This window comes from Saccharicrinis carchari (genome assembly GCF_900182605.1).
Classification (GTDB): Bacteria; Bacteroidota; Bacteroidia; order Bacteroidales; family Marinilabiliaceae; genus Saccharicrinis; species Saccharicrinis carchari.
Window position 1 is genome coordinate 1 of record NZ_FXTB01000001.1, and the last position, 57,671, is coordinate 57,671.

41 protein-coding genes (1 of these 41 running past the window's edge) are annotated in these 57,671 nt (G+C 42.0%); 22 read left to right on the plus strand and 19 right to left on the minus strand.

Annotation, left to right across the window (positions count from 1 at the left end):
* Nucleotides 1-440 precede the first annotated feature (440 nt).
* The 10 genes from FN809_RS00005 to FN809_RS00050 form a co-directional block, all read right to left on the minus strand.
* On the minus strand, nt 441-2,924 hold the full coding sequence (locus tag FN809_RS00005; RefSeq protein WP_317131251.1) for a glycoside hydrolase family 20 protein: 2,484 nt from the start codon (nt 2,922-2,924) through the stop codon (nt 441-443).
* Nucleotides 2,845-3,621, minus strand: a complete 777-nt coding sequence (locus FN809_RS00010; RefSeq protein WP_221929319.1) for an endonuclease/exonuclease/phosphatase family protein — start codon at nt 3,619-3,621, stop codon at nt 2,845-2,847. The genes FN809_RS00005 and FN809_RS00010 overlap by 80 nt, the downstream gene beginning before the upstream one ends.
* 331 nt (nt 3,622-3,952) lie before the next feature.
* Complete coding sequence (locus FN809_RS00015) at nt 3,953-4,741, minus strand: glycerophosphodiester phosphodiesterase (protein WP_142531432.1); 789 nt, start codon at nt 4,739-4,741, stop codon at nt 3,953-3,955.
* Nucleotides 4,742-4,982: 241 nt separating this feature from the next.
* Entirely contained in the window at nt 4,983-6,773 is a 1,791-nt protein-coding gene (locus FN809_RS00020) for a DUF4091 domain-containing protein (protein WP_185957380.1), read from the minus strand.
* A gap of 687 nt (nt 6,774-7,460) precedes the next feature.
* Nucleotides 7,461-8,972, minus strand: a complete 1,512-nt coding sequence (locus FN809_RS00025; RefSeq protein ID WP_142531434.1) for a sulfatase family protein — start codon at nt 8,970-8,972, stop codon at nt 7,461-7,463.
* Nucleotides 8,973-9,183: 211 nt separating this feature from the next.
* The gene (locus FN809_RS00030) at nt 9,184-10,578 is read right to left on the minus strand and encodes a sulfatase (RefSeq protein WP_142531435.1); all 1,395 of its coding nucleotides are present in this window, start codon (nt 10,576-10,578) and stop codon (nt 9,184-9,186) included.
* A 483-nt stretch (nt 10,579-11,061) separates the two neighbouring features.
* Nucleotides 11,062-12,654, minus strand: coding sequence for a RagB/SusD family nutrient uptake outer membrane protein (locus FN809_RS00035; protein WP_185957381.1), 1,593 nt, complete (start codon nt 12,652-12,654; stop codon nt 11,062-11,064).
* Between the two features lie 108 nt (nt 12,655-12,762).
* On the minus strand, nt 12,763-16,125 hold the full coding sequence (locus FN809_RS00040; protein ID WP_142531437.1) for a TonB-dependent receptor: 3,363 nt from the start codon (nt 16,123-16,125) through the stop codon (nt 12,763-12,765).
* 299 nt (nt 16,126-16,424) lie between these two features.
* Nucleotides 16,425-17,414: a FecR family protein gene (locus FN809_RS00045; protein ID WP_142531438.1), complete on the minus strand. Its 990-nt coding sequence runs from the start codon at nt 17,412-17,414 to the stop codon at nt 16,425-16,427.
* Between the two features lie 540 nt (nt 17,415-17,954).
* On the minus strand, nt 17,955-18,542 hold the full coding sequence (locus FN809_RS00050; protein ID WP_142531439.1) for an RNA polymerase sigma-70 factor: 588 nt from the start codon (nt 18,540-18,542) through the stop codon (nt 17,955-17,957).
* A gap of 160 nt (nt 18,543-18,702) precedes the next feature.
* On the opposite strand from FN809_RS00050, the gene FN809_RS00055 reads away from it, so the two are divergent.
* The 13 genes from FN809_RS00055 (at nt 18,703) to FN809_RS00120 (ending at nt 29,022) form a co-directional block, all read left to right on the plus strand.
* A complete protein-coding gene (locus FN809_RS00055; RefSeq protein WP_142531440.1) occupies nt 18,703-20,292 on the plus strand; it encodes a YfcC family protein in 1,590 nt (529 codons plus the stop codon).
* A 528-nt stretch (nt 20,293-20,820) separates the two neighbouring features.
* A complete protein-coding gene (locus FN809_RS00065; RefSeq protein ID WP_142531441.1) occupies nt 20,821-21,060 on the plus strand; it encodes a hypothetical protein in 240 nt (79 codons plus the stop codon).
* 526 nt (nt 21,061-21,586) lie between these two features.
* Nucleotides 21,587-22,150, plus strand: coding sequence for a hypothetical protein (locus FN809_RS00070; protein ID WP_142531442.1), 564 nt, complete (start codon nt 21,587-21,589; stop codon nt 22,148-22,150).
* Nucleotides 22,147-23,340 (plus strand): retropepsin-like aspartic protease, encoded by a 1,194-nt coding sequence (locus FN809_RS00075; protein WP_142531443.1) that lies wholly within the window; start codon nt 22,147-22,149, stop codon nt 23,338-23,340. The genes FN809_RS00070 and FN809_RS00075 overlap by 4 nt, the downstream gene beginning before the upstream one ends.
* Before the next feature lie 91 nt (nt 23,341-23,431).
* Nucleotides 23,432-23,968: a DUF7010 family protein gene (locus FN809_RS00080; protein ID WP_142531444.1), complete on the plus strand. Its 537-nt coding sequence runs from the start codon at nt 23,432-23,434 to the stop codon at nt 23,966-23,968.
* 186 nt (nt 23,969-24,154) lie between these two features.
* Nucleotides 24,155-24,598 carry an SRPBCC family protein gene (locus FN809_RS00085; RefSeq protein WP_142531445.1) on the plus strand — a complete coding sequence of 148 codons (444 nt, stop codon included), beginning with the start codon at nt 24,155-24,157 and terminating at the stop codon, nt 24,596-24,598.
* A gap of 11 nt (nt 24,599-24,609) precedes the next feature.
* Entirely contained in the window at nt 24,610-25,416 is an 807-nt protein-coding gene (locus FN809_RS00090) for an AraC family transcriptional regulator (RefSeq protein ID WP_246095361.1), read from the plus strand.
* Nucleotides 25,417-25,486: 70 nt separating this feature from the next.
* Nucleotides 25,487-25,987: a VOC family protein gene (locus FN809_RS00095; protein ID WP_221929320.1), complete on the plus strand. Its 501-nt coding sequence runs from the start codon at nt 25,487-25,489 to the stop codon at nt 25,985-25,987.
* Nucleotides 25,965-26,237 (plus strand): TfoX/Sxy family DNA transformation protein, encoded by a 273-nt coding sequence (locus tag FN809_RS00100; protein ID WP_142531447.1) that lies wholly within the window; start codon nt 25,965-25,967, stop codon nt 26,235-26,237. Before FN809_RS00095 ends, FN809_RS00100 begins: the two co-directional genes overlap by 23 nt.
* Nucleotides 26,238-26,265: 28 nt before the next feature.
* A complete protein-coding gene (locus FN809_RS00105) occupies nt 26,266-27,123 on the plus strand; it encodes a helix-turn-helix transcriptional regulator (protein ID WP_142531448.1) in 858 nt (285 codons plus the stop codon).
* Between the two features lie 89 nt (nt 27,124-27,212).
* Entirely contained in the window at nt 27,213-27,608 is a 396-nt protein-coding gene (locus FN809_RS00110) for a DUF5367 family protein (protein WP_142531449.1), read from the plus strand.
* A 57-nt stretch (nt 27,609-27,665) separates the two neighbouring features.
* Entirely contained in the window at nt 27,666-28,130 is a 465-nt protein-coding gene (locus tag FN809_RS00115; protein WP_221929321.1) for an anthrone oxygenase family protein, read from the plus strand.
* Between the two features lie 40 nt (nt 28,131-28,170).
* The gene (locus tag FN809_RS00120) at nt 28,171-29,022 is read left to right on the plus strand and encodes an NmrA family NAD(P)-binding protein (RefSeq protein WP_142531451.1); all 852 of its coding nucleotides are present in this window, start codon (nt 28,171-28,173) and stop codon (nt 29,020-29,022) included.
* Nucleotides 29,023-29,263: 241 nt separating this feature from the next.
* Here FN809_RS00120 and FN809_RS00125 read toward each other — a convergent pair whose 3' ends face one another.
* The 7 genes from FN809_RS00125 to FN809_RS00155 all read right to left on the minus strand — a co-directional run bounded on the left by FN809_RS00125 (nt 29,264) and on the right by FN809_RS00155 (nt 42,274).
* Entirely contained in the window at nt 29,264-31,678 is a 2,415-nt protein-coding gene (locus tag FN809_RS00125; protein ID WP_142531452.1) for a glycoside hydrolase family 95 protein, read from the minus strand.
* A gap of 462 nt (nt 31,679-32,140) precedes the next feature.
* Nucleotides 32,141-34,006 carry a right-handed parallel beta-helix repeat-containing protein gene (locus FN809_RS00130; protein WP_142531453.1) on the minus strand — a complete coding sequence of 622 codons (1,866 nt, stop codon included), beginning with the start codon at nt 34,004-34,006 and terminating at the stop codon, nt 32,141-32,143.
* Between the two features lie 292 nt (nt 34,007-34,298).
* Entirely contained in the window at nt 34,299-34,757 is a 459-nt protein-coding gene (locus FN809_RS00135) for a DUF5018-related domain-containing protein (RefSeq protein WP_142531454.1), read from the minus strand.
* A gap of 25 nt (nt 34,758-34,782) precedes the next feature.
* On the minus strand, nt 34,783-36,510 hold the full coding sequence (locus FN809_RS00140; protein WP_142531455.1) for a RagB/SusD family nutrient uptake outer membrane protein: 1,728 nt from the start codon (nt 36,508-36,510) through the stop codon (nt 34,783-34,785).
* Nucleotides 36,511-36,523: 13 nt separating this feature from the next.
* Nucleotides 36,524-39,847: a TonB-dependent receptor gene (locus FN809_RS00145; protein ID WP_221929322.1), complete on the minus strand. Its 3,324-nt coding sequence runs from the start codon at nt 39,845-39,847 to the stop codon at nt 36,524-36,526.
* Between the two features lie 206 nt (nt 39,848-40,053).
* Nucleotides 40,054-41,025: a FecR family protein gene (locus FN809_RS00150; RefSeq protein WP_142531457.1), complete on the minus strand. Its 972-nt coding sequence runs from the start codon at nt 41,023-41,025 to the stop codon at nt 40,054-40,056.
* Nucleotides 41,026-41,698: 673 nt separating this feature from the next.
* Complete coding sequence (locus FN809_RS00155) at nt 41,699-42,274, minus strand: RNA polymerase sigma-70 factor (protein WP_142531458.1); 576 nt, start codon at nt 42,272-42,274, stop codon at nt 41,699-41,701.
* Between the two features lie 369 nt (nt 42,275-42,643).
* Here FN809_RS00155 and FN809_RS00160 point away from each other — a divergent pair, with 369 nt between their 5' ends.
* The 9 genes from FN809_RS00160 (at nt 42,644) to FN809_RS00200 (ending at nt 54,831) form a co-directional block, all read left to right on the plus strand.
* The gene (locus FN809_RS00160; RefSeq protein ID WP_142531459.1) at nt 42,644-43,921 is read left to right on the plus strand and encodes a DUF2851 family protein; all 1,278 of its coding nucleotides are present in this window, start codon (nt 42,644-42,646) and stop codon (nt 43,919-43,921) included.
* Entirely contained in the window at nt 43,918-44,946 is a 1,029-nt protein-coding gene (locus FN809_RS00165) for a potassium channel family protein (protein ID WP_142531460.1), read from the plus strand. The genes FN809_RS00160 and FN809_RS00165 overlap by 4 nt, the downstream gene beginning before the upstream one ends.
* Nucleotides 44,947-45,054: 108 nt before the next feature.
* The gene (locus FN809_RS00170) at nt 45,055-45,642 is read left to right on the plus strand and encodes a hypothetical protein (RefSeq protein ID WP_142531461.1); all 588 of its coding nucleotides are present in this window, start codon (nt 45,055-45,057) and stop codon (nt 45,640-45,642) included.
* A gap of 949 nt (nt 45,643-46,591) precedes the next feature.
* The gene (rpsO, locus tag FN809_RS00175; protein WP_142531462.1) at nt 46,592-46,861 is read left to right on the plus strand and encodes a 30S ribosomal protein S15; all 270 of its coding nucleotides are present in this window, start codon (nt 46,592-46,594) and stop codon (nt 46,859-46,861) included.
* Between the two features lie 410 nt (nt 46,862-47,271).
* A complete protein-coding gene (gene pnp / locus FN809_RS00180) occupies nt 47,272-49,395 on the plus strand; it encodes a polyribonucleotide nucleotidyltransferase (RefSeq protein ID WP_142531463.1) in 2,124 nt (707 codons plus the stop codon).
* Nucleotides 49,396-49,547: 152 nt separating this feature from the next.
* Complete coding sequence (locus FN809_RS00185; protein ID WP_142531464.1) at nt 49,548-50,039, plus strand: hypothetical protein; 492 nt, start codon at nt 49,548-49,550, stop codon at nt 50,037-50,039.
* 56 nt (nt 50,040-50,095) lie between these two features.
* A complete protein-coding gene (locus FN809_RS00190; protein ID WP_142531465.1) occupies nt 50,096-52,234 on the plus strand; it encodes a prolyl oligopeptidase family serine peptidase in 2,139 nt (712 codons plus the stop codon).
* A gap of 9 nt (nt 52,235-52,243) precedes the next feature.
* On the plus strand, nt 52,244-52,894 hold the full coding sequence (locus FN809_RS00195; RefSeq protein WP_142531466.1) for a deoxynucleoside kinase: 651 nt from the start codon (nt 52,244-52,246) through the stop codon (nt 52,892-52,894).
* A 293-nt stretch (nt 52,895-53,187) separates the two neighbouring features.
* Nucleotides 53,188-54,831 carry a TPR end-of-group domain-containing protein gene (locus FN809_RS00200; protein ID WP_246095363.1) on the plus strand — a complete coding sequence of 548 codons (1,644 nt, stop codon included), beginning with the start codon at nt 53,188-53,190 and terminating at the stop codon, nt 54,829-54,831.
* Nucleotides 54,832-54,988: 157 nt separating this feature from the next.
* Here FN809_RS00200 and FN809_RS00205 read toward each other — a convergent pair whose 3' ends face one another.
* Nucleotides 54,989-56,866 carry a transthyretin-like family protein gene (locus tag FN809_RS00205; protein ID WP_142531468.1) on the minus strand — a complete coding sequence of 626 codons (1,878 nt, stop codon included), beginning with the start codon at nt 56,864-56,866 and terminating at the stop codon, nt 54,989-54,991.
* Between the two features lie 434 nt (nt 56,867-57,300).
* Nucleotides 57,301-57,671: the 3' portion of an RNA methyltransferase gene (locus FN809_RS00210; RefSeq protein WP_142531469.1), read on the minus strand. The gene runs 166 nt beyond the window's last position; only the last 371 of its 537 coding nucleotides appear in the window; its start codon lies beyond the right edge, outside the window — the gene reads right to left on this strand; the stop codon is at nt 57,301-57,303.

Genomic DNA, 57,671 nt, shown 5'->3' on the forward strand with positions numbered 1-57,671 from the left:
CACGGGGCGAATATGGGCATAAGGCTAATATTCGTCCCGTGTGTTGTTTAAGTATTGCATTGTGTTAATTCAAAACATTGTCAACACTCAACGAGGGATGGGGATTGGTACGTAATTTACTTTCAGATGTGAGTTGTTTTTAGGGGCAAGTCTTCCAACCACGGCGTCTGCTTTTTCGTACCTCATAGCATCCACCCCGCCTTTAAAAGGCGGGGAATCCCTTGCGTGTGGTATTTGCTGGATAAGTAAAAATTCTCCGCAGTAAATCAGCCCCCCCCGTTAGAAAATTTTGCGCAGCAGCATTGCAGGAGGTTGGGGGTAGATGTATGCTCTAAAACAATTCCTACCTTTCCCAGCTACATTCAAAGCGCTATAAGTGTGTTTTCTAAACTCTCTATTTGGGGAGATATCCCTGCCAGACGGCCGGCAGGGATAGATTTTTAATGTATTTCTATTTCATCCAAGGCTGTTTTACTCTGTTCGCCTGCCCTGTAGTATCCGTCGGGTATTACCCCCCAACTTAAAATTTCCAATCGAACATATTTAGCTTCACTCGTGGGGAATGATATGGACACCGGGAAACGGGTTCCCTCAGTTGGCGAGAAATCATACTTTAACTCCTTAGCCGCTCTTTTTGTATAGGTTTTTCCATCTAGCGACGAAAAGACAGTAAGCTTGCGTGCTGGCCATGTGTAGTTTACCGGTCTCCATACAAAAGAACTTGCGACATTGCTAATTGTCTGCGGCCTGCTTAATGCCAGGTCAATTTGTATGGTATCCTGACGATAATGAACCCAACGACGCACATTCTTGGCGTATCCGCGAATCCCGTCGGTTAAACCAAAGCCCTTGTTCACATTTTCTGACACAGGGTGGGGTGTACTAATATATGAACATCCTGTTGCTTTATTCACGGCGAAGCTCTTTTGTGTTGTTTTCCCTTGAGCTACGCCATCTTTATAAACGGCTGCATAAACAGTAGCATCCTCGTTTAAACGGATAGGCTCGTTGTAGAGCGAAGAGGAAGTTGTAACAATAGCGTCGTTTATGGCATAGAATATTCTTGTGTCGGGGCTGAATGTTTTTAAGCTCACCTCGAAGCTGTTCTTCGTGCTATTCCATGCTCCCGTGATGTTTACATCGTAAAAGTTGCGCGAGGCGTTTATACCATGATAATCCAAGCGCTTAAAATCTTTAGCTAATCTATGGGTAAAATCATTAAAATCTTTATTTCCGGGTTGTGTCCATTGTACCTCGGCCATAGCCAGTAATCTCGGGAATGTCATATATTCAAAATAGTCGGTCGTTTGAATATATTCGCCCCAAATATTGGCTTGCGTTCCGATGATGTAGGATTGTTCCTCCGCAGTGAGTTCAGCAGGAAGTGGATTGTAGGCATATACGCTATCTAATGGCAGGAAACCACTCATTGCTAATGGAGCAAATTCAGGATCTTCCTGATAATGATCAAAATAACACTCATCTCCGGGCGTCATAATTACATTGTGCTTCTGTTTTGCTGCAATAATTCCACCTTCCTCTCCTCTCCAGGACATAACAGAGGCATTTGGAGCCAGACCGCCCTCCAGTATTTCATCCCAACCGATGATGTCGCGCCCTTTGCTATTCACAAACTCTTCAATTCTGTGGATAAACCAGCTTTGTAATTCATCTTCATCTTTCAGGCCTTCTTTTTTAATCAAAGCCTGACAATGGGCACATTTCTTCCATGCTTTTTTTGGGCATTCATCACCACCGATGTGTATATAATGACTCGGGAACAGGTCAATGACTTCTGTTAACACATCCTCAAGAAAAGCAAATGTGTTTTCTTTAGGGCAATACACTTCATCGAATATATCGAAATAGTCGCGAACAACATACTCTTTACCCAAGCCACAGGAGAGCTGGGGGTATGCAGCTAGAGAAGCAGAGGTATGCCCGGGCATTTCTATCTCCGGGATTACCGTTATAAAGCGATCGGATGCATATTGAATAATCTCTTTTATATCTTCCTGGGTATAGAAACCTCTGTGCTCTATACCGTCGTACCGTCGAGGCCAGTAATAGTCTGAATGGCCAACCTGGGTTTGACTGCGATACGAACCTATTTCGGTTAGTTTGGGATACTTCTTTATCTCTATACGCCATCCTTGATCATCCGTTAGGTGCATATGTAAGCGATTGAGCTTATACACAGCCATCATATCAATAAACTTGAGCACCGTTTCTTTAGGTAAAAAGTTTCGGGCAACGTCCATCATAGCACCCCGGTAAGGAAAACGTGGTGCATCCTTAATGCTGGCTATGGGCAACTCAATTTTTGAAATACCCTTTTGGGAGGTATCGTGTATCTCGGCAGGCATTAATTGTATCAGTGTTTGGATACCATAGAAAAAACCTGCCGCTGTGCTATTTGACTTAATTTCGATTTTCTCGGCACTTATGTTTAAAGCATATGCTTCATCCGGTAAGGTGTTATCTACTATAAAACTTATGGCGGACTGCTGGTTTTCTGAAGCCTTTTCTACTTGGATAGAAGTGTTTTTTAGCACCTCCTTAAAGTAATTGAAAAGAGTTGATAATGGCAGTTCCGATGGCAAGGATACATTTACTTTATCTTGTAATATCAAATGGCCTGAATTGGTTCTTATTTCATTTGGTAAAGGAATAAGGCTGTATGTTTTTTTCAGATTTTTATTCCCATTACTAGTGGAACAAGAAATAAAAACCAATGTTATACAAAGAATACTAAAAAAATATTTTTTCATAATGTTGCTGCCAATAAGTGAGGATGCTCTTGTGATGTTTTTATTTTTTTCTATTGTTAGTATTGAATAAATCCTACTGTAACTGAATACGTACCAATATGGGGGTATGGTCTGATAAGAATTGCTTATTTTCGGTTTCTGCCAAAATACCATGTTTTAATACTTCAACATCCTTACTCACAAAAATATAATCTATCAGAGGGCGCTTTTCGTAAGGGATTCTTCCGAAATTATGGAAAGTCCATGAAGGACCATATACTATGGGTGAAACCGCGCGGGAATCGATTAAATGGTTAGCATTAGATTTATCTGTTATTTGATTGATAACATCCGATTCGGGCTTGGCATTAAAATCGCCCATAAGAATAATGGGTAAGTCGTTTGAAAGTTCAGCAAGTCTGTCGAGTATTAACTTTACACCCTCTCTACGGGCAGTTACTCCAACATGATCTAAGTGCGTGTTTAAGGCTATAAGTGTATTTCCTGACGCTTTATCTTTCAATTTCGCCCACGAAGCAATTCTTTCACATGCTCCGTCCCAACCTCTGGAACCGGCAACTTCGGGTGTTTCGCTCAACCAGAAATAACCGGAGTCGAGAACAGAAAAGCGTTCTTTTTTATAAAAAAGAGCACTGTATTCTCCCTTTTCTTTGCCATCTTCACGACCTACGCCAACGGATTCATAACCAGGTAATAATCGTTTTAAATCTTTCATTTGATTGTGCAATACTTCTTGTGTGCCAAGTATATCCGCATCGTAGAACAAAATTGAATTGGCAACACGCTCTTTTCTATTTTGCCAATTATTCAAGCTATCTCCCGGGTTATCATACCTGACATTAAAAGTCATTACATTTAATTGTACAGATGAATCAACTTGTTTGTTTATGTTACAGCACGCCATAGCGAGAAAGGATAATAGAAGTAAAGAAATATTTTTCATAACAATTATTTTTAATGATTATTAATTTAAAAAGTGAGGGTGTGAAGATAAAAACTCTTTTTATGAACTATCGATGCCCAATATAAATACTCTTCTTCGTAATGTAAAAATAATACAGTGTGTAGGGATAAAACCCATTACTCAATACTATTGCACCATTTTTGGAGCATTGAATATCATTTGAGGGGCTTAATTTAGCTTTTGTGGCTCGAATAGATCGTTATTAATTGGTACAGATCTATTCTTTAAAATACATATCATATTTTGAATCAAGTTGCACATGGTTTATATTCAGTGTTTTTAATTGTTGCACAATTTCTTTAACCACTGTTTCTTCTTTATCTTTTGGAATTGCCCATTCATTAATAACCCCGACAATCATAATTCCATTATCTTTTGCCCATCTTGCATCCTGGGCCGATGGATTTCCGAAGTAGTAATAATTGTCAGGATCGTAATCTTTACCTTGCATATTGGTTTCAAGCTGTTCTCTGGTACAGCTTAATCGTACTTTTCCTGTAAAAAAATCTGTAGTAGCTGATGTGCCAATCATTAAGGCATTTTCTCTCAAATTATAGGTGTCAAGTAAGTCAATTATTTTTTCGCAAACAGCTTTGTCGTAGCCTTTAATCTTATTATCAATCATTATGTTCATGCCTGTTCTTTGACATAGGTGAAAAACATCCTCTAGTTTTTGTATGGATGTTCCTCTGTCAGACTTAAGTAAAGCTATTTCATCCCAGGTCATGTCGGCTACATTTTTATCAACATTAAAATACTTCTGTAAGTTTTTGTCGTGATGTGTAATGAGCACCCCGTCTTTGGTTAACCTCATATCTACCTCGACCATCCAATAGTTATTTTCTATGGCTCGTAGCAATGCTTCTTTACTATTTTCAGGAGTTTTAGTATCAACAATACCACCTCTATGTGCAATAAGATGGTACTTCGTATCTGTTTCCTGTGCACTTAAAAGGGATAATGAGCACAAGAATAAAAGGGCGATTGAAGAAAAAAAATGTTTCATATTAGTACTTTTTGTTTTTCGAGAGTAGCGATTATATCAACTGATTAATACTTCTAAGATAGCTTTGTATTAGATACATTCTCAATCGTGATTACCCCTAAGCTCCAAAAATACTACGGGACAGGCTCTAAAGGGGGATTAACCCTCACCGGACAGTTCACGTTCTACCTGAAGTAAGTTGCTTGTGTTCCTTGTGCAGGGAGGGTTTTGAAAAGAGAAATGTTGCTTTTTATTATCAACACTAATAGCTAAAGAGCTCCGGATTGTTCAAAAAGCGCTTTCCATCTGCAAGCAATTCTTCCATATTGCCAGGGTCTTTAAACAGATTGAATTTGGCAAGCATTTGATTGAACGCTTCCAGCTTTTCTTTGGCTTCCGCTGAGTTGTCTTGCGCAAGGTTAGTTTTGATTATCCTTATTTTTTCAGCGTCTTGAATGCCTTCTATCAGGCGTTCGAAGCGGATGGAACTCCGTCCGTTGGGATAAACAATGTGGGTATCTCCGGCCGGCCAGGTTCTGAAACGGGAATCGATGGGCGCATCTTTCACATAACTGTTGTAGGCCCAGCGTAAAAATCCATCAAAACCCGCCGCCCTGGTGTACCAACCGATAAACGCGGCTTCAACAGGTTGCGAAAAAGTAAATACATTAGGGAATTGATGGGCACAACTTACATACCAGGTGGTCACGTAATTTTTTCTGGCACGGTAGGCCCTGTCTTTTTCATCTACGGTAACGCCATGGGCCACGCATAAATCAACCAATTGATCAGGGTATAACTTGTAGCTTTTATGGTTGTCGGCCAGTGCTACTTTTAAGGAGGGTGCTGTTTCATTGAGCAGCTTCAACATGGCCTTCATCTCCTTGGGCGAACGTTCGTCCATGGCAATGAGGGTTTTGTTTTCCCAACCTTTGGTTTTTAGGTGCGCTATAAAATCGGTAAGAAAGGGTTTCCATAAGGCTTCGTACGCCTTTGTTCCTGGATCGGCAGAAACTTTAATTTCCTGATTCGTCTTCTCGTCAAAATAAAATAAAATATTTCCCCAGGGTACCATTGAATAGCAGTTTATTTGTTTGGTAATCCCCAAAGCCATCATAAACTCCACCCAGTTATCGAACACGGTATAATCGAATTCCCACGTGCCATCCGTCTTCTTTCTCCATTCAATCATCGTATCGAAGGGATCCTCGGTTTGACCATTCCAGGGGCGTTTGTTTAAGGTGGTGGTAATCACTTTCTGTCCGGCATTGGCCAACATTTGCATGGGTTTTTCTAATGCTGCCCAATGTTTGTCGGACCATGGTTCAACATTTTGGCTACGCGCAACGGCGTAAGGGTTTTGCCATAGGTCCAGATGAAAAGCCCATTCCGAGGCAGGGGGCAAGGTTCGATTGAGTACGGTAAGCGATAAATTGAGTTCCCTTGCCGTTTTACCATCCGTTAATATTTCTAAAGTAGCATCATAATCTCCGGGAGAAGCATCCATCGGCACATCAATGCTAACCCATACCGGACGTGCTGTTTTTGGTTGCAAATTCATGCAATCGAGGTTGTCCAGTACATCTGCGCTTAAGGATTGGGCGTAGTCTTCCGGCTTTCGTTCTCCGCAACCCTGGCCGAATTCATCGGTAATAACATATCGAACAAATCGTACCTGCATGTTGTTGGCCTTGATCGTTTCATTATTCCCGGAACGAAAGTTCGAGAGCTTGAGTTCTACGTTCGGCACGCTGTCCTTACTCCAAAGAATAAGTTGGCCTGAGACCCGTTCTCCTTTCCAGGCCGTGCCACTCCACTCAGAAGTGCTCGCTGTTTCAGGGACTTCGTGTTTTACGTAGCGCGCATCAATGCTTCCAACAGCGGCTTGCAGCCCGGCGGGAACTGCTGCCCAATTCGTGGTTATGGTAACCGGCAATTCCGCTTCTTCGTAGTTGAGGGTGCAATCTTTTTTATCAGCCCGCTGTGTGCAGCTTGCCACAATGAATATGCTTAATACAATTAATAATGTTTTTGGATTCGTTACTTTGTTCATTTTCATATTGTTATTCAAATTTGCCTGAACTATTTATAAATGGTTGAAAATACGAATAAATTTGATGTTTACCCCCACTTAGCTAGCCTCCCGCTATTTTTCGGGACAGGTAGTCCCGAGCTTGCCCTCGGGAAAGTTAACCCAGAAAATTTTTTGAATTTTCTCTGTCTCCAACAGCGACTAAGTTTCACCTCCATTTTTGTGCGCCAAAAATGGGTTCAGCTATGTCGGGGTAACCCGCATTTGCATTCATCTCGGTGCAATGTGATGAATAATGCGGGTTAAACTCTTGTAAAGAGGTATTACTGAATTGGAAATAGACCGCCTATAAACTGATTTGATTACAGGATGTAAAACTTTGTTCACTTGATAGTTATTGGGCGTTATAAGCAAGCAAAATATCATTATAGTTGGATGGGTATGCTAAGGAGGTTAGGAGATTGCCATAAAATTGCAAAACCATAATTGCAGTATTCTAGTGTGAGTTTAGGTGAATGGCCATTCTCAGTTTTGCAGAACGATCTCTTCCTAAGCATTACAAAAGGCTTGCTCAACCCTATGCGATCTTATCCCATATGGTTATATGCTAATCATTGATAAGAAAAAAAGAAAGGGTGTAATTTAGGTAACTACACCCTCTAAAATATTGCCGTGATTTAAACTTACCTCAAAAGTATTTTATGAGTCTTAATTTTCGGATTTGATACCCTCAAATATTTTCATCATCTGCTCTGTTTTTTCCGGATAGTCTTCTGCTAAGTTCATTTTTTGGCCGGGATCATCTTTCAGGTTATACAACTGGGGCCGTAATGAAAAACCGGTTTCCATATCTACTCCCCAGCTAATTTTTTTACCACCTTTGTGTGGCGGTATCAATACCCAGTCTCCCTCACGGAATGCCAAACGTCCTTGTAAACCTTCCGTGATATGATGGTCTCTTCCTTTCACGGATTTTCCCATAAGTACATTTAACAGGTCTTGACTGTCGGGTCGCTTGTTTTCTGTTTTAAACAGAGTTGCAAATGAAGCATACAGGTCGATTTGAGAAATCAAAGCATCTGATACGCCCGGCTTTATTTTACCTTGCCACCGTAGCATGAACGGGACGTGAGTGCCGGCATCATAAAGGCTGTATTTACCCCCTCTAAGATTGCCCCAGGGCGTATGTGTACCCACTAATTCGGGCGATTGATCGTGATAGCCATCATCCAGCACGGGACCGTTGTCGCTGGAGAAGATTACGATGGTGTTTTCGGATAGGCCCAGTTCATCCAGTGTTTTTAGAAATTCATCTACACACCAATCGGCTTCCAGTATCACATCACCTCGGGGTCCCATACCTGATTTGCCCGCAAATCGTGGATGTGGCACACGGGGTACATGCGGTTGGTGTAAAGCATAATACAAGAAAAAGGGCTTGTCTTTATGTTTCTTTACAAACTGCTTTGCCCTTACCAGAAAGGTATCTGCCATATCTTCATCTACCCATAAAGCCGATTGCCCGCCTTTCATAAATCCAATACGCGAGATGCCGTTTGTAATGCTCATATTATGGCCATGGCTTGGGTGAACTTTTAGCAGCTCAGGGTTCTCTTTGCCGGTAGGTTCCCCTTCAAAGTTCTGCCTGTAGTCAACCATAATCGGATCGTTCTTGTCCAGGTCAACGACATCCCCGTTCTGCACATAAACGGTTGGTACACGGTCGTTGGTGGCCGCCATTATATAGGAGTAATCAAAGCCAACCTTATTGGGTCCCAGGTCAATATGCGTGTTCCAGTTAATATTTCCATCGCCAAGTCCGAGGTGCCATTTGCCCACTACACCGGTGGAATAGCCATTTTCCTTAAAAAGCTTGGGTAGGGTGGGTGCGGATGGATCTATTAACAGGGCAGCATTTCCCTGTAGTACGGCTGCACGCTTATTCCTCCACGGGTACTCGCCCGTAAGAAGGCTGTACCTGCTGGGTGTGCAAGTGGCAGAGGTGGCATAGGCATTATCAAAGCGGATACCCTCGTCCGCAAGCCTATCTATTCCCGGTGTTTTCAACTGCCCCATTTGATAGGAGCTTACATCGCCTATCCCGAGATCATCGGTATAGATAATAACAACATTTGGCTTTTCGGTTTCTATAGATGAGGTGCAGCTCAGGCTAAGCCCCATCAATATTAAACAGCCATAAAACTTTATCAGATAGATCATAAATCAAAAATATATTGCTAATTATAAGATATTATTTGCGATCGAATAAAAAAACCATCATTTTTTACGTCCTGTTGTGGTTAAATATAAACAAAGGGTTCAAATAATAATTCAAATTGAATTTTAATCCCTCAGGTTGGGCTTGTATTATACTCTGTAACTCTCTGTAAAATAGCTGGTCAGTGAATTAATGAGAGGCAGAAATATTAATTTATTTAGGTTGTTCCAATGGATAGGTGAGGTCGTACAATTCCAATTGTCGGATTTTCCATACGGCCCCTTCCAAAAATAGGGGATGAGGCTGATGTATATCCCAATCGCCCAGCTTTTTAAGCATGGATTTTGTTCGCTCCAAATGCTGAAGAGCCACATTGTTCTGTTCTGAAATATCCTTGGATAAATTGTAGAGCATGGGCAGGCGGTCGGGCAGCCGTATCAATTTCCAGTCACCCTCGCGAATGGCCGCACTTATAGTAAAACGCCAATTAAACGATTCGTGTGGTTTTGTTTTTTTTATACCGCAAATATAAGGTATCAGGTTTACGCCATCCAGTTTTTCTGAATGCTTTGGGGTGACTCCCGCCGCTTGTAAAAAGGTGGCCGCAAAGTCAAGAGATATCACAGGATGGTGATATGTTTTACCCGCCGGCAAGTGATCGCTCCACTTCATGATAAAAGGGACATGGATGCCTCCTTCGAGCAGAGTACCTTTTTGTCCGTTAAGCGGGGCATTTATCGAAGCGTTCGAATCCACCGGACCACCGTTGTCGCTGATAAAAACAATCAAAGTATTTTCGTTTAAACTCTCCTCTTCCAGGGTTTGTAGGATGCGCCCTATGTTTACATCGAGCCTATGGACCATGGCGCAATAGGTTCTTCTTCGTTCGTTTGCTATGTGCCGATAAAGTTCCAAATCGGCTTTGGTGGCTTGCATAGGTGTATGCGGTGCATTAAACGAAGCAAATAAAAAAAAAGGCTCCTCTTTATGCCTCTTGATAAAATCTACGCACTCATCCCCTTTGTCGTCGGTAAGGTACGTAATGGTTTGTGGTGTTTTGTAGTTGCACTCGATGGGCGACAGATAGCCTTTGCCATTTGGTTCGGCCTTAAAATAATCATGCCCGCCACCGGTGTATCCCCAAAACTCGTCGAAGCCCCTTTTAGTAGGATGAAATTGAGGCTGGTCGCCCAAATGCCATTTACCTATCAAACCGGTTGCATAGCCTAGTTCCTTAAGTCTGTCGGCAATGGTAAGTTGGGTAATGGGCAGACCGAGATATGCTGGATCGAAACCCGGTTGGTTACCGGCCAAATTATTGTCGTAACCAAAGCTCACTTGATTTTTACCTGTTAGCAATCCGGCACGCGAAGGGCTGCAGACAGGTGCCGAAACATAGCCATTGGTAAAGTTGACGCCGTCGCGCGCCAGGCGATCGATATTTGGGGTGGCTATCTGCCCGCTGCCATTGATGCTCAAATCTGCATAACCCAGGTCGTCGGCTACAATTAAAACAAAATTGGGAGATTGTGTTGATTGAGCTTGAATTTGTTGAATACTTAAAAAAGCTACAACAGTTATAGATAGAAGTAATTTAAGTTTCGTCATGATGGCTGATATGTTTATCTTATGTTTATTAACTTTCAAATATTAATGATACCCTCGTTGATTTAAGCGGACAATCGTTTGGATTTTGCTTTTTAGTGTTTTAGGTAACACAAATAGTATATATTCTGTCCAATTTATGTTTGCTACCTGTCGGCCACAAGCAGGAAATTTGAGAGCTGTTCTTCTTTCACATTTTAAACAGACTTAATATGCTACTTAAAAAGTAACCACAATGAAAAAGGAGGATGCTCAACGGGCACTTAGAATATTCTGGATAATGTGCTGCGCGTTTTTACATGGGGCTTAATAGCTACAAACAACAAAGAACTAACTATAGATTTACCAAAAGAGCCTGATCTATAATGATTCTTTAATTTTGTCTTTAAAACTAATCTGAAATTTTAAAAATGGCTGGTTAAAAAGATTGGGTTATGACTAATGAAGTAGACATAACCCAACCTGTTACATAATTACATTTAATTGTTAAAACCCAGTGTTGTTAGGGAGTAAATTTGGATTTTTATCGATGGCACTTTGTGGAATAGGCAGTAAATAGTTTTTTGGTGCTTCAAAGGTTCTTGTTTCGACCGTAATTTGTGGCTGATCTAACAATACGTTGTGATCACCGTTAACCATTTGAGATTCCAGCACAACACCTTCTTTGACTCCTTTATGGATGCCTGACATTACCTGAGGTGCAATTTCCCAGCGGATGATGTCGTCTCGTCGTAATCCTTCCATGGCAAACTCTACCCTTCTCTCGTTTTGGAGCAACATGCGTAACTGATCGGCAGTATTGTACTTTACGCGATCAACGGCAGGCATTCCGGCTCTTGTTCTAACATCGTCCAAGGCCTTATATAACTCATCATCTATCTGACCAAGCTCAATTTTTGCCTCTGCAATGGTGAGAAGTACCTCGGCATAGCGGAAGATAAAAATATCAGCACCTGAATTCCAATACTGTGCATCGGGTGCATCATTTAAATAGTTGAGATACTTGCGGAAATTATAACCGGTTTTAGAGGAGTTGTTGGCTTTTTGATAATGATTTACATCATCCTTTTCAACCGAACGATAAGGTTCACCCTGCCACATTTGTCCGGGATATATAATGGTGGCCCTCAAGCGCGGATCACGATCTTTATATGGGTTTTGCGGATCGTAATCACCTGTTACGAGTGCTTCGTCAATGGTAAGTCCGTTGGCCATTTCGTAGCTGTCGACCAATTGTTGGGTTGGTACCACCGATGACCAACCACCGCTTCCATTGGGGAGGAAAGGTGTGTAGTTTAAGCTATAAAGGTCGGGCGTATATTGTACTGACATGATTACCTCCTTGTTTTGCTCGTTATCCGGATTAAATAATGTAATGTAATCAGGATGAAGTTCATAACCCTCTATACTTTTGGCTACAGTCAATGCTTCTTGATATTTGCCATAGTACAACTTCATGCGCATAAGTAAAGCTTGGGCTGCCCCCTTGGTAGCTTTTCCAAAGTCTTCCTGTGGATAACTCTCTGGAAGAATATCGATAATGGTAGTTAACTCATCTTCAATGAATTTAATTACCGTTTCCTTTGGGTCGCGCGGAATTTTAGCCTCATCCGGATGATCAAAGTTTACTGTTATCAATGGCACATCGCCATGGTTTACAACCATTTGATAATACTTATAGGCCCTGATAAAACGTGCCTGTGCCTCATATACCGTTAAATCTATGCCCGGTATATCGGCCTCGCCTAAACTAGTTAAAAACTCGTTGCAACGATAAATAGTAGAGTAGCCAAAGTAGTTGCTACCGGGATTGGCTGCCGTAACACTTCCGTTACCAATATTGGTCCAACCTTCCCAGGGGAAGTTATTGTAACCGTTATCCGATCCACACTCGCGGTACATTAAACCGCTACCACTCTCAAATCCGTTATAACACCCGGTAAGCGCTAATTGAACATCTTGCTCTGTCTTCCAAAAGGTAGAAGGGGAGAGCGCATCTTTTGGTGCGACATCTAGAAAAGACTCGCTGCACGACATGGCCGTTAGAGCCAGTAAAAAAAGAAATGTATATATTTTCATCTCATTAAATTTATTTGTCATTTATAGACATTTGATGGAACTCACCAATAATGTAATCTGCTTTGTGAGAGAATGCGCTTATGGCTCGTTTCATCTTATTTATTGTTGTTAAAATGTAACATTCACGCCAAAGGAATTAACCATCACTACGGGGTATCCACTTCCTCGACCAGAGGGTGCCTCAGGGTCGAACCCTTTTAAGTAGTTGGTAAAAGTTAAAAGGTTGTCGCCGCTGTAATAAATCCTTACCTTAGATATACCCACATTTTGAAGTACGCTTTTCGGTATATTGTATCCTATTTGCAAGTTCTTTAGTCGTAAAAAGTCGGTACTCCTGAGCCAGTATTCAGTAGTTGAGTTTTGCGGCATACTTACACCGGATGTACTTGCTGTAACACGGGGTACAGAGGTATTGGTGTTGCTCGGTGTCCATCTGTTTTTCCACAAGGCCGATGGCTTGCTGGAATCGCCACTAACTGCGCCTACGGCATCAAAGTCCATATAGCCATAACCTCCCAAAGTTCCCTGGAAAAGGGCCATGATGTCAAAATTCTTATAATTGGCACCCAGGTTAAAACCAAAAATAAAATCAGGTGTAGATTTACCCAAAATAGTGCGATCGTCACTAGTAACTTTTTTGTCACCTGTTACATCCACATATCTCAGGTCGCCGGGTTTAATTTTTGAAGTTCCGTACAAGGTGTTCTCAGCCCAATCGGCTATGTCCTGTGTCGATTGATATAGTCCGTTGGTTTTGTATCCGTAAAAAACATCTACTGGTTCACCGATCCTACGCAGGTATCTGCCATCAATTACTTGATTTTGTCCGGCCAGCGAAATCAGCTCGTTGGTGTTTAAAGCAAAGTTGCCTCCAAAGTTGAACCCTACCTCACCAAATTTATCGTTGTACTGGAATGTAGCTTCAAATCCTTTATTTGACATCTCACCCACATTGTCATAAAAATCGGACAAGGCAAATGTTTCAGGCGAAGGAACCTTCATAATAATATCTTCAGTTCTGCGGTCGTAATAATCTAAAGTAAGGTTAATCTTTGATTTGAGCATAATGTCAAGCCCGATACCCCATGAAGTTGTTTTTTCCCAAACCAAATCTTTGTTTTTGGCGTTTACAATGGCAGCGCCTGAGTTTATTTGGCTGTTAAAAGGATAATCTTTTCCCAACGAAAGGGTGGGTATGGTAGGGTAATATTCGTTTAAGGCATCCTGATTACCCAGCATTCCCCACGAAACCCTTACTTTTAAGTTGTCTACGGTTTCTCGGAGACCGGCCATAAAATTCTCTTCCGAGAGTCTCCATCCGGCAGAGAAGGATGGAAAGGCGCCCCATCGGTTGTCCTCGTGAAAACGTGATGACGCATCGTAACGCAGGTTGGCCTCAAACAGGTACTTGCTGTTCAGGTCGTAATTGACACGGCCAAAATACGATAGCATATTTAGCTCGCGGGTATATCCCTCAGCTACCATACCTTTAGTAGCACCACCGTTTAAATCACCCAAGGAAGTGCTGGGGAAGTTCTCGCGGTAGGCTTTTGTACGCTTATAATCATACGACTCGGCATGGTAACCGACCATGGCAGCAATATTGTGCCCGCCACCGAAGGACTTTGTGTAATTGGCTACCAAATCGCCTGTAATCCTTTCTGTATTGGTGTACAACTGCTCCATTTTTGTAGGGCCATGGTACTTTGAGGGATTATATTGTATCTCTTTGTTTAAAGAGTTTTTGTCCTCCTTATATGTTCGGATGGATGCGGTACCTTTAACGGTCAATCCTTCGGTAACGGTAAAGGTTAGCGAACCTACACCGAGAAAAAAGTTCTGCATCTTATCGATCTGCTTTCCTTGGTCAATCCAAGCCATTGGGTTGCCATCGGAGATTGTTCCATAAGTGCCATCCTCGTATTTGTATGGTATCCAAGGTGCTATTCGATAGGCTTGTCTGATAATCTGATCTAGGCCTCCACCTACATAAGCATTGTTGGGCTCATATACGGATTGACGCGTGTAAGAAAGGTTTACGTTTGAGGTGAGCCAACTGTACGGACTGCTGGTTACGTTGGTTCGTACGTTGTATCGATCTTTGCCGGTATGTTCAATGATGCCCTCTTGCTTTTGATAGTTTACAGAGGTGCGGTAGGTGGTGTTTTCAGTACCGCCTGCCAATGAAACATTGTGTGATGTTTGAAACCCGGAGCCTGAATATAGCATATCCAACCAATCGGTGTTGGGATGGCCGTAGGGATCCGTACCATTTTTAAAAAGTGCTATGTCTTCGGGAGTAAATCGTTCTGTTTTACCGTCGTTAAGCAATGCCTCATTATACATCTCGGCATATTCGGCAGAGCCCAGATATTCGGGCAAGTCTGTGGCAGCCTGCCAGCCAAAATCGCCGGAGTAGCGTACCTGTGGCACACCTACTTTACCGCTTTTTGTAGTAATGAGGATTACACCGTTGGCGGCTTTTGAACCGTAAATGGCGGCCGAGGCGGCATCCTTCAATACGGAAATGGAACCAATATCCTCGGGGGATATTTCGTTCATGCTCGACTCTACACCATCCACAATAACCATGGGCGATGAGTTGTTTAAGGTACCTGTTCCTCTAATTCGGATACTACCACCGTCACCACCTGGCAGTCCGCTGGTTTGCTTAACATATACCCCTGGTAGTAATCCTGATAAACCGGCCGAAACGCTACTCATCGGTCTGTTTTCGAGCATCTTGCTATCTACGGTGGCAACCGATCCGGTAACATTCACCTTCTTCTGTACACCATAGCCCACAACAACAACTTCGTCAAGGCCCATTGTTTCTTCTTGCAGTACAATGTTAAAAGTGCTTTGTCCAGCTGCCGACACCTCAACGCTGTTCATCCCCACAAATGAAAATTGCAGCGTTGCATCTTCGGGTACACCCGACAGGGTGAAATTCCCGTCCATGTCGCTGATAGTGCCGGTGGTGGTGCCTTTCACCACGATGGAAGCACCAGGGATGGGCTCTCCGTTGGCATCGCGAATGGTACCTGTAACGGTTTTGCCTTGCTGCTGCACATTGGCAAGTGCTATCTCTGCACTGCTTGTTTGATTATCTTTTTTCAGCACAATGTACCTGTCAATAATTTCGTAGCTTATATCGGAACTGTTTAAAATTTGCTCCAATATCACATGAATATCCGAATCCTTGGTGTTGACCGATACATGCACCGAGGGATCGATTTCTTTACTGTCGTAAAAAAACCGGAATTCTGAGGTGTTTTCAATTTCCTCAAAAACCTCTTTAAGCATCACATTCTGGAAGTCCAGGGTCAGTTTTGTTGATTGCGAATAGCTTGTTGAGGCCGAAGCCTGCACCAGGGCTATCGTTAAAAGCAGCCATGTAATTTTCATAACTCTTAAAAGTTTCGTGAAATGAAGGTTGCCGGAACCTCCATCAGTTCTGTTTTTTTTCATAAGTTTGCATTGTTAATGTTCGATAATGAAGCCAATGGGCTTTTTATTGATTTTTAACCTGGACTATTCATAAATTTTCGAAAATATGAATGGAGTCCGGGTTAACCCCGACTTAGTTGAACTTTAATTTTTGATAAAAAATTATTAGTGAAACGTAATCGCTACCGGAGGTAGAAATAATTCTTTAATTATTTGGGTTTTAAAACGGAAACACGACCATGTTTCCTTTACGGACGGGAGATGTTGGTAGCATTTCCCGTTTTTTTTTGTTAAATTATGGTTTGTTACATAGGCAGCGGTTATTTTATAGATTTTAAATAGATTTTATTTCTATCCACTCGGTAATCAAAAGCTTCGCCGGAGGCTTGTTTAAAAACTTCCATCATGGTGTAGATGTTGTCGTCGATATTAAATGTTCCGGTAAAAGTGCGATTCTTTAAAAGCTCATCTTCAAAAATAAGTTCAACACCGAATATGCGGTTAATTTTCTTGGTTAGGCTAAGGAACGATTCATCTTGAAATTGATACATCCCTTTGCGCCAGTAGTTTAAAAAATCATCCTGAATTTTGGATCGGCTTAGCTTACGCGATGTTTTATCCAGCACCAAACTATGCAAAGGTTCCAGTGCGGCCGACTTATAATTGTCAGTTCCGTCCCCAAGGTTTACTTCCATTTCTACTTTCCCCGATAGCAGGTCAACTTGAATTTCATTGTCGTCGGGGTAGGCTACTAAAGAGAATTCGGTGCCCAATACCCGGATGCGGTGTTGCCCCACGTTTACCATAAAAGGTTTTTTTGCGTTGTGCGCCACGGTAAAAAATGCCTCGCCCATCAATTGCACGTCTCTTGTTTTTCCGTTGAATCGTTCAGGGTAAATTAATTTAGAACCATTTGTTAGCCATACGTTGCTTCCGTCGGGTAGGGTAAGGTAAGTACGATTACCTTTTGGTACGGAAATTTCGGTCATGGCAATTTTTTGGTTGAGGGTATGCGGATGGATAAAATACCCGGCCATTAAACCGAGTATTATGATGGCTGCATATTTAAGGATTTGTTTAAAAGAAAACGACCTGTGTGCTCTGTTAGTTTTAGCTTTCACGCGGCGCATGCCATCCCGGATTTGTTCGTCATCCATTTCCTTTCCTCGTTGCATCAAAGCGCGTAAATTTGTATATCGGATATATTCTTGCCTGTTTTCTTCGGCAAGTTCTACCCAGGCCAACAGCTCCGGCGAGTCCGTCAACTTTTCTCCGTTCAGTATTTTTTCTATTATTTTTTCTTTATCCATGATCGTTTTGTTACGGGTATAATGCGTCAAATTGGAAATACCCTATGTGGAATGTTAATTTTTTTTAATAAAAGTAGAAAAAAGATAGATGTGGTTTTTTGTTATCCACGAATTTCACAAATTTTCACGAATTGAAAGGGATGATTGTATCAACCATTTAAATAGATTCTCTGTTTGTCAAAAGGCAAGCTGGCTGACAGGCTGGCTGTCATTACTAATTAGTAAGGCTGAAAGCCTGATTTTATTCAGCCCAATGGCAAAGGTTGGATTTATATAAAATAAATAGCCGCTGAATAGCCTGCCCCGCAGCATTGCGGGGGGCAGCTTATATTTAATCTGTCCATAGTGTTTAAGCTGCCCTTACAGGGCGAAATTTCAAATTGCATTTTAACCCAACGCGTCACTTCGTTTTGCGTTGGGCTGAATTAAGTTGTCCTTTCAGGACGGATAATAACTGCCTAATTTATAAATATTCAGGGTAAATGTATGTATTTATCTACTGACATCTAAAAGATGAAACAGGAACTTACTTTGTCTGTCTTAATTATTCAAAAACAGATAGGTAAGCAAGGGTAAAAAATCTTTAAGAGCTATCTTCAGTACTTTCAAGGCCTTGGAAATTTGTGCTTCAACCGCTTTTACCGAGATATTTAGTGCCTTGGCTACTTCCTGGTTTTTTTTATTCTCAAAACGGCTGAGGGTGAAAATTTCGCGGCAGCGGGGCGGCAGGTCGGCCATCGTACGTTCAATGATGGATTCTATTTCCTGAAATGATACAATGGAAGTATCCAATTGCTTTAAGGCAGAAAGATGTAAAAGGTTTTGCATCTCGAGGGCAGCCATCTCGTCATAACGTTTTTTTACCTTTTGGTGCCTGAGGTGCATCAAACAATTATTCTTTACACTGGTGTACAAATAACTTTGGAGTTGAAATTTATTCGTTAGGGACGGATGCTTTTCCCAAAAGGCGATAAATGCATCCTGAACAAGTCCCTCGGCATCTTCGTGGGGGACATATTCCTTTGCAAAGTAAACCAAACGAGGATAATACAGGCTAAAAACAACTTCGAAAGCTGCCTCCTGTTTTTTGTTCAATAGCTCTAGTAGCTCGTTGGTCAGTACGTCCATGAGGGACAAAAATATTAATTTATTTTATAACCTTGTTTTTATAAAAGTCTTTTAATTACGGACACGGATTGAAAGTCATGGTTCTTTAAAATTATATTCTATTTTTGTCCGATAAGTTCATCATCTTAAAAATAATACTTATACTCCAACACCCTGTCGCATGTTTAAAAAAGTACCCCATACTTATGTTATTGTATTTTCCCTGATTGTTATGGCCGCCGTAGCTACCTGGTTTGTTCCGGGTGGTGAGTATGTTCAGGAATCCATTACCGTAAATGGCGTAGAACAAACACAGGTGCAGTTTAAAAGCATCGACAGCCAGCCCCAAACCTGGGAGATATTTGCCGCCATGGTGCATGGTTTCGAAAAGGGAGCCGGCATCATTGTTTTTATCCTGATGATAGGTGGGGCTTTCTGGGTTATGAACGACTCTAAAGCCATTGATGTGGGGATTTTATCTTTTCTGGGTTTTGTTAAAAAGCTGGATCGTTACAGGGCTATACGGTTCGTTGGTGCCAATAACCTTATTTTAATTCTTATCATGTTGATGTTCTCGGTGTTTGGTGCCGTGTTTGGTATGAGTGAAGAAACCATTGCTTTTATGGTGGTGCTGGTACCATTGGCAATCTCCATGGGTTATGACAGCATTACCGGTGTGGGTATAGTTTTTGTGGCGGCCGGCCTTGGGTTTGCCGGTGCCGTTTTAAATCCTTTTACCATTGGCATTGCTCAGGGATTGGCCGGTTTGCCCTTATTCTCCGGTTTTGAGTACCGTTTGGTGTGCTGGTTAGTGATTAATGTGGTGGGTTTTGCTTACATCCTTTGGTACGCCCGAAAGGTGAAAAAGCACCCTAAGCAATCCCCTGTTTATGCCGAAGACGAATACTGGCGATCGCGCACAGCGAGCAACATAGAGGGTATAAACGACGCAACGCCCCGTGCCGCCTGGTGGGTGTATGCGCTTACAACGCTGGTGCTGATTCTGTTTGCTTTTAAATACCCGCTTACCACCTTAAAAATGGGTGGGGGAGATGGGGTAACCTGGCCTGTGATGCCCGCGATGGCTGTATTTTTCGTTATTGCAGGCTTCTTGTCGTTGCGTAAAAAAGTGCATTTCTTTATATTGAACCTGCTGGGTTTCACCATTCTGTTTCTGATTATTGGGGTGATGGGCTATGCCTGGTACATTACCGAGATTGCTGCCTTATTTTTTGCCATGGGTCTGTTGTCGGGTGCTGCCATTGGACGTGATGCGGATAAGATTACCCAATTGTTTTTGGAGGGCGCCAAAGATATTATGTCGGCAGCACTGGTAGTAGGACTGGCCGGGGGTATTATTGTTATTTTGGAGGATGGTAAGATTGTACATACCATTTTACACGGCATGGCTCAATCCATGAGCGATTTAGGTAATATAACCTCGGTAGGTATTATGTATGGCATTCAAACGATGATTAACATTTTTATTCCCAGCGGATCGGCCAAAGCAGCACTAACAATGCCCATTATGGCGCCCTTTAGCGATTTAATAGGTCTGTCGCGGCAGGCAACCGTAATGGCCTTTCAGTTTGGAGATGGTTTTACCAATATGATTACGCCTACTTCGCCCGTATTGATCGGTGTGCTGGGTGTGGCTAAAATTCCCTATACAAAATGGGTGAAGTGGATAGCACCCCTGATTACGATTCTGATGGTTCTTGGATTCTTATTGCTGATTCCTACCGTTACCATGGAGCTCAATGGTTTTTAATAATGCAACATGCTTTACTGTATTTCACTGTATTTCAATACTCGCTAATTTTGGGTATGGCCTGATAGGAATCTGTCATTATCGGTATCTGCTAAAATCCCTTGTTTAATACTTCTATACCTTTACTTACAAATATATTATCAATAAAAGGGCGCTTTACGTAAGGAATCTTTTTACAATTATATTAGGTTCACGAAGCAATTCTTTCACAAACGCCATCCCATCCTTTTGAACCGGCAGCTTCGGGTGTTTCGCTCAAAAAAAATAACCGACATCGAGCACCGAAAAGCGATCTTTTTTATAAAAAAGAGCACGATCTACTCCTTTTTCTTAACCACAACGTTCACAATGTTCGCCATGTTGCATAGTGACTTTTCTGCAATAATTTGGAATTTGCGCCATATTTTATATTCCTGCACCATAGTTTTTATCGTATTATAAAACTTAACATATTTAGCCGCATAGCTGTTGTGTACTGCCCTGTCTTTTGCCCCACCTTTGTATCAACAGAAATTTAAAAATACAATCATGAAAACGCTAAAAATTAATTCAAAGCAAACCTTGTTAACCATTTCAATCATTGTCCTTTTACTAACAAATATTTTTGCACAGTCTGGCAATAATGTACAATCAGATGCCTGCACCAATACGGAGTCAGTTGTAGCTAAACCAAAATTGGATATTTACACGGCCGTATTGTCTGGTCTCTATGAGCTTGTTAAACAACATATTGAAGGGCAAAGCTATATTGAGGAAACAAAGCCTTGATTATTTAATCTTTGGAGGTACATCCTATGCTAAAATCCGTAGCCATAGTAACTTTTATGGGCAGTTTTTGTCATCTCATGTATGAATTTATAGAATGTACTGCAGTTAAAGAAATAAGATACCGGCCTACTAAAGACAGGTCTCTGAGAGGTTTGTGTTTGTTTTCGATGATCGCCAATTAACTTTCGAATCATCTCATAAATTTTTCTGGTAATTTTGGTGAAATTACTGATTTGACCGGAATTGAGGGCTTTGTAAACCTAAAGCTATTGGCAGCGTTTGGGCATAAAATAGAGAATATTGATTTAAGCTTAAATACCAAGTTAGGTACTTTATTACTTCGGGGAAATAATCTTACCAGCGTTGACGTTAGTAATAATCCAAATTTAATTTTGATAGATATTCAGTCAAATGGTCTCAGTTCAATTAACGGCCTATCAAAAGCGACAAAATTAAAAAAGTTGTATTTTTATGGAGGAATTTTTTATTAATAAATACGAGTCAGTAATCACTTATTTGAAAAATAATGAACCGATTAACTAAAATTTTAGAAAAAAACATTTCGAACAAAAAAGTATTCCTACTTTTTATGCTGACAAATATCGTTTACGTATTTATGTTGATGGTAACGATTCCAAAAACTATGGGATTCTCGAACGGAATGAAATTGTTGGATATGCTACCAACGGGATATAATCAGAAATACGTAAATGAATTATTTAGAACACTTGGGGAAAACGGACGTGACATTTACTTGACAAATCAAATACCTTTGGATATGATTTATCCACTACTTTTTGGTCTGACCTATTCTTTGTTATTGGCATATTTTCTAAAAAAACTGAACAAACTCAAATCCCCTTTTACCTACCTATGCTTGTTACCAATAATTGCGGGAATCGCAGATTATCTGGAAAACTTTGGCATCATCGCTATGCTAAGGAGTTATCCGACCTTAAACCCAACAATTGCGAAATTAACGAATATATTTACATTAATAAAAAGTGGTTCAACTACCCTTTATTTTATTGTCATAATCACAATACTAATAGCGGTTGGATATAAAGCCATTGGGCAGAAAAAACAATGAGAAATAAATTTATCATACTTCTCCTGACAGGGTGTTTGATTTTTATAACATGGGGATGCTCACTTAAATGGACCCAAGCAATCCGTTATGGAGAGGTTTCTCGCGATGAGTTTAGGGAAACCGTTAATATAGAAATTCAAAATGGGCTCGTATTTTTGCCTGTTACAATTCGAGGAAAACAATATCGTTTTTTATTTGACACAGGAGCACCATTCAGTATTTCAAAACAGCTTCAGCATGAACATGCTTTTGAAATAATTAGCAAAGGAAACATTATTGACAGTGACCACAACAAAAAAAAGGTTGACTGGGCTCAGGTTGACTCTATCCATGTCGGTAATGTATCATTTATGAATCAAACGGCATTTGTTGGGGATTTTAATGCAAACCCACTATTGAAATGTTTGGAGATAGATGGGATTATTGGTTCAAACCTCATAAGGCATGCCAACTGGACAATAGACCAGGAACAAAAGACTGTTTCTTTAAATTCAACTATTAATAAGGATGCTTTTCAGGATTGCATCATTATCCCATTCAAAACGGATTATCAATACAATATCTTCATAGATGTTCATATTGGCCCGGCTACGGTAAAAAATGTATTGATGGATTATGGCTCCAACGGGTCGATATCATTGAATAATGAAATATTTACTACCCTTAAAGGTAGAAATATCATCGGTGCAGTGTTATTGGAAAAAGGCGTGCAACAAGCCGGTATTATTGGTAAACCTGTAAACTTTGATCGTAAGATTACATATAACGACTCAGTTGGCATAGGCAGGTTAGGCCTTAACAATATCATGCTGCGAACAGGAAAAACTGTTTCCCTTGGAAATAAATTGCTATCCCGATTTCCGGTAACTATCGATTGGGATAAACAAAACCTTTATTTTAGACAAAATGACACGTCCGAAGAATCAAATCGTTTCCCTCGTTTTAGCCTGGGTTATTCAACTGAAAAAGGCATTTATGTTCAGTCTGTTATAAAAAACTCAAACGCCTGGGTCAAAGGAGTTAGACCAAATTGTATAATAGAAAGAATTGACAGTTTGGATTTTGAAAATGGCAATGATTTTTGTGATTACGCAAAGCATGAGCTTGGAGATAATATTTTTGTACAATTAATTGATACAACAGGCCAAAGGCAGGAACTTAATATTCGTCAGACTCCTATAATAAAATAACGAATGCCAATCGAGTAATTCGCTGGCCTTCATTTGACTGCCAGTGCGCATCTCGCCATCAAAGGATATTCTACATACAAATAAATAAACCATGGAAAGAACATTAGAAGAGCAAAGAATAGCGTATGCCAGCCGAAAATTTGTTGCCACGCCACTTGCAGGTTTAATTGCATGGCTCGTTATAGGCATATCCGGCCTTGTATTGCCTGTTGAGGCAACGATTTGGGTGTTGTTTATCGCAACGGGCAGCATTGTTTATCTGGGTATTTTTATTTCAAAATTTACGGGCGAGGATTTTTTGGACAAAGAGAAATCCAAAAATGTTTTCGACAGTCTTTTCTTATTTACGGTGGGGCAAGCGGTGTTGGTATATGCCATCGCCATTCCGTTTTTTATTCTGGATTATACCTACTTGCCCCTGACCGTTGGGGTTTTAACGGGAACCATGTGGTTGCCCTTTTCGTGGATCATCAAACATTGGGTGGGCCTATTTCATTCGCTAACCCGAACAGCGACGGTCACTGCCCTCTGGTATCTTTTCCCGGAGAATAGATTTACGGCTATCCCCTTTGCCATAGTGGGCGTTTATGTGACCACCCTGATTATCCTTAAAAAGAGGAAGAAATGATTTGCAGCTGTAACAGGGCGGTTGTGGGGTTGCCCGGATAGAGGTTACATCGAGGTTCATCAAAAAAAACTGAATACAATTAAACAAGAACCCGGCACAACCATCTGGCGGTGTGTATTGTTCATGTTGCATGGCATCCATATATCCGGTTGATTGTATGGTGGCGTTAAATATCAAATCTTTAAAATGAAACCAATCAATAGTTCCGCACCGGTTAAAGCTAAAAAATCAATTGTCATACATGCAGACATTGAAAGGGTGTGGAACATACTTACGCATATAAACAAGTGGTCCGCTTGGAATGCGGATATATCCATATCAAAAATGAATGGCCAAATACAGGTAGGGCAAACATTTGATTGGAAAACAGGGGGAACAACACTTCACTCTAACATCCACACTTGTAACCCGAATACCCAATTTGGCTGGACCGGGAAAGTTTTTGGAGTATATGCCATCCACAACTGGATTTTAAGTGAAACCGCGAATGGCACCAAGGTCACTGTAGAAGAGAGCATGGAGGGTATTTTAGCAAAATTATTCCGCAAGTCGTTTCAGCAGACCCTCGAAAACGGAATGGCCAACTGGCTCGAGTCACTAAAAAAGGAATGTGAAAAAAAGACAGGATAACATTGAAATTTTTGAAAGACATAAGGCAATTATACACTCCAATTCAACCGACTGTGCAGCAATCGGCCGGCAATGTTAGCTATGTAGAAATGCTACCCGACGTAACACTACAACCATTCATCTATTGCTATTGGGAACTGAAAACCTTACAAACGCTTAAAGATCCGTTCAATTACAAGGTTGTTTCAGACGGTTGTATCGACATTTTCTTTGAGCTTAACAATCCTTGTGAGAATTTTGTAATGGGCTTCTGTAAAAAATACACTGAGTTTCTGCTTGGCAATACATTTCATTATGTGGGCGTACGTTTTTTGCCGACAATGTTTCCCCAGATATTTAATGTAAATGCTTCCGAATTAAGCAACAAATTTGAAAACTTAAATCTAATCGTACCCAAAACATCGCAATTTATTTCTGGGTATTTTGAACCTAACAAAGATATCAATCAAATAAAACAACTGTTCGACCATTATTTTACCGGACTTATCTCAAAAATTAACTTCAACAACGACATCAGGATTTATAAAGCCATCTCAATTATTGCAGAAAACTCAGGCACCTTAAATATTGAAAAAGATATAGATACAGGCATTAGTGTAAGGCAACTTCGCAGACTGTTTAAATTTTATATTGGCGATACAGCAAAAACATTCAGCCAGGTAGTTCGTTTTCAAAATATACTGAACGCAAAACCATCATCACAAAGTTTGCGGCAAAAAAAACTCTTCTTTGATGTTGGCTATTACGACCAGGCACATTTTATAAAAGAGTTTAAAAACTTTTACGGAGGTACCCCCGGCAATGCTTTTGGCAGATAAATTTTGTCCGATTTTTACAATGTTTGGAGCGTAATCTGTAAGAAATTTGTATCGTAAATCAACTATCGAAATGATGAAACAAATACTAACAATGCTATTGGTGGCTTGCTTAACAGCGAATGCCTATTCACAAACGGATCCGTCAATTAAAAATCGAAACACAATGAAATTAAATGCAGGTATTATAACAACAAAGCTGGCAGAGAGCAAAACTTTTTATACCGATAACTTAGGATTTGGGGTAACATTCGAAAATGAATTTTACCTGTTGATGCACACACCCAACCGCGAAGCAGAAATTAGTTTTTTGCTCCCCGACCATCCAAGTCAGCAAGCTCTTTTTCATAAACCATTTCAAGGACAAGGAATGTATTTGACCATTGAGGTGGAGGATGTGGACCAAATATACGATGAGCTAAAGAAGAAAGGAGTTTCAATAAAAATCGACATACGCAACGAACCTTGGGGCGATAGGCATTTTGCTATCCAGGACCCTAACGGTGTAGGTATCGACATTGTAAAATATTCACCACCTCAAGATAAAGACAATGGATACAGCAGTGAGAAATAACTTGATGGGAGCAAAAAACATCGGCCCCACTATACTAAAGCATCTCCATGAAATTGACATCTACTCGCTTGCTGACTTAGCCGAAACGACACCGGCAAAGGCTTATGAAAAAATTTGCAAGCAAAATCCGGGGAAGACTTTTCCGGTTTGTTACTATCTTTATTCTTTGCAGGGCGCCTTGCACGGTCTGCATTGGAACGAGTTGCCAAACGATCTGAAAAAAGATTTACTCAAACAGCTTGGACGATAAAAATACCTGCGCACAAAAAAATGTAATAATGACAAGGGACTTTATACATATCAACGATTTTATTGTTTTGGTGGAAGAAGCCGATGCGGAGCGGCCCACCATCGATTCCTGCGCCTTTGAAGAGCCGCTTATCGCGGTGGCCTTTTATGGTTCGGGCAACGTGGGGCTTTCGGTAATGTACGGTCACAGACAAAAGGAATTTGATTACACCAAGGGGATGGCGCTCTCTTTTTATGCTGACGAAAAGGTGGAGTTCGTCCATCGCGTATCGGCTACAAAGCCCTTGCAATGTATCGTTATTGCCACGGCGGCCCGGAACCTTCAAAAGCTACCCTATAACGAGGGCGAACTGTTTTCACAATTGCTGCATCAGTTGGTAAACCCCGCCGATCATTATGTGGAGGGCCCACGTTTTTTTATGACACCCCAAATGCAGGACATCGTAAACGGAATTTTTAACATACAATACCAGGGCAAGGCCAGGATGATGTTTTTCAGGAGCCAGATAACCGCCTTGCTGTCGCATTTCTTCGGACAGCTCTCCATGGCAAAAGAAAGTAGCATCAAAGCCTCGGAACGCGAAAAATTGTTCGAGGCCAAGGAAATACTTAGCAATAACCTTGAAACGCCGCCCTCGCTCAGCGAGCTGTCCAAACAAATAGGGCTCAACAGTTTCAAGCTGAAAAAGAATTTTAAGCAGGTCTTCGGTGTCCCCGTATTCAAATATCTACAAAACGAACGCCTGACCAAGGCACATCAGCTTATACGGAACAACGAGGCCACCGTTCAGGAAGCCGCCTGGCATGTGGGCTACGATAGCCTGAGCTCTTTCTCCAATGCTTTCAGCAAAAAATTCGGTTTCCGCCCAAGCGAGATAAAGCAATAATCCCGCCCGAACAAATCATCCTCCCTCTCGAACAAACGACTTGCCCGTACAACTGCCATCTTTGTAGTATAAATTTAAAACTTACAGAAATGAGCAAAGTCAGAGCAATTATCGTCGGAGGCATTATTTGGATACTTGGATCGAGTTTTTACGCCGCCTCCTATTTATTCCCTTTATTGAACGATCCGGAACTGCAAGCCGACCTGGTATTGGCCGTCGCAATAATTCCCAACGCATGGCTGGGGGCGCACATCTTTTATAGGAAATCTAATTTGTCAGGGCCCAAGCTTGGCGCCATCGTGGTGCTTACAGCTATAATTTTGGATGCCCTTATCACTGTACCCTATTTGATTGTGCCCCAGGGAGGAACCTACTACAGCTTTTTTAGTGCGCCCGCTTTTTGGCTCATCGCCTTTGAGTACCTGATGGTGGTGGTGCTGTATTGGCACTTCAGGGTAAAATCCTCTCTTGCCAAGTCTAAGTAATAACTACAGCAAACAACAGAAATCATGGAACTATCGGTAAAAATAATCACACTGTTAATGGCAACACTATTCACCGGACTCTCTGCAGGGCTTTGCTTTACATGGGCCAATGTCGTTACCCCGGGGATAGCACGCTTGAATGACATGGCATATTTACAGGCTTTTAGGCAGATGAACAAAGCCATATTAAACCCACCGTTCATTGTAGTTTTCTTTGGTGCAATTTTCTTGATTATCGCCACAACTATTCTGCATTGGGCTCTTCCATCCTATATGGTTTGGATGTTGATAGGAGCTTTGGTACTCTATTTTGTGGGCGTGGTGCTCGTTACCATATTCGGGAACGTACCCCTGAACGAAATGTTGGACAAGACAGATTTATCGGAGCTAAGCCTTGATGGGGCCAAATCATTACGGGACCGGTTTGAAGACAGTTGGAACAAACTCCATCTGGTCCGCACCGTTACTGCAATTATTTCTTTCTCGCTGTTGTTACTTACGTGTGTAACAAAAGCTGTGTAGTTGGCCAATAAAAAAAACAATAATTTAAAACAAATATATCATGAACAACAAGATTTTAGTACTCGGAGGAAAAGGAAAAACAGGTCGCAAGGTGGCCGAACGTTTGATCGCATTAAATCAGACAGTACGCATTGGATCGCGGACAGAAAACCCGGCATTCGACTGGCAGAAACCATCTAACTGGGATGCTGCCCTGGAAGGCATGGATAGGGTGTATATTACCTTTCAGCCCGACCTGGCTGTGCCGGGCGCATTGGGGGCAATAGAGGAACTGACCAAGAAGGCCAAACGAAAGGGCATCAAAAAGCTGGTGCTGCTCTCGGGCAAGGGCGAACGGGAAGCCGAACTATGCGAACAGGCCGTTATGCATTCAGGGATGGATTACACCATTGTGCGCGCCAGTTGGTTCAACCAAAATTTCAGCGAAAGTTTCTTTCTCGACCCCATCCTGGCCGGTCTTGTTGCCCTACCTCAGGCGCAGGCTAAAGTACCCTATGTTGATACCGGCGATATTGCCGACGTGGTGGTAGAGGCACTAATGGACAACACGCACAACGGCCATATCTATCAACTGACCGGGCCGCGCCTTCTGACTTTTGAGGACGTCGTCCGTGAAATATCGGAAGCAAGCGGCAGGGATATCGCGTTTTCGCCCATTTCGATGAGCACCTATACCAGGATGCTGAAAGAGCTTGAAGTGCCATCGGAATATATTTGGCTGATCAATTACCTGTTTACAGAAGTATTGGGCGATCCCCGCATTTCGGAAATAAGCGATGATATTGAAAAAGTGTTACACCGAAAGCCAAAGGATTTTTCGGAATTCGTAAAAGAAACCGCAAAGAGTGGGGTGTGGGATCCGGCTTGTGTATCGGTGATCGGTAAACAGTGATCGGTATTCCGTGACCTGTCCGGCTGCAGAAGGATATTAGGTTAGTAAAAACGAAAGTTTAAACTAAACAATCTTCCCGGACACCTTTTCTCCGTGTCCGGGAAGATATTTTTATATTGATTAATATAACCAATAAGCTTCACTGTACTTTGCCCTTAAAATATCTCCATGTTATCCACACCGGTAATAAAAAATGCGGATGACCGAAAAATCAAAAGGAATTTACGTGAATCATCGTTGTTTATTCAAATTTCAAAACAGTTTTCTGGTCTTGCTTCATTTCAAGCGTTACGAAACCATCTTTGATCTCAGCCGTTTTTCCGTCTATTTTAACGCTTGCTATTCCGGCAGGTACTTTTAACCTGAAAGTGTTATCGGTGGAAGCCAGTATTTCAGCATTTTGCAGGCGATTGTTTTGCCAGGTAGCACTCACTTCTGCGCCGCCGCGAACTTTAAGACCTTTATAGTTGCCTGTTGCCCATTCATCAGGGATGGCAGGCAGTAATTCAATAAAACCATCATGGCTTTGAATAAGCATTTCGGCAATGCCCGCAGTTCCGCCAAAATTACCGTCGATTTGAAAAGGTGGATGGGCACAAAACAGGTTGGGGTAGGTTCCGCTGCCGCTGCCGTCCATAAGCACAGCATCACCAATGGCCGGTTGTAACAGGCTTTTGAGCAATTTGTAGGCTCTGTTACCATCCAGCAGGCGAGCCCAAAAGTTTACTTTCCAGGCACGTGACCAACCTGTTCCTCCGTCGCCACGGCGCTCCAGGGTTTGACGGGCAGCTTCGGCCAGTTCGGGGGTCCGCTCAGGGCTTATTTGGTTGGATGGGTATAATCCATAAAGGTGCGAAACATGGCGATGGTGCACATCGGTTTCTTCGTAATCTTCGAGCCACTCCTGTAAGTAGCCTTTAGGGCTAACTTGCATGGGAGGGAGTTTGGGGAGCGTTTCACGGATGTTGTGGGTAGTTTCATCTTCAAGGCCTAATATTTTGGCAGCTTCCAGGGTGTTTGTAAACAACTCGGTAATAATTTGCACATCCATGGTGGGACCCATACATACATAAACCGCATCCCTGCTTCCGGGAAGAAAAAAGCCGTTTTCGGGGGAGGAGGACGGCGCTGTTACCAACCAGCCGTTTTTGGGTTCGGCTATCATATTAGTAAGGAAAAATTCGGATGCGCCTGCCAGGGTGGGATAGATGCTTTTCAAATAGTCCTTGTCCTGCGTAAAGGCATAATGTTCCCAAAGGTGTTCGCAGAGCCAGGCCCCGCCGGTATTGGTGGCGCCCCAGGAGGCGTGTTCGGCGGGAGCGGTAAAGAGCCAGGGGTTGGTGATCACGTGGGCCACCCAACCATCGGCACCGTAAAACGTTTCTGCAGTTGCGGTGCCGGACGGAACCAGGGATTTTGTAAAGTCTATCAGCGGTTTGTGCAGTTCCGATAGGTTGCAGACCTCGGCAGGCCAATAGTTCATTTGCACGTTTATGTTTAGGTGGTAGTCGCCGTTCCATGGTGTTTGAACCGTGTTGGCCCACAAGCCTTGCAGGTTAAGCGGCATGGAGTTTTCATTTGTGCCACAAATCATCAGGTAACGACCATACTGAAAGTAAAGGGCGGCAAAAGAAGGGTCGTCCTGGTTCTGGAACTGCTTGAGCCGGGTATTGGTGGTAAGCGTATTGTTTTGTTGGCCCAGGTTTAGCTCTACGCGATGAAACTTCTCCTGATACGCATTTACGTGATTTTTTCGGAGTGTGTTGTAATTCGTATTGAGGACATCTGCAATCCGTTTTTCTACGGTAGTTTCATAGTTTGCATCTAACATATCGGTAGCCGTTGATATCATTATCAACACTTCGTTGGCATCGGAAACGCTAAGTTCATTGTTTTGGGCAGCCATTTCACCCCCCTTGTTGATTAGCTGCACCTTGGTGACGTAGCGCACCCCTTTGTTGTCGTTGCGTCCGTCGTTCAATTGACCTTTCATGTAAAGGGCATTGTCCTTGATAAAAACTTCTGTCCGTTCCGGACGCGAAAGTCCAAGATTAAAATGGATTGATTGTTTTTTATCGGCACTTAGGCGGATAAACATTACATCCTCACTGTGCGACACGTAATACTCGCGGGCATAATTTACGCCCCCTTTTGTAAAGGAAGTATGGGCAAGTGCATCGTTTAAATCCAACGAAAACCGATAGTCTTCTGCGTTGGTTTTGGCCGGGTAGTCGTACTTGATGTTTAAGTTGCCCACCATTTGAAAACAACCATAGGGCGCATCTTTCCCGTTGCCGAAAGCTGAACCTTGCCCCTGGCACCGAAAATGTTGATACATCATTTCCTGGGCTTCCAGGTTTTTTCCTTCCAACAGGAGCTGACGAATTTTGGGCAGATAATCAATGGCTTCGGGGTTCAGCGCTTCGGGGTCTTTGCTCCCCGACCACATGGTGATGTCGTTGAGGACAATTTTTTCGGCGTCAATGCCACCATCGGGCATCATCCCAATCCGTCCGTTTCCGAGGGGCAGTGTTTGTTCCCACACTTGGGCCGGGGAATCGTGCCATAAAACAAGTTCTTGTTTGGGCGGCGTGGCATTGGTGCAGCCCGCAAAAAGTAGGGCTGCAAACAAGGCGAAAAACAGATTAAATTTCATGTTGAATGTTTTATTTTAAAGTTTAATACGTTTGTTTAGCTTCAGGCTTTTTAACCACAAAGGACACAAAGAAAACATGGTAAACACTGTGCATCCATTGTGCCTTTTGAGCATCCCTTGAGTTCATTGTGGTTAATTTTTGAAGTGCCATTGGCGCTTGCTGAGTAATTAGTGTTTTTAGGAAAACTCTCTATTCTGTAAATTCTCCTTTGCGATTACCCCTAATCCCTTGTTCCTCCGCTACAGCTCAGGCGACACGCGGAAAGGGGAATTAGCTCTCTCCGGGGATTCTGGTTCTCCCTTTAGAGCCTGTCCTGAACTCGTATTCGGGAGCGTTACCTGTCTGCCACAACGTGTCCCGAACTTGTCCCGAACTTGTTTCGGGAGCCAGGGAGGGTTTTTAAAAGAGAATTGTCGCCTTTTCTTATAGCCACTAATTACACATATTTCAGTTGTGTATGTTTATTCAGCAGTATTATTTTCCATTACTACCGAATTGGGTTCCGACAGCTCGGTGCGTACCGCCTTGCTCCAATCCATTTCCTTCTCAAAATGATTGTTGCTGATTGTTATGTTATCCACTTTCTCGAAGAAGAAGGGATGCTTGTTCCAATGAAAAGGCTCAAACTCGCTGTTGTACTTGATAGTATTGTTGCGGAAGATAAGTCCGTTGGTGGATTTGGCATACAGTATAGGCTGGTCGAACATCTCAAAGGTGTTGTCTTCTATCACAATACCGGAATGAAAAAACTGCTCCTGATCTTCCAGGTTGGGGATTTCGGGGTAAATGGAAATGGCGGCATTGGTAAACTGGTAATATGCCGTGAGCCCGTTGATAAACTGGTTGTTTTTTATCAGCACGTCCTTGCATGGTCCTGTCTCGTACCAACCGTTACAGTCGCCGCAAAGCAGGATGGCCGTTCCATGGGTATGGTCGAAAATGTTGTTTTCGCAAACCACTCTTTTTGGCGTGCTGAACAAAGTGCCACGTGCCCGGTTGTTGCGCACGGTATTGTTGGAGAATAGCACCTCGGGCGTCCACGTCAGGTTTTCTATCCCGTACTTGCCCATTTCCGAAATTTGCTGCGGCAGTGCATCGGCAAAGGTTATTTCAAATTCCTTGGCACCAAATTCGGTGGGCTTGTCAACGGCTTTGATCGATTGTAGGGTGTTGAGGTGTTGATCAACCAGTTCCATTTTTTCCGATTCCACAAATTGTACCTGATCCCCCGGCTCTCCCCATTTAAACCCCCAGGCCTGCGGATGCATATAGCGGGCTTGCAGGGTATGGTCGTCGATGCGTTTGGTTACCCTCAAATAAGTGCCGTGCACGTTGATGGCATCGTCGGCCATGCCTTCGTACAATCCGTTTTTAGATATGATGATGCCCTTGCACGCCGAAAAATGGGTGGCATCAGCCTGCGTGGTAAAAAAGCGCTCGTCGTCGTCGCCGCGCAGACAAACGTTAAAGCCGTCCAGGGTAATATTTTCGCTCATCTGCACCAGCAATCCCATGCCCTCAGCATAATGTACCGTAACATCCTTAAAGCCGGTGTTCAAACATTCGCTCACGAAAATACCGGGTGTGGGACGGTGGTAGGTGCGCAGCACATAGCGCTCGCCCGGTGAGGTGTGGTTTACCTGCTGCCAGCCTTTGATGCTGAGGGTGTTGGGCGACTTTTCACTTGCGGAAGCGGGGTCAAAGGCCACATCGGCCCTGAGGTAAGTAAGGCGTTTGTCGGCACGGAAGGCCATGGAGGTGAATGGTGTAAACTCGTAGCTTTCGCCCTCCACAACCAACTTGTTGTCCTGGATGCGGTAATTCCCGGGCGGATATATCTCGGCCACCACTTCGTCGGCCTCCTTGTTAACCTTCGTTATCTTTAGCTGGCGCAGCGCGGGCACTTCATAATCGATGTGCATGTTTTTTAGCGTTACGTTGCTGTTGTTCAGTAGGGCAAAGGGTATCATCCGGCCGTGGAAGATAAGATCCGAGCCCTGTCCATCGATGACGATGTTTTGCAGGTTCTCCAACGCGAAGCCTACTTTTTTGGGATTGTCCTGATCGTGGTTGGAGATGTAATACTCGCGGACAAAGGAACCCTCCTCGTAAAAATCGTACCTGCCCTTGGGAAAAATAACGGTAACAAGGGATGTGTCTTTTCGAGCTTGCAGATGTTCAATAAGTTTAGCGGCAGCCGTTGATGCGTTTTCCTGTGAGTCAGGATCAACGCCAAATTCATTGAAGGAAATGGTGGTTTCAGCTGGTGTGCAGCCGAAGCCCACTAAAAGAAAAAGAGATAGGATAAAGATGGATGCTTGTTTCATTTTTTATGGTTTTAAAGGAGATGATTTGTTTGTTAACTGTATTTTGTGTGAATATATAATAAAAGCGGCTGAATCGTAATGAAACAGCCGTTTTTATCAGGATTAATTAACCTGAACTATTCATAAATTATCCAAAATATGAATAAAGTTCAGGGTAACCCCGACAAAGCTGAAGTTAAACTTTTGAAAAAAGCTTACTGAAACTTTGTCGCTACCGAGGTAGAAATAATGCTAGAAACAACGTTAGACGTAGTCAATTATTTGGGTTAAATGCACGGTAGTTACCGATGAGTTATTTGTTAAACTCCGACACCTCAATTGTCCAGGTTTTTGAATCGCCGTTGGCGGCTCTTACGGTATAGGTATTTGTCGAGGTCCAATCGCCGGGCGTGCCCAATGCAGGGGAACTACCCTCGGGTATGATGCTGGCAGCGGAAGATATGGTAGTGTAGGCAATTATATCGCTTAATACCACATTGCTTCGCACAGCTTCGGTAAATTCACCATCGGCGGCCGGAACTGTTACACTGCATGTTACCGTATTGGAACTATTGTTAACTTCATAGTCGGTAACCATCATTTTAACTCTTAGCTTATCGCTGGTGCCCTCTTTTACTGACCAACGATATTCAAACTTAACGTTAATAATCTCAGCATCGCTATAGGTCGGCAAATCATCCAGTCCGCTGGTCAGGCAAGAACTGAGAAAGGACGTTGCGATAATCAGAAAAGCAATTTTTATATATTTCATATCTCAATAATTTATAACTGTTATACTATTCCCAGCCGGGATTTTGATTGATGTTGGGATTTTCATTGGTTTCGCTTTTGGGTAATGGAAGTAAATACCTCCTGCTTGTAAAATTCCGATCGTTAGCTCCGGCCACCACCGGAACCGGTATAATTTCAAAAGTTTTACCGTCTTCGCCGATGGAAATAGCCGTAGGGATTTCGCTTAGCTCGGGGATAACAGATAAATTATCTTCTTTGCCCCAACGCAACAATGACCAGTAGCGATCGTTTTCCTGAAGCAGATCGACTCGGCGTTCTATTTTGTAAGCATCCCACAATTCATCTATAGATATAGAGGTGCTCAATGGAGACAGACCACCATGTTCTACCCTTGTCATATTGATATATTCAATGGCGGTTTCCATGTTGGCGTTTGCGTCTATGCGCATTAGCAACTCTGCGTAGTTCAGATAAGCCCTTCCCAATCTAAGGATCGTATAGTGATAATCTGTGGGTACGTTGTAGTACAACCACTGTGCTTCATAAATAGCCTTCCTAAAAACATAACCGCTCTTGGTCATATGCCTATCTTGCTGCACGTTGGAGGCATAGTGTACATTTCCGCCAATACGGGTGGTTAACAATGAGGTGTACATCATTGAGCTATCCTGAACAATACTCGCATAGAAACGCTTATCGCGATTTTTGTACATAGCGTCCTGTACCGATGACACATGGGGGACGAATGCTTGAAAATAGCTCGTCTGGTTCCAGGGTTTTGACTCCCCATCTGCATCATTTACCAAATAAGCATCTACCAATTGCTGTGGAGGGGTTTTTTCCAGCCATCCCTCAAGAGGTTTGTCAAGAGGCCATCTCTCCAAAACGCCTTCCGCTGCTTTGTCTCCTCCAAAATTAGGCACCAGAAATTGCATCCATGTATTGGACATCTGTGTGTTGGTGCTGAGCCTATACTGGGCTAAAATAATCTCAGGTGAACCTGATCCTCCTTCAAAGGTGTTAAACATTCCTTTGTAGTCCGAATCAAGTGCGTAGATACCCAAGGCAAAAAGATTTTCACTTGCGGTTTTGCCTGTTTGGTAGTAGGCATCCTTGTCGGCCGAATTATCAAGATAAGCCGCCCCGTGCAAAGCTACTTCTGCCAGCAGAGCGTAGGCTGCTCCTTTCCCGATGCGGCCGGTGGCCACTTGCGTTGGCAATAGGTCGGCGGCCATTTGTAGATCATTGGCGATAAAATCGTAGGTGTCTTTTATGCTTGCCGTGCGCGACAATAGCAAATCGTCTTCCGGATTCAGCACTTCTTCCACGATGATTATACGGCCAAACTTTCGGGCGGCGGTAAAATTAGTTACGGCTCTCAAAAAATAAGCTTCTCCCATCATCACGTCTTTGTCAGCTTCTGAAAAATTGGATTCCGCCACTTTCTCAAGTATCAAATTGCATTTGCGGATATCGGAATAAATATTCCATCCAAAATTGTTTTCATTGGAAATTTTTTCCTGAACCATGTTGCTGGCACCCGACTGTGAGGGGTTTAAAACCATATTGTCGGACCAGGCATCGTCTTGAATCATGTGTCCAAGAATGCCGTATGCTTCATTTACAAAGGCCCGAGCGGTAATGGCATCCGACCATACCACATCGCCTGAAAACTTATCTAATGGTCTGGTATCCAGCTCGTCGTTACAACTGGCGAGCAGGAGTATGGACATGCAAAGCAAAATCCATGTTGATTTAATATTTATTTTCATAATTGGTTAATTTTTAGAAGGTTACGTTTAATGATACCGAATAGGTGCGCTGGATTGGATACGCATATCCTGCATCTGATATAATTTCGGGATCAAAATACTTGGTTACATCAGATATTGTAAACAGGTTTGTTCCTGAGAGAGAAAGCCTCATAGCAGAGATTCCGTTGAGGTTTTTAACCACATCTTTAAAGTCATAGCCTACCTGAAGCGACTTTAGGCGCAGATACGATGCATTGTGGTACCAGAAATCAGCCGCAACCGTATAGTTTTGGCCAGCGTTTAAATTCTGATATGTTGACAAACGCGGAAAAGCTGCATTGGTATTGTCGGTTCGCCAGTAATCTTTCTGAAAGTCGTAGGTCATGTATTCTGTATTGGATCCTCTCATAAATTCATTCAACTGCATATAGCGTTTACCTGTTCCTTGAAACAATCCGTTCATAAATATATTTTTGTACTCCAAACTAAAGTCGATACCGTACGAGAAAGAGGGGAAGGTAGGCTTTCCTATCCTGCGGAAATCTTCGCCATCAATTTTTCCGTCTCCGTTTGCATCTTGAAAAAACAAATCGCCCGGTTTGAGTTCATTGGCGGTTTCGCGCCTTGGGTTCGTTAATATCTGATCGATGGATTGGTATAGACCATTTGTTTTATAGGCTCTTCCATAATAGTTTTTGGTGTGTGTTATCCTTTTGTTAGGATCCATCAAATCCGACATTGTTTCGTCTTCCTTCTTCTCCCACAACTCATCATAACTAGTGAAGTTAGCACCCACCTCGTATTTTAGCTCGCCAACAGTGTCTTCCCATCTTAGGCTTAACTCATATCCGGCACGGCGATGGGCACTCTCGCTTTTAACCAATGGCAAGTCTTTTCCCAAGGGGGTAGTGTACTGATTCTGAGGTGATATTAAATAACCCTGCGTCCTGTAATAATAGTAATCGAAGGTAGCCGTAAGCTTGTTCCGTAGAAATGCCGCATCAAAACCTATATCCAGCACTTCGCGCTCATACCAGCTAAGGTCATTTGATACCAGTGGCCCTTCGCTGAAACCGGTTTGAAAATTTCCATCGACAACAAGCGCTTGGGGATCCATTTCATATACGGGCAGATAGCCGAATCGGGCGCCTGCTTCCAGTCCTACAATACCATATGAGGTTCTTACCTTTAAAAAGTCAATTATACCATTATCTTTTAAGTCTTGCATAAACGATTCTTCGGATATTGTCCAAGCAACGGCGCCCGATGGAAAAAATCCGGTTCTTTCGCCGGGTGCAAAATTGTCGGATTTGTCCACCCTAAAGTTACCCTCGAACATATATTTGCGGTCAAAATCGTATTTAACACGGCCTACATAACCTATACGAGCAGATTCGCGGCCAGCACCGTAATTGGTTTGGGTAGAAGCATCACCAGCAAACAATTGGTCGAAACTCGACGATAAATATTTCTCCCGTTGTGCCCAAAAGTTTTCTCCATTCGATCGGAAGAAGCTGTAAACCCCTTGTAATTCAAAACTATGGCGGTCGATGGATTTTTTGTACATCAAATTAGCGTCGAAAGAGGTTTGGGTGCTGTGATCATTGGTCATCCGCAGGTAGTTGCTGGTATACGGTACCGCATCTCCGTTTGGTTGATACTGAGGTGCTTTGGACTGGAATATTTTTTGGTTATAATCGCTATAACGCACATTTGCCAATGCTCCAACCTTTAGTCCCGGTAGGCTTGGAACGTCCCAGTTGGCATTTAATTGGGTGTTGACATACTTGTCCTTTTCATCGTTATATCCCGCCCTTTCATCTAATATAACCAAAGGGTGTATTGATATGGAACTGTAAGTACCATCGGGATTAAATGCGGCGTAATTTGGTTTTACGTTCTGAATCTGGCTCCAAACAGTATAATCGCCCCAAACTGTTGGATTCCGATTCTCCAATGCTCCATCGATATTTATTCCCACTTCCAAACCTATATCGTCGAAGCGGGTAGATATGTTGCTTCGTAAATTGGCACGGTCGTACTCGTTGTTATGCGACTGCTTAAATATGGAGTTTTGTTTAAGGTAGCCTACTGCCGCATAATAGTTAATACCGTTATCGCTAACGCCTGACATTGATAAATTATGGCGGTGTCCGGAAGCAAAGTCATTAAGAGCCAGGTCTCTCCAATCTGTGTTTGCGGTAATGCTTCCATAAGGGTCGGAATTGTTAGCTATCTTATTAATCTCATCCTGCGAATAGATAGGGTCGCGTCCGTCGTATGCAGCAGCTTGGTTTGCAGCGTTAACATAATCCAAGGCATTTATTTTATCGGGAAACACAGCGGGCTGACTGAAATCCACACCTCCCGAATACTGAATCTTAATATCCCCAGCTTGACCTCTTTTGGTTTGAACAAGTACAATCCCGTCTCCCGCTCGCGAACCGTAAACGGCTGTGGCGCTGGCGTCTTTTAGGATGCTTATTTTGTCGATATCGGACGAGTTAAGGGAATTAAAGTCGCTTTCGTCTCTAATGACGCCATCAATTACGTAAAGAGGCTTTTCGCCACCACGGATTGAAATACGTGGTTTTGAGCCCGGTGCTCCTCCGCCCGATTGAATGACTACCCCGGCTGTACGGCCTTGCAAGGCATCGCCCGTATTTGTAAAAGGCAGCTCGTCAATTTTATCAGTTTGTAAGGAAGTAACCGACCCTACGGTCATCCTGGTGGAGGTAGTGCCATAACCAACAACTATAACCTCATCCAAGCCCAGGCTTTCTTCCTGCAGCACAATGTCAAAGGTGTTTTGATTCGTTACCGACGCTTCTACGGTATTCATGCCCACAAATGAAAATTGAAGCGTTGCATCTTCGGGTACACCCGACAGGGTAAAATTCCCGTCCATGTCGCTGATAGTGCCGGTGGTGGTACCTTTCACCACGATGGAAGCACCAGGTATAGGCTCTCCGTTTGCATCGCGGATAGTGCCGCTAACGGTTCTTCCATCCTGCTGAAGATGGCTTAAGGTAATGGAGGAAGTGCTGTCCGCATCGTTGCGCATCACCACCACATTATCACCTATAATTTGGTAATTGTACTCCCCGTCGGCAAACACCTTGGCTAGGGCTTCCTCCAACGAAGCGTCTTCAAGGTTCAGGGAGTAGTGTTTTTCCAGGTCCATCTGGTTATCTTTAAAAAAGAAGCCGAAGTCGCTTTGGGCTTCTATCGCGCGGAAAACATCCAGAATGGTGGCGTTTTCCAGGCTAATGTTTCGAAGACGCTGCTGGGCATCTGTAGTTTCGGCCGTAAGGGTAAGGCCGAAAAAAAGCAGCATAAGGGCTGATAATTTCATAATTCGACAGATTTTTTGAAGGCGATGCCTGTTAGGACATGAACCTACACGATTTTTTTTCATACCTTTGTATTGTTTTAATTACACATTATGAAGCTGTTGACGCAGCTTCGTTATTGATTGTTAATCAGGGCACTTCGTTGACGCGGAGTGCCTTTTTTTTAGGTGTTTAAATTCACTTGTTTTTTTAGGTCATATAAGGAGTTTTAATTAAAATTTACAATGCAACTGCCATCTTCTAAATCCTGAATAGTGTAACTCAAATTAGCAGATATCTTTAATACTTTAAGTATATGCTCCAAGCTGGTGCGCCGTTTTATTACGCCCGAAAATAGCTCCTTCTTCACCTTGTCGTCGGCAAATACGAATTTAACGTCGTACCACTCTTCCAACTCTTTGGCTATTTGTTCCAATGTTTTATTTACAAACACAAACTTGCCCTGTTTCCAGGCGGTAATAAAGTCGGCATCTGCTTTGGCTAGCGAGAGCTTTTTGGTACTCAAGTCGAGAGAGAACATGGTTCCGGGTTTCAGGCCATCCAGAATTACTTTGTTGTGGGTACTAAATTCAATAGCACCTTCAAATAGTGCTGTGGACAAAAGATGGTCCTCAGGATTGTACTTTACATTAAAGCGGGTGCCCAGGTCGAGGAGTCGGTAATGGCCTGTCTGCACCCAAAACTCACGAGTTTCGTTATGGGGTACGTCAAAGTAGGCCTCACCTTCCAAATCTACTTCTACTTTTTTAGTACCGTAGGTGGTAATAGTAGCTTTAGAAGAAGAGTTGAGCCAGATGTTGCTGCCATCGGCCAGGGTAACCTGAGAGATATTGCCTTTTGGTGCCGAAAAAACCATGGTTTCAGGCGCGGGCTGCCACAAACCGGGAATTAAAATAGATGATGCCAACAATGCCACTAACAGCGCGGCGGCGGTGGCAGCAATGCTTTGCCATAGTCGGATGCGTTTTTCGGGATGGATTGTTTTCCAAAAGGCTTTGAAACTTTTTAACTTTTCTGCCGATGAAGTTTCGCGATGCACCATGTTGTTGGCTACCCACAGTTTCTCAAAAGCCATGAATGCTTTCTTCTTTTCTGCGTCGTGTTGCAGCTCTGCAAAAAAGGTGGCACGCTCTTTTCCGGTAATCTTATTTCGGATTATATGTAAAAATTGTTCTTCCAATGTTTTGTGTTTTATATTCCCGCCTAATTAAATTTCTGGCGGGGGGATGAACTTTCAGTTCAGTTGTGTTTAGTGTTTAAAATATAAGGTTCAAAGTTTGTATGGTTGTTTTACAATTACTTTAGCCTTTCTTAACACTAAACACATTCAAGCGCTGATACCCTATCAAAAAAAGTGTTTTTTTTAAATAAATTTACAATTATTTACATGTGTGAGTTTAAGGCGTTGTATATAAGTGCATTGCGAGTTGGTCTTTAAGATGAGAAAAAGATGGTGCATTGTTTGCGTAAAAAGATGTCTCGCTTCGTTGGCACGATAACGGTGGATGTTGTCATTCCCACTGAAGTTTGTAAAAAGCGATGGAAAGGCTTACAAGCACCCCGTTTGATGCGCTGTGCCTACGCATCATCCACCCCTCCTTAAAAAAGGAGGGGAATCCGTTGATAGGCAAACCTATCATCACGTTATTATATCTCGTTGCAAATCAGATTTAACTTTTTAAAAGTTGCAGTCCTGACAAGCATATGAGTAGTATAATAGTAAGATTTTCTCTCGAAGACGGCTCTTCCCTTTCCCAATTTTGAAGGGAAGGGGAAGTACTGGTGCGCAGCGTCAGAGATGGGGTAGTTTGTTTGGCAAATAAGGATTTGTCTTTTTAATAACAACTGCTCATTTACAAACCTAAAAAGCCCAAAACGGCCTGTACCGCAGGTAAATAATCTTTTAAGTCTTTCCTAAGAATTTTCAATGCCTTGGATATGCGGGCTTCTACTGTTTTGGGGCTGAGCTCCAGCTTGTCGGCAATTTGCTGGTAGCTTAAGCTCTCAAAACGGTTAAGCTTAAAAGTTGTACGGACGTTTTCGGGAAGGCGATCGATAGCTTCATCTACCTTTTCTATCAGCGATTCCAATTCACTGTACGGGTCGCCAAATGATTGGAGTGCTTCCTGCCTGTATCGCACTTCCGGGATGAGGTAATCGCGGTTGTTTCGCAGTATAATCTCTTGCTGCCGTAAATGGTTTAGGCACGCGTTTTTAGTAATGGTATAAAGGTAATTGCGTAGGTTGGTTTTGATATGGAGCTCTTTGCGGCATTCCCATAGTTTAGCAAAGGTATCCTGAACTAAGCCATGCGCTGTTTCGTGCTCACCAATAAAACCCAACGCCAAATGAAAAAGCATATCGAAATAGTCGATATACACTGTTTCAAAGGCTTTTTTGTTTCCTTTTATTAAAGCATGCACAAGCATAGTAGGTAAATTCTTTTTTTAATTTTTTTCAAACAAACAAATGTAAATATAATTTGATTTTAAGTAGGGATATAAATTTAAAGAATTTGATTTCGATTGCTGCTATCAATACTGCCGGTCCGATTTGCCCATCTCAATTGTAGCACTTCAGTGGTTTCTTTCTTTAATTATTTCACAATATATACTTTTTAAACAGTAAAGAACCTATCTGTTTATCAAATTGACAAAAGAGTATAGTCAAATTCTTTATCGTTAAAATAATATTTTGTACATTAAAGCTGCTATTTTATAAGCTTATTGTTGTGTTTGCTTGTTAACGAAAACAGAATCTCACTCTGTTATGGGTACTCACCAAAATATGAACCTATCATGACCGAAGAGTTTATCCATTATATATGGTACTATAAAAAGTATAATTCTTTGCCCTTGCGCACTGAGTGTAATCAAGAAATAGAGGTGATAAATCCGGGTGAATCCAATAATCATGCGGGACCTGATTTTTTTAACGCAAAAATAAAAATCGGGGGAACGCTTTGGGCAGGAAACGTAGAGGTTCATATACGAGCTTCCGACTGGTTCGAACATATGCACCAAACAGACAAGGCCTATGATAATGTTATTTTGCATGTGGTGGAGGTCAGTGATGCTACGATAAAGCGAAGCAATGGGGAACCTATCCCTGTTTTAAAATTGCAGTGCCCTGTTCGTCTCTATCGCGAATACCTTAGACTCAAAAGCAGTGTTCAGTGGTTGGCCTGTGCAGGGAAGCTCCACAATATAAATCCTCTTGAAATATCTTTGTGGCTGCAGCGCATGTTGGTAGAACGCCTGGAGTATAAAATGTATAACATACAACGCATCTTAGATCAAACCACACAAAATTGGGACGAGACATTTTATAGATTGCTCTTCCGGAGCTTTGGTTTCGGTGTAAATGGCGATCCCTTCGCGCTGTTGGCGCAATCTATCCCTTTAAAGGTATTGCTAAAATATTCCGACAAGCTTCCGCTGCTCGAAGCCCTCTTGTTTGGGCAGGCCGGTTTTTTGATGGGGGATTTTAAGGATGCCTATCTCATCTCGCTAAAAAAAGACTATCGTTTTTTGCAACAAAAACATGGCCTTCATCCAATAGAAGTTCATTTATGGAGGTTTTTACGCCTGCGTCCTTCAAATTTCCCTACTATCCGTATTGCCCAACTTGCTGCCCTGCTAGTTGAGTTAAAGGGCGTTTTTGGGCGCCTCATAAACAATGCCCGTTTAAAGGATATTGAGCATCTGCTGGAGGTGAACGTCTCAGAATATTGGCGGGAACATTATGTGATGCAGAAAAAGTCGGATAAAAAAAACAAGAGTCTGGGTAGTAATTCTAAAAATGGGATTATTATCAATACCATAGTTCCTTATTTATTTGCTTTTGGCACTATCACGGGCAACCAGACAGTTGTAAAACGTGCTTTGGATTGGTTAATAAACTTAAAAGCAGAAAATAATTCGGTTTTAGACAAGTGGAAGGAACAGAATATAAAGGTAAACAATGCCGGAGATTCTCAAGCTTTAATATATTTGTCGAACAATTATTGCAAACCTAAAAAATGTTTGCGGTGCAGTATCGGCCATAAGGTTTTGACCATTAAAAACACGGAGTGAAGCAAAGTGTATCATATTTAGATAATTTTAGGACTATTGTATATGGATTGGTTGCGCTGTTCCTTATTGTACTGATGGGTAGCGTTGGTTTTATGGCCATCGAAAAGTATGCGTTTATAGATGCCCTTTATATGACGGTGATTACAGTTTCTACCGTGGGCTTTCGCGAGGTGTTCCCTTTATCGGATGCAGGCAAATTATTTACAGTTGTACTTATTATTTTTAGTTTAGGTAGTTTTGGTTATGTTATTACTTCTGTAACCCGTTTGGTTGTGGAGGGTGCCTTACGGCAATCGTATAAACAATATAAGGTGAATAAAAAAATTGTTAAACTCGAAGACCATATTATTGTATGCGGATATGGCAGAAACGGTTATCAGGCTTGTATAGAGCTTAAGGAACACGGCGAGAAATTTGTGATTGTAGACAAACGTGATAATGTGGTAACCCGAATTTTGAAAGATCCCGATTTACTTTACGTTCAGGGCGATGCCAGCTCGGAAGATGTGTTGGATGCTGCACAAATACGCCGCGCCAAAGCGTTAATTACTGCGCTACCCAGCGATGCCGATAATATTTTTGTGGTGCTCACCGCGCGCGAAATGAACCCAAAGCTAAAAATCATCAGCCGGGCAAGTCAATTTCGTTCCGATATTAAATTGCGTCATGCCGGTGCCAATAACGTTATTATGCCAGATAGGATTGGCGGGCAACGGATGGCCAAGTTGGTAACGCAACCCGATGTGGTGGAGTTTGTAGAGTATATCTTATTGCAAAAGAGCAAAGAAGTGAAACTAATTGAGGTGGAGTGCAATGCTATGAGCGCCCAGAGCGCTGATAAAACTATCCTTGAAATGAACCTGCGTAAAAAGACCGGGGCTAACCTGATGGGGCTGAAAACGCCGGAGGGTACGTACATCTATAACCCATCGCCTTTACTTAAAATATCGCCCAGAGATAAGTTATTTGTGTTGGGTACCGACGAGCAGATAGAGAAATTTATGGAGGTTTTAACAGAAAAATAATAACAGAGTCAAACCTTAGTAAATTGGATACGTACAAACAATTTTTAACTTTGGCTTTATTTTTGATCCAAGGAAAAACGGAAAGAGTATTCACAAAAAAAGTTCATTATGAAATTAAAACAAACAATCGGATGGGGTGTGTTAGCAGTTTTCTTAAGCTTTGCTGCTTATAGCTGTAAATCGAAAGAAAAAGTGGCCACAAATAGTGAGGTAGGTCAGATACTGGATGATATGCCTTGCGAAAAAGCAGGCAAATCAGATAAAAAGTATTTTAGGGCTTTCTCCATGTCCACCAGCAGCGATTTGAGTCTGTCCAAAGAAAAAGCTTTACTTTTGGCAAAACAGCGATTGGTCACCCTCATACAGTCCAACACCAAATCGGTGACAGATCGTTACGTGAACGAACGCGAAGTAGGTTCGGCATCCGAATTTGAACAAAAATTTGAGAACTTAACACGGGAAGTAGCCGATGAAACTATTAGTAACATTGTTGTAGCCTGCGAAAAGTCGAGCGTATTACCCGATAAAAAATATCGTTCGTTCGTTGCCATCGAAGTTGCAAAGGAAGATGTACTAAACTCTATGAACAACCGTATTTCGAGTAATGCAAAACTGCAGGTTGATTACGATAAGAAAAAATACGAAGAAATATTTAACGAAGAGATGCAAAAAATGGCCAACGAGAGAGGGTATTAGTGTCATCGTAATCCATAAAATAATAAAAGCCGGTATTTTACCGGTTTTTTTATTCATTTTATCGTTGACCTACATATGCTTTTAGCTACTCGAAGGGTTCATGTTAAACTCTTTTTTTTAACTTGCTAACATTTCGTGTTAAAGGTGAAATTTTAAAAATGGAAGATGTAACGAGTAGAGGGAAAAGAATAAAAAAGGAGTTTATTATCCTTATGATTTGTTTGCTGTTAGCGTTTGGTATAAATATTTATTTCATCATTATACACCAAACCCGCTGGGTGGAATTATGGACCTATTTGCCAACCGTAATTTTACTGGGTATCATGATTTACCTACTGCTTGCTGCAGTAAGGTCGCTTATTTATATTGTACGCATGGTTTTTATAAAGAAATGACGATGAAATAGTTTTATACAGGGTTCCGGATTTGCATTGAGCAAAGGATTTTGTTTTGTTCAGGTTCGTGATGGCATTGTTTATTTCGGCTAAGTATATAAATCTTAGGTTCAGGATATAAGAGTCTGTATTCTAAAATTTCGTGCCTTTGCCAGGCAGGTGCTTACCATTACAACTTTATGTTTATACTACGCGAGGTGGTATTCCCCGATCTTTTATCAACTCCTTAAGATACGCCGAAGGTATACGAGCATTGTACCACGCATCAATAGCTTTGCACACCTAATACGGTTGTATCTTTAGTTAAGGCTTATTAAACCACCCCTTTCGTTTCTGTAGCTGTTGTAACCGAGGATTTCAACAGGTAATATTACCTCAAGTTGCTAACTATTATCACTTTAAAATTCTAATGGGGGAGTGCAATATCCATTACTTTTATTTTAGTTGCTTACTTGTATGATATAAACAGAGAAACTAAAAACTTTTCTCTTTGCACCGTTGCTACATTTGAATAAATGATTATCTTTGCACGCGAATTTTAATATATAAGCTTTATGTACTTGACAAAAGAAAAAAAGCAGGAAATCTTCGAGAAATACGGAAAGTCGAATACTGATACTGGTTCAACAGAAGGCCAGATAGCATTATTTACCTACCGTATCGCTCACTTGACCGAACATTTAAAGGTCAACAAAAAAGATTATAACACAGAGCATTCTTTGGTTAGATTAGTTGGTAAACGTCGTAATCTTCTTGATTATCTCAAGGATAAAGATATTGAACGTTACCGTTCATTAATTAAAGAATTAGGAATACGTAAGTAATCCTGCAACGAAACAAAAAGGCAATCCATAATGGGTTGCCTTTTTTTAATGGTCAATGAGGTATTGTCAGTAAAAGCCTTATCGTACATCCATGTTAATGCATAATGCAGCATTCCGAAAGTTGCGGTTGAGTTTTATTATTAGGAATACCATTTTTTGTATTTGAACCATTGTTGACAAACAGTTTTTTGTTACGGACAAGGCAAAATCACTGCACAAGCTTTGCCAACCCAAAGGATACAGTTATCCGTCAATCTGCAAACCACCAAGTACCATAGCTCAACACCGATAAACCGCATCACCACCAAACCGCAATAAACCAATCAAAAATTAAATAAATCACCTTATCCCCCTATAATAAAATGATATTGCATATATTTGGGGCGTTAAAAAGAAATAAAGAAGAAAATATGATTAATCCAATTGAAAAAAAAATTGATCTTGGCGATGGAAGATCAATCACTATCGAAACAGGTAAATTGGCCAAACAGGCCGACGGTTCGGTAGTTGTAAAAATGAACAACACGGTTTTATTGGCCACTGTGGTAACGGCAAAAGATGCTGCTCCCGGGGTCGATTTTATGCCTTTGTCGGTAGAGTACAGAGAGAAGTTTTCGGCCATAGGCCGTTTCCCCGGTGGGTTTATGAAACGGGAGGCCCGGCCTTCCGACAGCGAAATATTGGTATGCCGATTGGTGGATAGGGCTTTGCGTCCGTTGTTCCCCGAGGATTATCATGCCGAAACATTTGTGACTATTAATCTGCTTTCGGGCGATAAAGAAGATTTGCCCGATGCATTGGCAGGATTGGCTGCCTCGGCCGCTTTAGCCGTGTCCGATATTCCTTTCCAGGGACCTATTTCGGAGGTACGTGTGTGCCGTATAAACGGTGAGTTGGTGCTTAACCCTACGCGTTCTCAAATGGAAGAAGCCGACATGGAAGTGGTGGTAGGTGCAACCAAGGAGAATATATTAATGGTAGAAGGCGAAATGCAAGAAGTGTCGGAGCAGGAAATGCTTGAGGCCATGAAATTTGCACACGAAGCCATTAAAGTTCAGTGTCAGGCTCAGATAGAGCTGATGGAGGAAGTTGGTAAAACTGTAAAAAGAGAGTACTGCCACGAAGAAAACGATGCCCAACTGCTGGAGCATATCAAGGCGGCTACTTACGATAAGGTATATGAAGTGGCTAAAGCAGGACTGCCAAAGAATGAGCGCGCAGATAAGTTTGCAGCCATTAAAGAGGAGTATATACAAGCCAATTATGCCGATGTAGAAGCATCCGAGATACCTAAAGAGTTAATAGGCAAATACTATCACGATGTAGAAAAAGAAGCGGTTCGTCGTTGTGTTCTAGACGAAAGAGTACGCCTGGATGGACGTAAAACGGATGAAATTCGTTCCATATGGAGTGAAGTGGATTACCTGCCGGGTCCCCATGGATCAGCGGTGTTTACCCGTGGCGAAACGCAAGCTCTTGCTACAGTTACATTGGGTACCAAGCTCGATGAGAAATTAGTGGACGATGTGCTTAACAGAACCACAGAACGTTTCTTGTTGCATTATAATTTCCCCCCATTCTCAACCGGTGATGCAAGAATGTCAAGAGGCACCAGCCGTCGCGAGATAGGTCATGGTAACCTGGCCTTTAGAGCATTAAAAAACATGTTGCCCGAGGATTATCCTTATACGATCCGTGTTATGTCCGATATTCTGGAATCCAATGGATCGTCGTCAATGGCTACCGTATGTGCCGGAACATTGGCTTTGATGGATGCCGGGGTGCCTATCAAAAAGCCTGTAACAGGTATTGCCATGGGATTGATTACAGATGAGCAAAAGAATTTTGCCGTCCTTTCAGATATTTTAGGCGATGAGGATCACTTGGGAGATATGGATTTTAAAGTAACTGGAACCAGAGAGGGTATTACGGCTACACAAATGGATATTAAGGTGGATGGCCTTTCTTATGAGGTGTTGGAGAAAGCACTCTTACAAGCTCGCGAGGGTCGTTTGCATATCCTGGATAAGATTATGGAAACGATGGACGAGCCACGTGCCGACCTTAAACCTCATGCGCCACGTATGGAATCCATTACCATACCAAAAGATATGATTGGTGCGGTAATAGGACCGGGAGGTAAAATTATACAGGAAATACAAACCAGCACAGACTCTACTATCACCATCGAAGAAATCGGAGATACAGGTAAAGTAAGTGTTTCGGCCAGCAATGCCGACGCAATTAATGCAGCTATGGCTAAAATAAAAAGCATTGTGGCGGTACCCGAAGTGGGCGAAGTGTACAAAGGCAAGATTAAGTCAATTGTACCTTTTGGTGCTTTTGTGGAAATTATACCCGGAAAAGAAGGTTTGCTTCATATATCGGAGATAGAGTGGAAGCGTCTGGAAAAAGTGGAAGACGTACTAAAGGAAGGTGAAGAAGTAGAGGTTAAGCTGATAGAAGTTGATCAGCGCTCAGGTAAACTAAAACTATCGCGCAAAGCCCTTCTGCCACGTCCCGAACGAAAGTAAAAAAGAAGCTACAATTAGTTAAATCATTAAAATTAAAAGGCCGCGAGGCCTTTTTTTATTGCTCTTACTTTTTGTATGTTTACTGATGATTTTTTTTAGTTATTTTACCGAACACCGGACACCGATTAGCCAACTTAAAACATTATATACCTATGAACCAACTACTATCATACGACGAATGGATGTCTGATCTGGAAGAAAAGGTGGATAAGATACCCAGGGTGCAGGCTGTAATCTCAAGTTTTGAAGTACTGCCCCGTTTGGGTAAATTGCTTTCCGATAAATCAAACTCTTGTAGTGAGTGTTTTATGTATTGGCAAAAGCTCCAGGAGTCAACACTGCACTTCGATCAGTTTTTTGAAGACGGAAACAGATATTCAATAGATTTTGAGAATCTGGTGGAGATAATAATGCAGCATTTAAAGATAAGCCATGCTATTCGGCCTAAAGGTTATCTACTTTCTTTATATACATTGGCCGGAATGGTTGTTGGTGTATTGCTTGGTGCCATAGTGGGTTTTGCATTTCTTTCGGGTGAATATAAAGGGGCAGTACTACTGGGCTGGCTTATAGGAATGTTGCTGGGCTGGTCTGCCGGCACCCGAAAAGAGAAAAGAATGCGGAAACAAAGTAGAATTTTTTAAACAAAATGAATTTATACAATAAACACTATTTATTTTTGCCATCAAATTTTATCGATATGAAACCTAAATTACTGAATAATATCACCTGCTTAAGTGTGTGCTTGCTTATTGTGGCGTGTAATACGAAACCTAAAATGGAAAAATTATCCTACCCCGTAACCAAAAAAGTGGATACAACTGATGTGTATTTTGGAACCGAGGTACCCGATCCCTATCGCTGGTTAGAAGACGACAGATCGGAAGAAACACAAAATTGGGTAGTGGAACAAAACAAAGTAACTAATTCCTTCCTACAAAATATCCCATTTCGCGATGCAATTAAAGATAGACTTACCGAAATTTGGGATTACACCAAAATGGGAGCCCCTTTTAAGCAATCCGGTTTAATCGTTTACGCTAAAAATGATGGCCTGCAAAATCAATCGGTTTATTATTATAAAAAAAGTGAGCAGGACGAAGAGAAGGTGTTAATAGATCCAAATAAGTTATCTGCAGACGGTACGGTATCCTTAAGTACCTTCAGTATATCCAAAGACGGTAAATACTTGGGTTATGCTATTTCGCGTGGAGGTTCCGACTGGCGCGAGATATATGTAAAGGACATTGAAAGCGGAACTTTGCTCGACGATCATATTATGTGGGCCAAGTTTTCGGGTATCGCGTGGTATAAAAATGGTTTTTTCTATTCCCGATTCGACGAGCCCAAAGAGGGTGACGAATTGAAGGGAGAGAATAAAAACCCGAAATTATATTATCATAAGCTGGGCGATAGGGTGGAAGAGGACAAAGTGATTTTTGAAGACCCCGAACATCCCGGGCGTATGGCCAGTGCAAGCGTTACCGACGACGATAAGTATTTGCTTATTTATCAAACGGAATCAACCAGCGGTAATGCACTTTATATAAAGGATTTGAGTAAAAAGTCATCCCGCATAATTAAAGTGGTTGATGATTTTGATAACGACCATTCCATCGTGGATCATCACAAGGGTACATTTTTGCTTTCTACAAATTACAAAGCTCCCAAAAAACGTATCGTAAAGTTCTCCTTAAATAAGTATGCCAAGGAATACTGGGAAGATGTTATCCCCGAACAAAACGATGTGTTAAACAGTGTTTCTGTTTTGGATGGTAAAATGGTAGCACAATACATGAGCGATGCACAGGATATTGTAAAAGTATTCGATACAAACGGAACGTACCTCTACAATGTTGATTTGCCTGCCATTGGATCGGTGGCTGGTTTTAGCGGCAAAAGGGAAGATACCGAAACATACTTCTCTTTTAATTCCTTCGTTTATCCTTCGGCAATTTATAAATACGATGTTACAAGCAATAATACCGAGTTGTATTGGCAACCTGATATAGATATAGATTTTAGCCAATACGAAACCAAACAAGTATTCTTTACAAGTAAAGACGGTACGCAGGTACCGATGTTTATTGTGCACAAAAAGGGGCTGGTGCTCGATGGAAATAACCCAACCATGTTATATGGCTATGGAGGTTTTAATATATCGCTCACGCCCTCATTTTCGTTGAGCCGTATGGTTTTACTCGAAAACGGAGGTGTGTACGCTATGGTAAATCTGCGTGGTGGGGGAGAGTACGGGAAGGAATGGCATCAGGCAGGTACTAAATTGCAAAAGCAAAATGTGTTTGATGATTGCATAGCGGCGGCTGAGTATTTGATAGCGCAAAAATATGCCTCACCACAAAAATTGGCGCTCATGGGTGGATCCAATGGGGGATTATTAGTGGGGGCGGTAGTAAACCAGCGTCCCGATTTATTTCAGGTAGCTATACCGGCAGTGGGTGTGATGGATATGTTACGATACCATAAGTTCACCATCGGTAGGTTCTGGGCTACTGATTATGGCACATCTGCCGACAGCAAAGAAATGTTCGATTATCTCTATGCTTATTCACCCATACATAATATTCGTAAAGAAGTGGAATATCCGGCAACAATGGTTTTAACCGCCGACCACGACGATAGGGTGGTGCCGGCGCATTCGTTTAAATATATTGCCGCATTGCAAAATACTTACCAGGGTAACAATCCCGTCCTTATTCGTATCGATAGTAAAGCGGGGCATGGAGCAGGTAAACCCACCAGTAAACAAATTGAGGAAGCGGCCGACTTGTACTCTTTTATGTTTTACAACATGCACTTTGCTCCGTTGTATGAATAATTATTATTGATGTGCAATTTCAATGGAATGTTAAATAGGTATATTGTTATCGAAGGAAACATTGGGGCAGGCAAAACAACATTGGCAGAAAAGGTAGCTAAAGATTTGGGAGCGAGGCTTATATTGGAATCTTTCAAAGAAAATCCTTTTCTGCCTAAGTTTTATTCCGACCCACAACGATACGCATTCCCCCTGGAACTTTCGTTTTTAGCCGCACGATACAAACAATTAAAGAGTGAACTTAAACAGGGCGATTTATTTAATAATTTAACTATTGCCGATTATTATTTGATGAAGTCCTTTATTTTTGCTAAAATTACATTGTCGGATGATGAGTTTCAGCTGTACAGGCAATTCTTTGATATGATTAGGTCTTTGTCGGCAAAGCCGGATGTGATGTTTTATATTCATAGAGATGTGAATATACTGAAAAACAATATTATGCAAAGAGGTAGGTCGTACGAAGTGAGTATTGAAAAAGCGTATTTATCATCCGTGACCAAGAGCTACTTTGACTACTTTAAGGAAGTGAAGGATTTTCCTGTTGTTATATTGGATGCATCCTACGCTGATTTTCATCAATATATTCATTACAAACAATTTATCGGCCTGATAAATAAATCGTACCCGCCGGGTGTAACGAGAGTTAAGATAGTTTAAATATTGTAATGTAAAACATCAGTTAATATGCATTTTTCAAATAATAATTCATGAAATGAAGTTTATTTAGATTAAATGACTTGGTGTTGTGTTTATTTTGGTAGAATATATATATTTGCACTAAATGAAAGGATAGCTTTTATTTGTTCAAAACATTGTTAAATTTGTAAATACTTATCGATAGTTAATTGAAAACACGTAATCGGATTAATACTATGAAACAATCAAGGATTAAAATTTTTGCTTCGATAGCTTTGGCAGCGTTATTAGTAAGTTGTGCAGGCTTAAACAAAATGAAGAAGAAAGCAAACGACGTAACCTACACAGTTACTCCTGAAGTGCTTGAGGCACATGCGGGCAAAGTGGATGTTACCGTAAAGGTAAAAGTTCCCGAAAAATACATGGATAAAAAAGCAACCATTGAGCTTACCCCCGTGTTAAAGTATGATGGCGGTGAAACAGCATTTCCTTCTAAAACTGTTCAAGGGGAAAGTGTGGACGGAAACAATCAAGTGATTTCTTACCTCAATGGTGGACAATACACTTATACCGGTTCAGTTCCTTATAACGACAACATGAAGGTATCGGACTTGGTTGTGCGTATTAGAGCCGAAAAAGGTGGCGAGAGCATGGGCTTCGACGATGTTAAAATTGCCGAAGGTGTTATTGCTACAGCTGGATTGGTTAAAAGTAAAGGTGCTGCAGTTGCATTGGGTAGCGATAATTTTAAGCGTATTGTACCTGAAAGCAAAAATGCAGAAATATATTTTATGATACAACAAGCTGCTTTGCGCGGTACAGAGTTGAGAAAAGAAGAAATAAAAGCACTTAAAAGCTACATCAGCGAAGCGGAAGCGGCTGAGAACAAAGAGTTCAAAGGCGTATCTATTTCGGCTTATGCATCTCCGGACGGTCCAACAGATCTGAATACCAGATTGTCGGAAAAAAGGCAAGACGTAACCAAAGGTTATGTGGCCAGAGAGTTGAAGAGAGCCAAAGTGGAAAAAAGTGGCGAAGATTTCTTCAACCTGAAAAATACACCGGAAGACTGGGAAGGATTCAAAGAATTGATGCAAGCTTCAAGCATTCAGGATAAAGAGCTAATATTAAGAGTGCTTTCTATGTATTCTGATCCTCAGGTTCGCGAGAGAGAAATCAAAAACATGTCGGAAACTTACAAAGTTATTGCTGATGACATATTGCCTCAGTTGCGTCGTTCTAAAGTGGCCGTAAATGTAGAAGTTATTGGAAAATCAGATGAGGAAATTGAAGATCTTGCAGCTTCTAGCCCAAGTGACTTGAACGAAGAGGAGTTACTTTATGCAGCTACTTTAACTGACGACTTGAACGAAAAGCTGTCTGTTTATAAAAGCGTGAATAAGGTATTTCCTGAAAGCTGGAGAGGCTATAACAATGTGGCCTACATATTAATACAACAAGATAAGTTGGACGAAGCTAAAACAGCTCTGGAAAAAGCCAACAGTATTGATGCTAACAATCCGGTAGTTCATAATAACCTTGGTGTTGTTGCATTACGTCAGGATGACATGGCAAAAGCCGAAGAGCACTTTGGTGCTGCCGCGGGTGCCGGTCCTGAGTTGGATACTAACCTGGGTATCGTTTCGATTTACAAAGGCGATTACGATGCTGCTATGCGTTATTTCGGAAACAGCACTACATGTAATGCGGCTTTAGCTAAAATTTTAGCCGGTAAATATGATGCTGCTCTATCTACATTGAACGCCAACACTATGGAAGTTGGTTTTAAATATTACCTGAAAGCTATCGTAGGTGCTCGCACCAATGATAACGATATGGTATTTGATAGTCTGCGCAAGGCCGTTGAACTTGATTCTTCGCTTAAAGCCGACGCTGCAAAGGACAAAGAATTTGCCAAGTACATGGAGGACGCCAGCTTTAAAGCTATCGTTCAGTAATAATAAAAATCAAATAATACTAAAAAAGGCCGGTCAGTTGTGATCGGCCTTTTTTGATCGAATGCTGGTGGAGCTTGGTGGCTCTTATCTAATTTCCATATCAAAACGTATATAAGAAAAACCCGGATTAACCGGGTTTTCTTATATACGCCACTACTTACACTTTACAAAAGGCCATCTGGTCCCAAATGTCGTGGTGGGTTATCTCACCGTTGGTAAGCTTCATATCGGCATGTAGCCAAACAATGTAGGCGCAGTTGGGCAATGCGCTTACCGAGCTTCCATAAGCTACCTCGCCATGTGCTTCTTCTCCCGGGGTATTATGCGCAATGGCAGGGAAAGCGTATGGCCCACCGGGTCCTGTCATTCGTACCCATACATTACCTAGATTGGGGTTTGCGGCAGTATATTGAACGGTCAGAGAATTGGTGATTTTACCACATCCGGCTCCTACCATTTCTTTGATATCCATGCTCGCTACCCCTATCTCACTGCTCACGGAGGTTGGTATCCACGAACCGTTTTTAGGTACGTTCTGGTATCTGAAATTAAATAGTGCTAATACTTTTGAAACACCTACAGTTATTTCGCTTGGTTCATTTCCTTCTTCGCGTATTCGCATGCGTAGCCTATAATACCTGTTTTTTTGTAATGGCTGAATGCTCGTTACGTTGTCGCCCGGTACAAGTCCAGCCATATCAACCGAATCGTTCATCAGTTTTGTCGAAATAAGGTTGATGAGCAGTCCGTTTCGATTAGGCAGGAAATTACTCTCCTGGGGTACTTTTATCCAATTATCGGACGCGAAAGATACTTCCATCTCGCCCGATTGGTGATCAATTGCATAGGGGGTTTCTATTATTTCGTATCCATCCGGGGTAGGAATTAATACTTGCGTATAACCGATAACCGTATGGGCAATATCAGCTTTTTCAATGTCCGTCCAAGTCGCACCCATTTTTGGTACGCCCGGGGCGTCCCACTCTTCGTACTGGAATTTGTACTCCAGTGGCTTGCCATTCATCTTTTTGTTTAAGCTGCCCAATAAACTCAATTTATCGTAAAAGGCTAACCCGTTCCACCCGGCTGTGGGCTTGCCCGTGGTACGGCCGGTGGTAGAGTCTATGTTATGGAGGATATGATATGCCCTGTTTTGTCCGATCCTTAGAAATGTAGGATTTGTGGGGTCTTCGGGTCCGGGTATGGGGCCTTCGTTAAGGCATAGGCTCACACAAAAGCAGTTCCCCACGTTTTCCCTATCCTTATCGCGGCCTCTCGATGGTGGCTCGTCCAAAGATCCACCGCCGAGTGAATATTTGAAATAAACATCGGGTCCGTTGTTCCAAGGCAATATGGGGGTTTCCACATTAATCCAAGGCGAAAGGAAGGTCTTTTTAAATTCTTTGGAGGTGTAAACAATTAAAAAACGTCCGCTGCTGTCCGTTAGGGCGCTTCCCAGCTTGTCGTCGCTTATCCAGTCATCGTCCATTGCGGTTACTTCAATGCCAGGTATGGGGGATTGCGTGTTACAAAAGGTAAGCCGGCCAAAGATGAACCAAAGATCGAGCAGACCCATCATATAACACCAGTTTTTTGAATTAAAGGTGTAATTAAAAGTGGCGATAACAAAACCTTCGTTCGTTTCCCTCCACTTGGGCTGAAAAACATTTACGCGCACATCAAACTCTTTAAAGCCCTTTGGCTTGTCCTGATTTTCCTGCCCATAATCCGGCACATCGGGATAATTAAGTACGATCTCGACGGGGCCGCCGCCATATTTTTGTTTTTTTTCGTCCAAATCGAATGAGTAGGCCCCGTTTCCATCAGTTCGGGTTTCGGCAATTAAATCTTTTGATTTAGCACTCAACTCCTCTTTAGAGTAGATTTTAAACAATTCTTTGGGTTGGGCGGTAGCCATCCCAACTACTGAATCCTGGTTGTTGTAACGGTAAAGCCGCACAATGGTTTCTTTTACAGGTGTTCGTTGCTCCCTGCATATTAAACCATAAAGGTGTCCTCTTAAAAAAAAACGCATGACATTAAAATTTAAGTTAAACTTGAGAGTATATAGTAGATATGGAAAGGCTAATTTATATACTTTACATTATTGTAGTTCCGATTAATACAATTTACGATGTTTCGCTGTGAATGTCAATAGGAATGAATGGCAAAGCACTATTGATTTATGGGCGATTTGCCTATATATGAACAGGAAACGTTAAAAAGAGAGAGGAGATCGGTAAGCGGTTTTTGCTAATTGGCTTATGGTAATGGGTATTCGGTAATGGCTAATCAAACGATTTGTGAAATGAAATGATGGAATAAGCTACGAAGTAAGGACGGCGGGAGGTGTAAAACAACGGCGAATAAAAGCTAAATAAGGGGCTTGTTATCCAAAAAACCCAAAGAAGGTCCCTGAATCAATCACTTTAGGGATAGCGTAGGAAATAGCGCAAATACATCCAATGGTCATACCATCCCCCGGATATATTTGCCGGCTTCCCAAAGTACGATACCGGCACTTACACTGATGTTTAACGAATGCTTGGTGCCAAATTGGGGAATCTCGATACAAGCGTCGGCCGTGTCAATTACCGCCTGCTGAACACCTTTTACTTCGTTGCCAAAAATCAGGGCCATTTTTTGATCTTGTACAGGTTTAAAATCTAACAAGGAGGTGCTTCCCACGGCCTGTTCCACGCAATATACTTTATAGCCTTTATTTTTAAGTGCTAAAATTGCCGATATAGTATCTTCGTGGTAGCTCCATCGCATGGAATCTTCAGCGCCCAGTGCAGTTTTATGTATGTCGTTATGCGGAGGAGTGGGGGTAATGCCAC

Excerpts from the sequence above, each read along its gene's own strand:
- FN809_RS00005 (WP_317131251.1), bottom strand. The coding sequence starts at position 2,924 with ATGGTATTTTGGCAGAAACCGAAAATAAGCAATTCTTATCAGACCATA.
- FN809_RS00010 (WP_221929319.1), bottom strand. The coding sequence starts at position 3,621 with ATGACTTTTAATGTCAGGTATGATAACCCGGGAGATAGCTTGAATAAT.
- FN809_RS00015 (WP_142531432.1), bottom strand. The coding sequence starts at position 4,741 with ATGAAACATTTTTTTTCTTCAATCGCCCTTTTATTCTTGTGCTCATTA.
- FN809_RS00020 (WP_185957380.1), bottom strand. The coding sequence starts at position 6,773 with ATGAACAAAGTAACGAATCCAAAAACATTATTAATTGTATTAAGCATA.
- FN809_RS00025 (WP_142531434.1), bottom strand. The coding sequence starts at position 8,972 with ATGATCTATCTGATAAAGTTTTATGGCTGTTTAATATTGATGGGGCTT.
- FN809_RS00030 (WP_142531435.1), bottom strand. The coding sequence starts at position 10,578 with ATGACGAAACTTAAATTACTTCTATCTATAACTGTTGTAGCTTTTTTA.
- FN809_RS00035 (WP_185957381.1), bottom strand. The coding sequence starts at position 12,654 with ATGAAAATATATACATTTCTTTTTTTACTGGCTCTAACGGCCATGTCG.
- FN809_RS00040 (WP_142531437.1), bottom strand. The coding sequence starts at position 16,125 with ATGAAAAAAAACAGAACTGATGGAGGTTCCGGCAACCTTCATTTCACG.
- FN809_RS00045 (WP_142531438.1), bottom strand. The coding sequence starts at position 17,414 with ATGGATAAAGAAAAAATAATAGAAAAAATACTGAACGGAGAAAAGTTG.
- FN809_RS00050 (WP_142531439.1), bottom strand. The coding sequence starts at position 18,542 with ATGGACGTACTGACCAACGAGCTACTAGAGCTATTGAACAAAAAACAG.
- FN809_RS00055 (WP_142531440.1), top strand. The coding sequence starts at position 18,703 with ATGTTTAAAAAAGTACCCCATACTTATGTTATTGTATTTTCCCTGATT.
- FN809_RS00065 (WP_142531441.1), top strand. The coding sequence starts at position 20,821 with ATGAAAACGCTAAAAATTAATTCAAAGCAAACCTTGTTAACCATTTCA.
- FN809_RS00070 (WP_142531442.1), top strand. The coding sequence starts at position 21,587 with ATGAACCGATTAACTAAAATTTTAGAAAAAAACATTTCGAACAAAAAA.
- FN809_RS00075 (WP_142531443.1), top strand. The coding sequence starts at position 22,147 with ATGAGAAATAAATTTATCATACTTCTCCTGACAGGGTGTTTGATTTTT.
- FN809_RS00080 (WP_142531444.1), top strand. The coding sequence starts at position 23,432 with ATGGAAAGAACATTAGAAGAGCAAAGAATAGCGTATGCCAGCCGAAAA.
- FN809_RS00085 (WP_142531445.1), top strand. The coding sequence starts at position 24,155 with ATGAAACCAATCAATAGTTCCGCACCGGTTAAAGCTAAAAAATCAATT.
- FN809_RS00095 (WP_221929320.1), top strand. The coding sequence starts at position 25,487 with ATGATGAAACAAATACTAACAATGCTATTGGTGGCTTGCTTAACAGCG.
- FN809_RS00100 (WP_142531447.1), top strand. The coding sequence starts at position 25,965 with ATGGATACAGCAGTGAGAAATAACTTGATGGGAGCAAAAAACATCGGC.
- FN809_RS00105 (WP_142531448.1), top strand. The coding sequence starts at position 26,266 with ATGACAAGGGACTTTATACATATCAACGATTTTATTGTTTTGGTGGAA.
- FN809_RS00110 (WP_142531449.1), top strand. The coding sequence starts at position 27,213 with ATGAGCAAAGTCAGAGCAATTATCGTCGGAGGCATTATTTGGATACTT.
- FN809_RS00115 (WP_221929321.1), top strand. The coding sequence starts at position 27,666 with ATGGCAACACTATTCACCGGACTCTCTGCAGGGCTTTGCTTTACATGG.
- FN809_RS00120 (WP_142531451.1), top strand. The coding sequence starts at position 28,171 with ATGAACAACAAGATTTTAGTACTCGGAGGAAAAGGAAAAACAGGTCGC.
- FN809_RS00125 (WP_142531452.1), bottom strand. The coding sequence starts at position 31,678 with ATGAAATTTAATCTGTTTTTCGCCTTGTTTGCAGCCCTACTTTTTGCG.
- FN809_RS00130 (WP_142531453.1), bottom strand. The coding sequence starts at position 34,006 with ATGAAACAAGCATCCATCTTTATCCTATCTCTTTTTCTTTTAGTGGGC.
- FN809_RS00135 (WP_142531454.1), bottom strand. The coding sequence starts at position 34,757 with ATGAAATATATAAAAATTGCTTTTCTGATTATCGCAACGTCCTTTCTC.
- FN809_RS00140 (WP_142531455.1), bottom strand. The coding sequence starts at position 36,510 with ATGAAAATAAATATTAAATCAACATGGATTTTGCTTTGCATGTCCATA.
- FN809_RS00145 (WP_221929322.1), bottom strand. The coding sequence starts at position 39,847 with ATGAAATTATCAGCCCTTATGCTGCTTTTTTTCGGCCTTACCCTTACG.
- FN809_RS00155 (WP_142531458.1), bottom strand. The coding sequence starts at position 42,274 with ATGCTTGTGCATGCTTTAATAAAAGGAAACAAAAAAGCCTTTGAAACA.
- FN809_RS00160 (WP_142531459.1), top strand. The coding sequence starts at position 42,644 with ATGACCGAAGAGTTTATCCATTATATATGGTACTATAAAAAGTATAAT.
- FN809_RS00170 (WP_142531461.1), top strand. The coding sequence starts at position 45,055 with ATGAAATTAAAACAAACAATCGGATGGGGTGTGTTAGCAGTTTTCTTA.
- rpsO (WP_142531462.1), top strand. The coding sequence starts at position 46,592 with ATGTACTTGACAAAAGAAAAAAAGCAGGAAATCTTCGAGAAATACGGA.
- pnp (WP_142531463.1), top strand. The coding sequence starts at position 47,272 with ATGATTAATCCAATTGAAAAAAAAATTGATCTTGGCGATGGAAGATCA.
- FN809_RS00185 (WP_142531464.1), top strand. The coding sequence starts at position 49,548 with ATGAACCAACTACTATCATACGACGAATGGATGTCTGATCTGGAAGAA.
- FN809_RS00190 (WP_142531465.1), top strand. The coding sequence starts at position 50,096 with ATGAAACCTAAATTACTGAATAATATCACCTGCTTAAGTGTGTGCTTG.
- FN809_RS00195 (WP_142531466.1), top strand. The coding sequence starts at position 52,244 with ATGTGCAATTTCAATGGAATGTTAAATAGGTATATTGTTATCGAAGGA.
- FN809_RS00200 (WP_246095363.1), top strand. The coding sequence starts at position 53,188 with ATGAAGAAGAAAGCAAACGACGTAACCTACACAGTTACTCCTGAAGTG.
- FN809_RS00205 (WP_142531468.1), bottom strand. The coding sequence starts at position 56,866 with ATGCGTTTTTTTTTAAGAGGACACCTTTATGGTTTAATATGCAGGGAG.